General features: G+C 55.0%; 44 protein-coding genes and 4 pseudogenes (1 of these 48 running past the window's edge). 19 read left to right on the top strand and 29 right to left on the bottom strand.

Features of this window, described 5'->3' with window-relative positions:
* Both BG842_RS19060 and BG842_RS19055 read right to left on the bottom strand, forming a co-directional pair.
* Positions 1-199: the 5' portion of an SDR family oxidoreductase gene (locus BG842_RS19060; protein ID WP_069452006.1), read on the bottom strand. 590 nt of this gene lie to the left of the window's left edge; only the first 199 of its 789 coding nucleotides appear in the window; its start codon is at positions 197-199; its stop codon lies beyond the left edge, outside the window.
* Positions 200-263: 64 nt separating this feature from the next.
* Positions 264-1562 carry a DUF362 domain-containing protein gene (locus tag BG842_RS19055; protein WP_069452005.1) on the bottom strand — a complete coding sequence of 433 codons (1299 nt, stop codon included), beginning with the start codon at positions 1560-1562 and terminating at the stop codon, positions 264-266.
* A 96-nt stretch (positions 1563-1658) separates the two neighbouring features.
* Here BG842_RS19055 and BG842_RS19050 point away from each other — a divergent pair, with 96 nt between their 5' ends.
* The 4 genes from BG842_RS19050 to BG842_RS19040 all read left to right on the top strand — a co-directional run bounded on the left by BG842_RS19050 (position 1659) and on the right by BG842_RS19040 (position 4008).
* Entirely contained in the window at positions 1659-1865 is a 207-nt protein-coding gene (locus BG842_RS19050; protein WP_069452004.1) for a hypothetical protein, read from the top strand.
* Positions 1862-3079, top strand: coding sequence for a mandelate racemase/muconate lactonizing enzyme family protein (locus BG842_RS19045; protein WP_069452003.1), 1218 nt, complete (start codon positions 1862-1864; stop codon positions 3077-3079). Before BG842_RS19050 ends, BG842_RS19045 begins: the two co-directional genes overlap by 4 nt.
* 56 nt (positions 3080-3135) lie before the next feature.
* Positions 3136-3264: a hypothetical protein gene (locus BG842_RS32590; protein ID WP_256388558.1), complete on the top strand. Its 129-nt coding sequence runs from the start codon at positions 3136-3138 to the stop codon at positions 3262-3264.
* A gap of 123 nt (positions 3265-3387) precedes the next feature.
* Entirely contained in the window at positions 3388-4008 is a 621-nt protein-coding gene (locus BG842_RS19040; RefSeq protein WP_139136194.1) for a hypothetical protein, read from the top strand.
* Positions 4009-4154: 146 nt separating this feature from the next.
* Here BG842_RS19040 and BG842_RS19035 read toward each other — a convergent pair.
* Positions 4155-4634 (bottom strand): annotated as a pseudogene (locus tag BG842_RS19035) (ParA family protein); the annotation flags it as partial.
* Between the two features lie 643 nt (positions 4635-5277).
* Positions 5278-5646, bottom strand: coding sequence for a helix-turn-helix transcriptional regulator (locus BG842_RS19030; RefSeq protein WP_083252641.1), 369 nt, complete (start codon positions 5644-5646; stop codon positions 5278-5280).
* A 244-nt stretch (positions 5647-5890) separates the two neighbouring features.
* Between BG842_RS19030 and BG842_RS19025 the strand changes: the two genes are divergently transcribed.
* The 4 genes from BG842_RS19025 (at position 5891) to BG842_RS30670 (ending at position 11132) form a co-directional block, all read left to right on the top strand.
* Positions 5891-6232, top strand: coding sequence for a hypothetical protein (locus tag BG842_RS19025; protein WP_069452023.1), 342 nt, complete (start codon positions 5891-5893; stop codon positions 6230-6232).
* A gap of 791 nt (positions 6233-7023) precedes the next feature.
* Positions 7024-8130 carry a hypothetical protein gene (locus BG842_RS29095; protein WP_139136193.1) on the top strand — a complete coding sequence of 369 codons (1107 nt, stop codon included), beginning with the start codon at positions 7024-7026 and terminating at the stop codon, positions 8128-8130.
* A 178-nt stretch (positions 8131-8308) separates the two neighbouring features.
* Positions 8309-9697, top strand: coding sequence for a hypothetical protein (locus BG842_RS19015; RefSeq protein ID WP_083252639.1), 1389 nt, complete (start codon positions 8309-8311; stop codon positions 9695-9697).
* Between the two features lie 46 nt (positions 9698-9743).
* Positions 9744-11132, top strand: a complete 1389-nt coding sequence (locus BG842_RS30670) for a 26S protease regulatory subunit (RefSeq protein ID WP_217493346.1) — start codon at positions 9744-9746, stop codon at positions 11130-11132.
* Positions 11133-12441: 1309 nt separating this feature from the next.
* Here the strand turns inward: BG842_RS30670 and BG842_RS19000 are convergent.
* From BG842_RS19000 to BG842_RS18985, 5 genes and pseudogenes are all read right to left on the bottom strand, one after another.
* Positions 12442-12858: a HalOD1 output domain-containing protein gene (locus tag BG842_RS19000; RefSeq protein ID WP_069451999.1), complete on the bottom strand. Its 417-nt coding sequence runs from the start codon at positions 12856-12858 to the stop codon at positions 12442-12444.
* A gap of 27 nt (positions 12859-12885) precedes the next feature.
* The gene (locus BG842_RS32815; protein WP_139136192.1) at positions 12886-13071 is read right to left on the bottom strand and encodes a hypothetical protein; all 186 of its coding nucleotides are present in this window, start codon (positions 13069-13071) and stop codon (positions 12886-12888) included.
* Between the two features lie 360 nt (positions 13072-13431).
* A complete protein-coding gene (locus BG842_RS18990) occupies positions 13432-15870 on the bottom strand; it encodes a bacterio-opsin activator domain-containing protein (protein WP_254663305.1) in 2439 nt (812 codons plus the stop codon).
* Positions 15871-16173: pseudogene (locus BG842_RS33235) on the bottom strand (PAS domain-containing protein); the annotation flags it as partial. It lies immediately after the preceding gene.
* A 1036-nt stretch (positions 16174-17209) separates the two neighbouring features.
* A complete protein-coding gene (locus BG842_RS18985; RefSeq protein ID WP_083252637.1) occupies positions 17210-17728 on the bottom strand; it encodes an ester cyclase in 519 nt (172 codons plus the stop codon).
* Between the two features lie 229 nt (positions 17729-17957).
* On the opposite strand from BG842_RS18985, the gene BG842_RS18980 reads away from it, so the two are divergent.
* Positions 17958-19241, top strand: a complete 1284-nt coding sequence (locus BG842_RS18980) for an RNA-guided endonuclease TnpB family protein (RefSeq protein ID WP_069451995.1) — start codon at positions 17958-17960, stop codon at positions 19239-19241.
* 690 nt (positions 19242-19931) lie between these two features.
* On the opposite strand, the gene BG842_RS18970 is transcribed toward BG842_RS18980, so the two are convergent.
* Positions 19932-20609 (bottom strand): helix-turn-helix domain-containing protein, encoded by a 678-nt coding sequence (locus BG842_RS18970; RefSeq protein ID WP_069451993.1) that lies wholly within the window; start codon positions 20607-20609, stop codon positions 19932-19934.
* 503 nt (positions 20610-21112) lie between these two features.
* On the opposite strand from BG842_RS18970, the gene BG842_RS18965 reads away from it, so the two are divergent.
* The 3 genes from BG842_RS18965 (at position 21113) to BG842_RS18955 (ending at position 25961) form a co-directional block, all read left to right on the top strand.
* Positions 21113-22402, top strand: a complete 1290-nt coding sequence (locus BG842_RS18965; RefSeq protein WP_342764821.1) for an FG-GAP repeat protein — start codon at positions 21113-21115, stop codon at positions 22400-22402.
* Positions 22403-23083: 681 nt separating this feature from the next.
* Entirely contained in the window at positions 23084-24847 is a 1764-nt protein-coding gene (locus tag BG842_RS18960; protein WP_217493345.1) for a hypothetical protein, read from the top strand.
* A gap of 454 nt (positions 24848-25301) precedes the next feature.
* The gene (locus BG842_RS18955; RefSeq protein ID WP_069451990.1) at positions 25302-25961 is read left to right on the top strand and encodes a hypothetical protein; all 660 of its coding nucleotides are present in this window, start codon (positions 25302-25304) and stop codon (positions 25959-25961) included.
* A 119-nt stretch (positions 25962-26080) separates the two neighbouring features.
* On the opposite strand, the gene BG842_RS18950 is transcribed toward BG842_RS18955, so the two are convergent.
* The 10 genes from BG842_RS18950 to BG842_RS18905 form a co-directional block, all read right to left on the bottom strand.
* Positions 26081-26590, bottom strand: a complete 510-nt coding sequence (locus tag BG842_RS18950) for a VOC family protein (RefSeq protein WP_069451989.1) — start codon at positions 26588-26590, stop codon at positions 26081-26083.
* Between the two features lie 439 nt (positions 26591-27029).
* A complete protein-coding gene (locus BG842_RS18945; protein ID WP_069451988.1) occupies positions 27030-29033 on the bottom strand; it encodes a glutaminase family protein in 2004 nt (667 codons plus the stop codon).
* Between the two features lie 64 nt (positions 29034-29097).
* Positions 29098-29895 carry an SDR family NAD(P)-dependent oxidoreductase gene (locus BG842_RS18940; protein ID WP_069451987.1) on the bottom strand — a complete coding sequence of 266 codons (798 nt, stop codon included), beginning with the start codon at positions 29893-29895 and terminating at the stop codon, positions 29098-29100.
* Complete coding sequence (locus tag BG842_RS18935; protein ID WP_069451986.1) at positions 29888-30946, bottom strand: cellulase family glycosylhydrolase; 1059 nt, start codon at positions 30944-30946, stop codon at positions 29888-29890. Before BG842_RS18935 ends, BG842_RS18940 begins: the two co-directional genes overlap by 8 nt.
* 81 nt (positions 30947-31027) lie before the next feature.
* A complete protein-coding gene (dgoD, locus tag BG842_RS18930) occupies positions 31028-32182 on the bottom strand; it encodes a galactonate dehydratase (protein WP_069451985.1) in 1155 nt (384 codons plus the stop codon).
* A 30-nt stretch (positions 32183-32212) separates the two neighbouring features.
* Positions 32213-34981, bottom strand: coding sequence for a glycoside hydrolase family 2 protein (locus tag BG842_RS18925; protein WP_069451984.1), 2769 nt, complete (start codon positions 34979-34981; stop codon positions 32213-32215).
* A gap of 109 nt (positions 34982-35090) precedes the next feature.
* Positions 35091-35651, bottom strand: a complete 561-nt coding sequence (locus BG842_RS18920) for a hypothetical protein (RefSeq protein WP_139136190.1) — start codon at positions 35649-35651, stop codon at positions 35091-35093.
* A gap of 92 nt (positions 35652-35743) precedes the next feature.
* Positions 35744-36592 carry a carbohydrate ABC transporter permease gene (locus tag BG842_RS18915; RefSeq protein WP_069451982.1) on the bottom strand — a complete coding sequence of 283 codons (849 nt, stop codon included), beginning with the start codon at positions 36590-36592 and terminating at the stop codon, positions 35744-35746.
* A complete protein-coding gene (locus BG842_RS18910) occupies positions 36589-37509 on the bottom strand; it encodes a carbohydrate ABC transporter permease (protein WP_069451981.1) in 921 nt (306 codons plus the stop codon). Before BG842_RS18910 ends, BG842_RS18915 begins: the two co-directional genes overlap by 4 nt.
* A 19-nt stretch (positions 37510-37528) precedes the next feature.
* On the bottom strand, positions 37529-38779 hold the full coding sequence (locus BG842_RS18905) for an ABC transporter substrate-binding protein (RefSeq protein WP_069452020.1): 1251 nt from the start codon (positions 38777-38779) through the stop codon (positions 37529-37531).
* A 250-nt stretch (positions 38780-39029) separates the two neighbouring features.
* Between BG842_RS18905 and BG842_RS18900 the strand changes: the two genes are divergently transcribed.
* The gene (locus tag BG842_RS18900) at positions 39030-40157 is read left to right on the top strand and encodes an ABC transporter ATP-binding protein (RefSeq protein ID WP_069451980.1); all 1128 of its coding nucleotides are present in this window, start codon (positions 39030-39032) and stop codon (positions 40155-40157) included.
* Between the two features lie 24 nt (positions 40158-40181).
* Here BG842_RS18900 and BG842_RS18895 read toward each other — a convergent pair whose 3' ends face one another.
* Both BG842_RS18895 and BG842_RS18890 read right to left on the bottom strand, forming a co-directional pair.
* Positions 40182-41189: an IclR family transcriptional regulator C-terminal domain-containing protein gene (locus BG842_RS18895; RefSeq protein WP_083252635.1), complete on the bottom strand. Its 1008-nt coding sequence runs from the start codon at positions 41187-41189 to the stop codon at positions 40182-40184.
* A gap of 131 nt (positions 41190-41320) precedes the next feature.
* The gene (locus BG842_RS18890; RefSeq protein WP_069451979.1) at positions 41321-42409 is read right to left on the bottom strand and encodes a glycerol dehydrogenase; all 1089 of its coding nucleotides are present in this window, start codon (positions 42407-42409) and stop codon (positions 41321-41323) included.
* A 478-nt stretch (positions 42410-42887) separates the two neighbouring features.
* On the opposite strand from BG842_RS18890, the pseudogene BG842_RS18885 reads away from it, so the two are divergent.
* Positions 42888-43304: pseudogene (locus tag BG842_RS18885) on the top strand (transposase); the annotation flags it as partial.
* Between the two features lie 475 nt (positions 43305-43779).
* On the opposite strand, the gene BG842_RS18880 reads toward BG842_RS18885, so the two are convergent.
* On the bottom strand, positions 43780-45309 hold the full coding sequence (locus tag BG842_RS18880) for an amidase (protein ID WP_069451978.1): 1530 nt from the start codon (positions 45307-45309) through the stop codon (positions 43780-43782).
* A gap of 1208 nt (positions 45310-46517) precedes the next feature.
* Here BG842_RS18880 and BG842_RS18875 point away from each other — a divergent pair.
* Entirely contained in the window at positions 46518-49328 is a 2811-nt protein-coding gene (locus BG842_RS18875; protein WP_069451977.1) for a DUF2298 domain-containing protein, read from the top strand.
* Between the two features lie 23 nt (positions 49329-49351).
* On the opposite strand, the gene BG842_RS29085 is transcribed toward BG842_RS18875, so the two are convergent.
* Complete coding sequence (locus BG842_RS29085) at positions 49352-49837, bottom strand: hypothetical protein (protein WP_139136189.1); 486 nt, start codon at positions 49835-49837, stop codon at positions 49352-49354.
* 263 nt (positions 49838-50100) lie between these two features.
* Between BG842_RS29085 and BG842_RS18865 the strand changes: the two genes are divergently transcribed.
* Positions 50101-51084, top strand: a complete 984-nt coding sequence (locus BG842_RS18865; protein WP_069451975.1) for an LLM class flavin-dependent oxidoreductase — start codon at positions 50101-50103, stop codon at positions 51082-51084.
* 296 nt (positions 51085-51380) lie between these two features.
* On the opposite strand, the gene BG842_RS18860 is transcribed toward BG842_RS18865, so the two are convergent.
* The 5 genes and pseudogenes from BG842_RS18860 to BG842_RS18845 all read right to left on the bottom strand — a co-directional run bounded on the left by BG842_RS18860 (position 51381) and on the right by BG842_RS18845 (position 55090).
* A complete protein-coding gene (locus tag BG842_RS18860; RefSeq protein ID WP_069451974.1) occupies positions 51381-52076 on the bottom strand; it encodes a helix-turn-helix domain-containing protein in 696 nt (231 codons plus the stop codon).
* A 104-nt stretch (positions 52077-52180) separates the two neighbouring features.
* On the bottom strand, positions 52181-52867 hold the full coding sequence (locus tag BG842_RS31970) for an MmgE/PrpD family protein (protein WP_254663307.1): 687 nt from the start codon (positions 52865-52867) through the stop codon (positions 52181-52183).
* A pseudogene (locus tag BG842_RS31965) lies at positions 52843-53498 on the bottom strand (MmgE/PrpD family protein); the annotation flags it as partial. The pseudogene BG842_RS31965 and the gene BG842_RS31970, both read right to left, overlap by 25 nt.
* Before the next feature lies 1 nt (position 53499).
* Positions 53500-53973, bottom strand: a complete 474-nt coding sequence (locus BG842_RS18850; protein WP_069451973.1) for a Rieske (2Fe-2S) protein — start codon at positions 53971-53973, stop codon at positions 53500-53502.
* A 10-nt stretch (positions 53974-53983) separates the two neighbouring features.
* Positions 53984-55090 (bottom strand): amidohydrolase family protein, encoded by a 1107-nt coding sequence (locus BG842_RS18845; protein WP_069451972.1) that lies wholly within the window; start codon positions 55088-55090, stop codon positions 53984-53986.
* A gap of 177 nt (positions 55091-55267) precedes the next feature.
* Between BG842_RS18845 and BG842_RS18840 the strand changes: the two genes are divergently transcribed.
* The 3 genes from BG842_RS18840 (at position 55268) to BG842_RS18830 (ending at position 57627) form a co-directional block, all read left to right on the top strand.
* The gene (locus BG842_RS18840; RefSeq protein WP_069451971.1) at positions 55268-56047 is read left to right on the top strand and encodes a carbon-nitrogen hydrolase family protein; all 780 of its coding nucleotides are present in this window, start codon (positions 55268-55270) and stop codon (positions 56045-56047) included.
* 99 nt (positions 56048-56146) lie between these two features.
* Positions 56147-56596: a universal stress protein gene (locus tag BG842_RS18835; RefSeq protein WP_254663304.1), complete on the top strand. Its 450-nt coding sequence runs from the start codon at positions 56147-56149 to the stop codon at positions 56594-56596.
* A 77-nt stretch (positions 56597-56673) separates the two neighbouring features.
* Entirely contained in the window at positions 56674-57627 is a 954-nt protein-coding gene (locus tag BG842_RS18830; RefSeq protein ID WP_069451970.1) for a glycine betaine ABC transporter substrate-binding protein, read from the top strand.
* Positions 57628-57671: the final 44 nt, after the last annotated feature.

The following is a 57671-nucleotide window of genomic DNA, read 5'->3' as shown; positions in this document are numbered from 1 at the left end:
TGAGGTCGCCGGGTTGTGCGACGACGTCGCCAGCCGCGACTGTCTCGATTTCGGCTTTCGCCGCATTGAGTTTCTCGGGGTTACGGGCGTTGATGACGACATTGACGCCTTCGCGGGCGAGTGCTTTTGCGGATGCTTTTCCGAGGCCGCTCGACGACGCCGTGACGAGCGCCGTGTTACCATTTATCTGTAAATCCATGACTAATTCACGAGTAGGGGCGAGTGAAAACGTTTTCGTAGAGGCAATCCCCACACGATGTCGGTCAGCAAACGTCGAACGACAGGTCGCCGGCGGGGAAGGTGAACGCACCGCGCTCTACGACCTCTGCGCCCGCCGGGAGATCATCCACCACCGCCTCCGAAACGTACAGTTCCGCGAGGTTCTGCGTGTTCTCGATGCGGACGATACGCGCGTCTGTCGGGTCATAGCCCCCAAGCGCGGACAGTGCGACGCGGAACGCCAGTTCGTCGTTCGGTGCCACCACGGGGAGTTTTGACTTCTCCAGCGACCCGCTCGTCATCGCATTCGCGTATGTCTTCCGCAAGTTGAGTTGATCGACAGCCGCTGTTCGGGTGACGTCAGCGAGACCAATGCCGTTCCCGTTCCCCTTCGTCCGCTCAGTTAACCCCCGCACGTAAATCAGGCTGATGTCGGGATTCTCGGGGTCATTGGCGTTCAACACGCGGTACCGTCCGATAACGTTCGTGTCCATCCCTGCACCCGAGATTTCCTTCCCGACTTCGTCCACGACGAGCAGGTCGATGTCGTCGGTGGGGAGCATCGCCATCTCAGCGCGCGCCCGTTCCAAGAGCGCTGGTTCCCGGTCCACGAACGCGTCTGTGGGGATGAACTCGACGTGGGAGGTCTCTTCGTTGAAGTTCTCCACGAGTGCGATTCCGCCAAGAAGCGGTGTGTCGGTGCGGATGGTGTCGAACATCGTTTCCAGTGTTGTCACGTACCCTTCCGCGATGGCGGTGGAGTGAAATGCGTTCGCGCCGCGTTGCTTCCCGAGGCCCACGACCGCCATCTTGGAGAGTCCGCTCTCGATGCGCCCCGTGAAGTTCGTATGCGGCTTCACGCGGTTCACCACGAGCACGCCGTCGGCCTCTAGCGCTGCCGTTGAGACGTAGACCGGCGTCGTAGTCTCGCCAACGGTAACCTCCCCAACCTGCTCGGCGGCCATCCGGGCGTCGATGGGTGCACCTACTTGCTCCTCTGTGATGCCGAGTGCCTCCAACACTTCGCGCTGCCCCTCCGCAGTTGCGCCGCCGTGACTCCCCATCGCGGGGACGATGACCGGGTCGAACCCGGCACCATCGAGGAACTCGACCGCCGCGGCCGCGATGTCGTCGATCGCGTGAATGCCGCGACTTCCGAGGCCAACCGCGACAGTCGCCCCTTGGTCGAGTCCTGTGAGATCGAGGCCAGCCAGTTCATCTTGTGTCGCCGCCGCTACGTCGGTAACAGTCTCCATATCGGGACCGTAGCGGACACGGGCAAACGAGGGTAGCGACACCGGGTCGAGGAGGCGTTCGATATCCGTGCGGTCGGGAAATTCCATGTGTATCGCACTCGCGCCGACAAGCAGTAACCCACGCCCACCGGAAAGGGTTGCCCATACACGGTCATTTTTGATGGTAGACACCAGCGGTCCAGCATGGAAGTCGCCGACGTGGAGTCGTACCCGGTCGATATTCTTCCCGACTCGTCAGTGTCGTTTTCCAAACAGACACTCGCCTATCGAGACCACGCCTTCACGCACGTCCGTTCGACGAGCGGCCGCGAGGACGTCATAAAAATCGCGCACTTCGCCGCCCACGATGTCTCCCTCCACGAAATCACCTTCCACGAGTTCAACGCATGAGAGATTTCTCTAACCACGCGACCAACCGCGGCGAAGGCCGCGACGTACAGATCACTGATATCACGACCGCCGTCGTCGAAGGCAACTTCGAGTGGAATCTCATCAAGATCGAGACGGACGCTGGCGTCACCGGCATCGGCGAGTCCTACCGGGGCGGCGGCATCCCCGAACTCGTCGAGTACACCAAACGCTTTCTCATTGGAGAGAACCCTCTCGACGTCGAACGTCTCGTCCGCTACATCTTCCAGGAGATGAGCGGGCACGGCGGCACCACCGGCAAGGTCGTCACCGCCGCCTCTGGCATCGAGGTCGCACTCTGGGACGTCGCCGGGAAGCTCCTCGATCTCCCTGTCTACCAGCTCCTCGGGTCGAAATACCGTGATAAGGTTCGCATCTACTGTGACTGCCACGCCGGCGAAGCGTACGCCGTCGAGGACGGTGCGACCGCCTACGCTAAAGCCGACGCGTACTCGCCGGAGGCGTACGCCAACGAAGCCCGCCGCGTCGTCGACATGGGATTCAGCGCGCTGAAGTTCGACCTCGACCTCCCCGAGGACAACGACCCCGACCCTTACAACGGCCGCCTCACTAACGCCGCCATCCGGGAGAAACGCGAGATCGTCGAGGCCGTCCGCGAGGAGATTGGCTACGATATCGACCTCGCGTTCGACTGTCATTGGGATTACTCCGTCGAGAGCGCGAAACGCCTCGCCTACGAACTCGAAGAATACGATCTCATGTGGCTCGAAGATCTCGTCCCTCCAGAGAACATGGACGCCCAGATTGAAGTGACCCGTGCCACCCGTACTCCGGTTGCAACCGGGGAAAACCGTTTCCGCGTGTTCGAACTCACCGACCTCATTTACGAACACGGCGTGGACGTCGTCACCCCCGACCCAACGACAGTCGGCGGGCTCGCGGAGACAATGCGGGTCGCTGACCGTGCGGAGGAAAACTACATCCCGATGTCCCCGCACAACGTGTGTAGCCCCGTCGGGACGATGGCGTGCGTCCACCTAGGCGCCGCAGTCCCAAATTTCGATGTCTTGGAATACCACGCCCTGGAGGTGAAGTGGTGGGACGACCTCCTCGTCCGCGACGAGCCCCTCATCCAGGACGGATACATCGAGGTCCCGGAAGCTCCCGGCCTCGGCATCGAACTCGACGAGAACGTCGTCGAAGACCATCTCCTCGACGGTACCACGGGTTTCTAACCTCCCATATTACTTGTTCCAGAAAGCTTATCCCAGACGTGTAGAAGTCAGCAGGTATGGGAAAAACAGTCGCTTTGGCTATCAGAACGGTGCTGGCAGTTGTTGGCTTGCTCTTCGTGTTGGCGATCCTGTTTGGGGGTGACATAGACGAAGATGCCGGCGTGTTCTTCATTCCTGAACAGTAGGCTAGTCACTATGGGTATTTCCACGAGCGACAGGGAATACAACAGTGGTGAATAACTTCTCCGACAGTACGAAATTAGCTTTATTTTCGGTAATATTTTTATGTGTGATAGAATTAAAATACTGTGGCAGAGAATAGCAGTCATTCGAAGGGAGAAGTGACGGAGCCGGAACTCACTCGGCGGGCGTTTACACAATCAGTCGCAGGGGCCGCCGCGCTGGCCGCGGTCGGACCTGTAACCGCCAAAGAGGGGGGTTTGAACACGAACGCGGCGAACGTACCAGCACTCGAGGAATCGTTTACGCCGACTGAGTGGGACGTGGTCGGTCAGTTCCAGTATCAACGACGTGGCGTCGAGACTGGGTGGCTGTTTCCGAACGGGAGTGAATCAGCTTACGCCACGGGCGAACGAACACCCGACGACTGCCAACGGTTTCAGTCAGCGTTCGCGGGCGGTGCGACGGTAACGTGGGAGCGCGTCGGTCTCGCCGAGGGTGAGTCTTCGGTCCCGCTCGATTTCGGTGAGCGTATCGACCCGACTGGTGGTGACTTGACTCCGTTGACCGGCGAACCAAGTGCCTTCGATGACTTTCAAGACTGGTTCGGCGTGGGTGGAGTACTCTACTCGGATGGCTACGTTGTCGCCGCTTTCGACGTTCCCGAAACGCGACGCGCCATGTTGGAGACCGACGCGTCGGAACTTGTACGGTATTTGCATGGATTGTTGTCGTGCTGGCTGTTTTGAACTGGTCGTGTCGCTCGTCTCGGTGCCGCTGTTCGTAGCCGTCATCTCATCAGTGCTGTCCAGCTGGTCATTCGGTTCATTCTCTGTCTCTGTCGACGAAGTATCCTCTGCGAAGGGACTTTCGCCTGCACCTTCTTTCATTCCCGTCATGCGGTCACCACCTCGTGATCAAGATCGCCCGGCTCTGGGGAGTTTGGGGCTTCGAGTCCGACTTGACTTTCAAGCTGCCGTGCAACAGGGTCGAATTGCGCCAGTGTTTCGAGTTCGTAGTCGCGACGACGGTCGCGGTGCTCGCGGACGTAGGTAAATGCCGAACATTCTGCATCCAGCACCCTTCCATCAGTGACGCGCGCTCTCCGATGACCTCTGGAATCGGGTAATCGATTTAGTCAAGGATTCCGCTGATCACGCGTGTTCTTAAATCCAATCGGGAGTGGTGCGAGGACGCCAACATCGAGCCCAAGTTGACTTTCGAGCCCCGCCACGAGTGATTCGAGGTCCTCGACGGCATCCCGGCCCTTTGCGGTGGGTTCCACTGGGATAACCAGCGACCGCGTCGCATGGATGGCACTGTAGAGGTGTAGCCCTTCGGTCGCTGGTAGGTCACAGATGAGGACATCGTATTTCCCTGTTAGCAGAAAGTGGGCCATACCTGTCACCCCAATGTAATCTATGCGCGAGAAGTGCAGTAACGGAGAGGGAAAAGCCTATTGGACGGGTATACATACTCGCGAGTGGTCCCTTAATTACGCGCTCCCCACCCCACCCTCCTTTCCCCCTTTGACGACCGTGCAAACCCCGGGAAAGGGGTTCTGATGTCAGAGGCAAAGTCGTCAGACAGGCAGGCGAGCGCCGAGAGTGCTCCCCGCGCTCCCCAGAATCCGACGCTCGCCATTCCCCACAATGGGCGAGATAGGTATTATTATTCGGTCCATTAAAGCAAGTCAATGACCGCTTGTGAGTGAAACAAGCCCAATAATTGGTGAAATGGTTGTTTCCATAGTGGAATTTACGCCCGCCGTCTCTGCGACTGATTTTGTGTGGAGAACTCACAATGTGTTGTATCGGCTGTAACGGATTTGTTAGTATAGTATACTAATGGGAGTCATCCGTCTCACCGGTGGTCGTTGGCGTCGATGATGACGGTGTAGATCGTACCTTTCTCGTCGTTACGGACGTTGAAAATCGATTACTCGAATCAAATCCCATAACAGAGTGTGATGAGATCGATCGAGAGAGCAACGATCAGCAGTAAGAGACGTCGGATGACTACTCCGACATCACAATATCGTGCATAAATCGGTGATACTCTTCGACAGCCCAGTCGCCCCGTCCAACGGTTGCATACGCATTCCGTCGCTTATCGTTTGCTTTCGTCTGCTTCGAGATCAGCCCTTTCTCAACGAGTCGATCGAGGCCGGGATACAAGCGGCCGTGATTGATTGGCTCCGGATACAGATCTTCCAAAGCTTCCTGCAGGTCTACGCCCTCGGCTGGCCCTAAGCGGTAGATGAGACACAACAGGTGTGCCTGAAAGGCGGTGAGATCAGTCGGAAGATTATAGGACGCGAAATCACCAGAGGACGTATTCTCGTGTGTACCAGCCGAGTCGTCCTGATCTGATTCTGAATTAGTCATACTGGAGTGACTAATCTCCGAAACTTAAATCCTGCTATAATATATTGTAAAGAATTAGTGCTCACGAAGGTGGACAATTCGTGGTTAGAGCGCACCTTTGGTGGGAGACGAATAGTGTCGAGGGCGTGGAATTCGAAGGTCAATTTGAAAAGAGGCTTGCATTGCATCGTGACATTGGGTAAAATTCAAGATAGTATTCATAATGGCTAAGATTTTTATCATGGGAAAAACAACGAAATCGTGTATGCGCCTCCCATTTCGACATCGAGTTACGTATCTGATCACTGTCTTATTCACGGTCAGTGTCAGTACTGGCATCGCCGCCGCTCAGCAGAGCGAGATCAACAACTCGCTCAGTCAGATCGAACAGTTCGTCGCAACCACGCTGGGCCAGGTTGGCGTCATCGTTTTTCTCGTTGGCGCAGCGATGTGGTTTGCCTCCGGACGGAACGCGAGTCGTACGCAGTGGGGTTGGCGCGCTCTCTGGGGCGGCGCTGGGATGATCGTTCTCTCGGTCAGCTATAATGTGTTCGTCACGCTCTTCGAAAACCTCGCTCCGGGAATGATCCTCCCACCGTTTTTCTAACGTACGTGCGCTAATCTCCTGCCCATCCATCTCCGGTAGACAATCACCCAGACACGCTTCCAACACGAATGCCATCACTCTCGGACACTCGTTCTTGGCCCCTGATTCTTGGACTCGTTGTGGTGCTTCTGTTGCTAAGTTCGTTTGCAACTGGCGTCACCACCACCCGACGCGCTAACGCCACTGACGTTTTCGTTTCTGATGACCCAGATCCCAACATCGGTGCACTGCCACCGTTCATTCAGCCAGACCTCCGTACTATTCTCCAGTCCCCGAATATCTCGGCAGCTAATGCCAGTTCAGCGCGTGATTTTACGTATCCGACCTCCCAGCCGTCATATGGAGTCGGGGCTCGCAATCAGACACTTGCAGAGTATCGGCGCACTAATCTCCAGAACCTTCCGCACAATCGCTCGACGAGCGTGTGGTTTCCTGATTCAAATCGCTCGAACGGGACTGTCGTCACAAATGCTCATGTGACGATCCTCGGGACACAGAACGGGACCCAAACCCGTCTCGGTCGGCTGAACACATCGTCACACAATCTCTTCTTGCTCCCCCAGAACGGGACTATTCTTACTGCGCTCGATTATTCGACGGTACTTCCAAACCAGACCTGCACGGTCACGAATGGCACCAAGACCTGCCTCAACTACTCCATCACGAGCCAGTCGATCAATCGGTCACTCAGGATTGGCACACAAGTATGGCCAACTGCGGAAACCACAGACGAAGCAGGAGCATCGCGGCCACTCACGTACACGAATGTACGGGCCACCGGGCGTACGACAATGGTCGTGAAAGGAACGATTACGACACAGCTGGCCATTCACAAGACCGTCTCTATCCGGACGCGTTCTGGATGGCAGCAAAGGAACGTGACCACGAATACGACCGTCCGTTCACATACTGTTCGCGATACAGCACCCGTCGTGATCACACCGAATCAGCAACTCAACGCGACGCAAACACTCATCACTGACAATGGCGAACTCAAACGAATTGTTCTCCATCTGGACGGGCCAACGACATTCACCACTCGTCGACACTGGAGTTACGCGTCATTCAAATCGGGGCAGGTGCGCCTCCAAAATGTGTGGGGCGTCTACTCCCAGCATCGCTACCGGAATGCAACGATCGGCACTCAGCGCCCGAACACGACGGTATCGTTCGATATCTTTCACCCATCAATGCCGCTCAATAGGCATGGCAATCACTCTTCGCCACTCAGCACGACCTCACAGAGAACAGTCCCACCGCCAGGCGTCCTCGAAAAACAGCTGATCGCCGTACGAAGCAAGCCAGCGATTGCTCGCACAGCCCCACAGACAGCCTCGACGGCAACTGTTGGACGTGTTCGCACTGTTCCGCTTGCCACGGAGGCTGCCCCACTCACGCGGAGCGTTAACCTCTCATCAGTTCGACCCCAGGCGTCCACTCGTGTGGTTATCACGAACGTCGATCAGCCACTCGCTGCGCTCTACGATATCCATGGGGACGAAATTCCATTGAAAACGAGAACTGCGACAGAGCATCCAGTTTCTCTCTCTCTGACAAAGCGAGATAAGACGCATGTACAGATCGAACTCACTGATGCACGGACCGGGAATCCGATTACGAATCAATCGATCTATCTTCACGGGGCTGTCCAGGGTCGTGTCATCACCAACAGCAACGGTGTTGCTGTCGTCACGCGTGATGAGAATGCTGTCGAGGCCACGTTTCGCGGTGTCACCAACAACTCACGAGGACTCTACTACACCCCATCGCACAATCAGATCCGATTTGCACCAACACCGTTCAACATCTACAGCGCACTGGTGGCACTGAGTAAGGGGTTCGTGGCTATCATCGCGTTTGTGTTGTTCTATCTTCCCTTCCACTATCTCCGCCGATAATAATTCAGAATATCTAAGAAAATATTTTTACGGGACAGCAACGATATACAAGCAAACACCATCTTTTTGACACCCAATGATTCCCAATGTTCTTCGAACATCCGGTGCCTCCTTCGCTCACAGTGTCCCAGTTGCGATTCCTAAGCTTACAGTCGGAGTTCCACCTCTTCCGGCAGAGATGACAACATTCGTTCTTGCTGCCGGATTCACGGGATGGATCGGGGATCTGTTCACGTGGCTCATGGCCAAACTCATGGGCTTTGTTGGACTGCTGATGTCGGGCGGCGTGTATACCTTCCTGGTCTTTGATAGCCCATATACCGAACCGCAGTACCTCCAGGCGTTTGACCACTTACTAGGTATTTTTCCCCAGTTACTCGCGGTTGTCGTGATGGCTGGCTTTGCGTCACAGCCATTTTCAAAGAAAGCCGATGTGGATAGTGTAATCCTTGTTTGGAAGGCGCTCAAGGCGATTATCTTTGTTGCCGTTGGTCGCCAGCTCATGCATTTCGGTCTTTTGCTCGTGAACGCCGTCATCGCCTACATCTATCCCGATAGCTATGGTGCATTCGGGACCGAAATGCTCAGAACCGGGATGGAAGGCGCAGCCGCTTCAGCAGGTGTGGTCGCGGTCGGTATGGTGATTTTGAGTGTAACTTCGATTGCTGGAATCCTCCTGTTGTTTGCGATGCTGGTGATTCGGGAGTTCCTCTTCGTAGCGATGTTTGTGACCTTGCCGATTCTGGCGGTGATGCTCTATCTCGACTTCGGGCCATTCGAGGACTCGGCGAAAGCCGCGAAGATGTTCATCAATGCGACGCTCTCGCTCTTGCTTGCAGGTATTTTCATGGCCGCGCTCATGTTTGTGGGTGCGACGGCGATGGGTATCACTGGCTCCGGTGCAACAACGCAAGCAGCGGCCACTGCAGGGTCTAACCCCGGTTCGTTTAACGATGTTCTTGAGTCGTTCCTCTTCTGGTTAATCGGCTTGGTCGCACCGGCGATCTATGGCTTGAAAACAGCCATGTCCTCAGGCTTTGTTCCTGGTCGGATACGCAGTCGGCGGAAGCGGACATCTCGAAGTCGGTCGTCGGCATCGGCAGGTGGGTCACAAGAGTCGAGCCGTGCGAGTATCATGAAGCAGGCTCGGTTTGGGGGGAAGCAAGCTGGTGGCTACGCAGGGTCTAAGATGGGTTCTCTTGATCAGCGTCTCACAGGTGGATCTGTTAGTGAAGGCGTCGGTAAAGCCAGCTCGACTGTTGGAAGCGTTAAAAGTCATGCTGGGTCCAGAATTGAAGGGCCTAAGATGGAACAAAAGGCTGAATTCGTGAAGAGACAAGGGAAGCGAGCAAAGAGCGGTGGAAAGCGTGCTGCAAACGATGCTCGTGTTGGCACAAATTTCGCATTGCGAAATCTTGACCGCTCCCCTCTCGATTGGGCAGAAGCTGGTCTCAGGCATTATCGTGAGAACCCAGTGATAGATCCATCTGAGAATGGATCAAAAGCGAACCAAAGCACGCTGAACGAATGGACCGGCTCATCCCGAGAGAGGCACAGCTCAAAATAACTCAGATGGCAGAACGCATTTATCAGGGAGAAATAGTAGATAACTCATGGACGGTCCAGAAAAGATAACGTCCACCGCAGCGCAGAACAACTCCTCACACGCTCCAAAGAGACTTCTCAGAATTACAATCTCTACACTGGTTGCCCTGGCGTGCTATTTACTTATCCCAATTGGATTATTAGTAATCGCAGGCGAACTGACCTCAACCGCTGGTATACTCATTCCAGCGATTCTTGCTATATTTGCTATCTGGACCCTTCCAACCTATATCGCCGCTACAATTTATGATCTCACATGGCAAGCAATTCAGTTGGATATCCAAGAGATAGATACTGGATGGGTTCTTGGAGAGATTACTGGACTAATTTTGTTGACTGGTGTGTGGTTTCTTCCGCTCTGGGCCCATCTTTCCCCACAGCTTGCAGGAGTCTTGCAACTCTTCCGTGTTGCGCCAATGCTCGACGATCCATGGCTAATGGGTCTTAGTTGGATAGCATGCATTCCGATACAGTTGACGAGCTTTTCAGTAATGCTGGGATCCGATGAGGACCTCTCCAGAGAAACAAAGAAAAAGCGAGCACAATCCCGAGATCGTAGCCAACAGGAGAGGCAACCCAGAAAAGAACAAGAGCAGAGTCAGCACCAGAATCGCAACAAAGAGGCGATGACGGACATTCAATCAGATCTCACATTTAATTGGGAGTCCGCACCTACCACGACGTTTCGCGATGTCGGTGGCATGGACACCCTCAAACGCAATATTATGCGGTCGGTTCTTCGCCCGCTCTCCCACACTGATGCCGCCTACGAACGATTCAATGTCTCGCCACCAAACGGCATCCTCCTATATGGCCCTCCTGGCACGGGGAAAACGCACTTCGCCCGGGCGATTGCTGGTGAACTCGGCCATCCATATCTCGAGCTGAGCGCTGGCGATATCAAAAGCCGCTGGGTAAACGAATCCACCGAGCAAGTCAATCAGTTGTTCAATGAGGCCGCGCAGTTCGACCGCTGTGTCATCTTCGTCGACGAGATCGATGCACTCCTTGCTGGTCGTGGAAACGATCTTCACCGTGAGCATGCTCAAGTCGTCAACGAGTTTCTGGCGCACTTGGACGATGACGATCCGAGTTTTCTGCTCATCGCGGCGACGAACCGCGCGGATTTGCTTGATGAAGCTGCGACTCGTCGCGGTCGCTTTGATCAGCAATACGAGGTTGGTCTTCCTGACAAGGAGGCACGGAAGCTAATTTTCCGTGTTCGACTCCGTGAATTACCATCGAATCTCGATGAAGAGGATTTTGAAACGCTTGCAGAACAAACAGCGGATCGCAGTGCAGCGGATATCGTTGGGATAGTCGATGATGCGGCGATGCGTGCTGCCGAACGCGATGCCGAAGCAATCACAAAAGACGATCTCCTCGAGCATCAGTGAATATATAGGAATCTCCTATCTTTCTACGAGGAGAGAATCCCGCCGTTTACGGCAGGGAGGATGTCACAGATGTGCGATTGAATCACGGGGCGCTGAACGCGAATGGCGAACATTCGCCTACCGCTCTTAGCGGCTAGAACAGGAGTCCACGTGAAAGCCTCGGGGTCAAGCCCCGAGGGGTTTTATGCCCACTACGGGCTCAACAGACCTGAACTACAACGATGTGACTATTTGGTGGTCGTTGTAGTTCGTTCCCCTCAATTCCGTTTCTGGTAACGCGTGAATCGAAGATTCCCCGTTCATCTCTCGATTTTTTCGAGTAGTGATTCGTTCCGCTCGGTCAGCCGATAACCCACGCAGAACGACTACTATGTCCTCTCGTTTTGTGGCAACCACCACTGCATATGGTTCTGACTCTTGGTGCGTGTCCGTCTCATTAGACCGCTGTTGGTGCACTGCTGTCATGGGGGTGTTGTTAGCTATTACCGTGGTAGCCTCCCACTACCAACTAGCCATTTCGCTCTGAGGGTTATAAAGATTATATAGGGCATCAAATATGATTAGGAAACCATCAAGAACGCCTGTGACGATTAGGCGGGAACAGTCCTGTCCGTCATTCCACCCGACCACCAGTCTACCGCTGAATGGGTATGCTCCTACAGATCGAACCCTACACCGAGACGAATTTTATCTCACTGGACGGTGACCGGTCTATCGACAAACCTTGGAATCTCGCAAAAAGTGACCTTGAGTGCAGTCAGGCGACATCCTCTCTCCCGATAACTGCGGGGTTGCCTTGCTCTCGAAGAGAGTATCTCGTTTTCCCACACCGAAGAAGGATAACTAGACCTGAATCGTCACGATGTGATAATCCGATGCAGATTCTCGTGGGCCTCCTGTATCTGTTTTTCTGACACCGCATGGACCGAGGAGTCTCCGTCCATCTCTCGGTTTTTCCGAGCCGCGATTCGTTCCGCTTGGCTAGCGGATAACCCATGCAAAACGACGTCTATCCCCTCCTGTTTCGTGGCTACCACCACCGCGTACGAGTCCGTCTCTTGGTGCGTGCTCGTTTCGTCGCACCGCTTTTGATGACCTCCTGTCATAGTGTCACTGAATTCCTCCCCCGGTAGTCTCTCTACTACCAATGAATCTCTACACCGCGAATGGTTAAAAATCCTTACATAGAATCAAATGTTCATATTTGGTTTAAAACAATTCCTCTGTATATGTTGTGCGAGCTCCGGCAGCAAATCAGTAGGTCGGTTACTGTGTACTGAAGAGAAGAGCCATATTTTCCATCCGACACTCACTGGCTGTTGTGTTCGTAGTACGAATGTATCAGGCGTCTCATACCAGACATGTGGGGACTTGGCGGCCGTAGTGCTGCGTGCAGAAGAATAATTGTCTCGAGAATCAGCAGTCGACTCGGCTCCCCCGCCTTCTGCTTGCGGAGTTCGATGACGCCATCGGCAAAGACAGTCACCTCATACCCTGCAAACACGAACCAGACGTAACCATCTTCCCGGTCGCTTCTATGCTGAGACTGAAAAATCGCGTCGAGAGCATCCGGATTGAGAGCGCTATATAGTGGTATCATATCTTGTGTTTCAATCCCCTCAACGGCCGTAATCAGCATTACGATGCTCGTACTGAACGAGTCTCCGCTTTCAAAATCAAGGTAAGCGCGATACACATCGTCAGTTGAATCGTATTCGTACTCCATCAAATTCCCCCTCTCCTATCGAGAACACTAAAGGTGGTCGGTGAGTTCGAGAAACTGCTCAATTGCATCGAGGGCCTCTGTCTCTCGTAGTACGACGGTTCCCTGCTCACGGTCGTAGTCGATTAGTCCCTTGTCCGCCAACTTCGGTAGGTGAACATGGACGAGTTTGGTCCGAATCCGATGAGAATTCTCGTCCACTGTGTCTGTGACCATTCGGTCAGTCTCCCAGATGACCAAACGGCGGGCAAGCTCATCAACCGTAATCTCATTTTCGGGAGACATATGCGTGAGGATGAACCGGCGGTGAGGACTCGCAAGTACGTCAAACAGCATCGTGGCTGACAGAGTAGTATCTCGCCGACCAGCCAGTTCGATAGTGCTCTCTCTAGTTTGTCTCCCAGTCATAGTGTGCCATTCAGACGAAGGGGGCGGTTTGGAAAGTATTGGGTACCTACGTGTTTTGATTCGTCATTTCGGACTGTCATTTTGATAGACCGAGAGATAACTCCGACACTATGCTAGCGAACGCCTACGGCGTTAGCCGTGGGTAGAAGTCAACGACCCACCGAGAACTCAATTGGAGGCGTCATCAAAGAAGGCCGTCGCGAGTTTTCCCTGCGCCTTCCGCAGGTGTTGATGGAATGTCGCCGATGAGATGCCCATCGAATCTGCAACCTCTTCGGCCGTATTCGCGCGTGGCCAGTCGAAGTAGCCTGCGAGGTGGGCCGCCCGGAGTGCCGCCTGCTGACGGGTCGTCAACTCCTTTCCCAACTGTTCACGGTATTCGCTGGCCGTCCGAATCGGCCGTTCGATCTCCCGCTTCGCGACGAGGTCGACATCCGGGTGGTCGACGCGAAGCGTCTCTACGAGTGACCGAATATTGGCATCGTGCGGGACTTCGACTATCACTCGCTCCTCGCCGTCTGCTGCTCGAGTCGACCGGACGTTTGCGCCTGCGTCGGTCAGCGTCTCTACGAGTGACGACGTGAGCGTGAGGGCGATCACTCCTTCGTTGTCATGCGACGATACCAATCGACAGTCGATGACATCCGAATCGTCCGCGACCAGTTCGACGACACGTTCCGGTGGGACGTCGGTCACTCTGGTATAATAGAGGTAGGCACCGTCGGAGGTTGGGACGGTGCCTTCTAGTGTGAGCGTGCAGTCGACACGCTGTGAGAGGTCAGCAAGCAGGGCGTTCGGTGCAGTCACCCGGAAGGTTAATTCAGTTACTGAGTCGGCCGCCAGCAGCTTTTTGCGCTCAATAGCATTGATGACGAACCCCGTGGTTTCGCCAAGAACGTCGAATCCCGCTGCCTCCCGTTCGCTAAACGCGTTTGGTCGACTCGCGTAGACGACTAACAAACCGTAGCTGGATCCACCGTACTCCAGCGGGACAGCAATACCGGAGTGGATACCACATTCGTGGGCAGCCGTCCGAACCGAGTCAGGAAACGTCTCGGCGTTCGGGATGTCTCGGACGACGCGAGATTCACTGTCTCGGAGCGTCGCAGCTGCTGGCCGTTCCCATTCTGTCTTGTCAGCGACGGCCCCGACGTGTTCGTGGAACCCCCCGTCGTCACCCGCCTGCGCGCGTGCGACAACGCCGCTGTTCAGATCACGCTCGCCAATCCACGCAAACTGGTAGAGATTCGTCTTTGCGAGTCGGGTGCAGATGGTCTCTTCTACTTCCTCGCGAGATGCCACAGAGACGAGCGCTCGGACGAGGTCGCGGATGACGACGTTGATACGGTTCAGCGTTGCCAGTTCGTCGCGCTGCTGAGCGAGTTTCTGTTCGTGCTCTCGGCGTTCAGTCATGTCGCGAGTCACCTTCGCAAATCCGCGGAGTTCCCCTTCTTCAGTTCGGAGTGCTGTGATAACGACGTTCGCCCAGAAGAGTGACCCGTCGGTGCGTACTCGCCATCCCTTGTCCTCGGTGGACCCGTGCTCGACGGCGTCTGCAAGGTTCTGCTCTGGGACACCGCTGGCAACATCCTCGTCGGTGTAGAACGTCGAGAAGTGTTCGCCAACGATTTCCTCTCGCTCGTATCCCTTCACCTGTTCTGCCCCGGTGTTCCAGCTTTGGACAATCCCCTTGGGGTCAAGCATGAAGATGGCATACTCCTCGACACCCTGAACGAGCGACTGGAACTGCTCTTTCTCGCGACGGAGTGCTTGCTCGGTCTCCCGTTGGTCGGTCACGTCCGAGATGAATCCCTCCAGTGCGACGAGGTCATTTGCTCGCATGCTACTCCCGTCCGCGCCGTTCATGACGTCAGCGCCTTCGGTTGCGTCCACTCTGTCTTCGTACACGCCACGGCCCTGCTCCCATACCCATCTCGTCTCCCCGTCTGCGGTTCGGATGCGATATGTGAGTTCGAAGCTCTCCTTTTCCGCCAGCGCGTCCTGTACTTCCTCCCACACTCGCTTGCGATCCTCTGAGTGGATCACGTCATCGCCCCACGACACTGTCCCCGATTCAATCTGATCGGGATCGTATCCCGTCAATTCGTGACTGCCCTCGCTGACGAATTCCATCGGCCAGTCCGGTTCGTTCGCACATCGATAGGCCATTCCCGGCAGATTCGAGATAAGCGTCGCCCGCATCCGTTCGCTCTCTCGAAGTGCCCGCTTGGCTGCCTCCCGCTCGGCGATGTTTCGTCCCGTTCCGACGTACCCGACGAGGGTTCCCTCACTGTCTGTGAGACGCGACGCATTGAACTCGTACGGGATGTGTTCGCCCATCTTAGTAACGAGCGCCGACTGGCGTGTCTCGATTTGTTCCCCTTCAAGTACTTTATCGATCGCGTTGGCAATCATCTCGCGATCATCCGGTGGCACGAAGTCGAGCGGCGTCATAGACGCAAGCTCAGCATCGTCGTACCCCGTTACAGCCGAGAGGCGGTCGTTCCACTCGAACAATGACCCGTCCATGTCGAAGGCGTAGAATATGTCCGGAACCGCGTCGTGAACGTTCTCACCACGCAGCGAATTGCGCTCACGGAGGAACACCACAAACTGTGTCTTGCCATTCTCGATAGCACGTACTGAACACGACAATGGAACCTCTTCGCCATCCGCAAGACAGCCTGTCAAGTCAAGCAATGACCCATCCGTCGCCGTCCGCTGTAGCTTCGACGAGTCTGGCCACTCTGTGAACAGTGAGTCCACGCGCTCTCCGAGAATCACCTTTGGGGTAAGACCGAGCGTTTCACCGAACGAACGGTTGGCATAGGTCACCAATCCATCCTCATCGACGACCATAACGGGATTCGGAGATTCGTCGACGACGTGACGGAGAATGGATTCATCCATGGTTCCGCAACTACAGTTGGATGGAAGGTTACACTAGAACTGTAAATATTTTTTTATTTATCCAGTTTATCCGCGAATAGATTAAAATATCCACAAAATCGATAGAATATTCACTAACCTTGAGTCCAGATGAACGACCTGGTTTGTTTGAAGTTCGATTTACGACGACCAGAATATGTGTGTGAAAGTCTGAGTTACGTATTCTCGAGAATCGAGATTTGGACCGATGGGCCGCTGCAAGATACAAGGCAAGTATCTCGCACTCCAAATACCGCTCACTCCTCATCGCTGTCTCAAGGGGTGACGGAAAACGTGATAAATACGCCCTCTCGGTCTCGGTCACTTGCTGTGACTCCAAGAAAGTCCAATCCCCTTCAGAGCGACCAGTACGTACACATCACCACACATCATCGTGCATCCGACACTCGTCACTGCTGTTGGCAATTGGTGCATATACGGTGATGCAGGTGGTCGCGTCGCTACTCCAGAGTCACAGACGGATGAGTTCGCTGGCGAACAGCACGTGTCGTTATATTGACTGGACGACGAGCCAGATGAGGATACCGAGAGCGATGAACGTTGTGGCGAGCATGGGATTTGTCTGCCAGAGACTAAAGCCACCAGCGATGAGTGCAGCAGGGACACCGGCACTTCGAACACGATCATGGACTGTTGGGCGTGATTTCGATGTCATATGAATCCTCCTGAGGGCGTGGCCCTCTCCAGCTGCATTATTACGAACTACTCATTAAAGAATATAATTTGTCCTTATCCAGGGTGGAAGTAAACGAAGCTAACGGTCGGCGGACGAAGCGCAAGAAAAGAAAGGAATGACGTGGGTTCCTTGACGATATACGGGTCTGTGGTTCTCTTCCAACCAGAGTCCGGCGGCAGACCCCGGTCCCGATGACGGACCTCGCTTTCAGCGAGTGTTCCTCTCGGTCGCCGGAGGCTGACTGTAGCGTTGGAATGTTGTCGAAGCATCAACTGGTACGCAATGGGGCATCGGTTCGCGAAAAAAGCGTTCTCGGTCGACTCAGGCCTTACGCCCGGTGCGCTTGAGAACGTCCTGTTTGGTGAGATTCAGCGTCGTTTCGAGGAAGCTCGCGAGGCTGAACTTCTCGGGGATGACACCGAGTTGCTGCATGAGACCGAGCGCGTCCCAGACGGCCCATCCTTCGACGACTTTTCCGTTCTCGAATCGGTGAATCATGATGCCCGGGACCGGGTCGCCCGCCTTCCCAGTCGGGGGAACCCCCATGAATTCTCCCTCGTGAGTGCCGACGGCGGTGAATCCGATGGCAATCATGTCCTCTTCAGCGAACATGAACTCGACGTCCATCTCGAAGTCCGGGAATCCGGTTCGCACCGCACGGATAAACTCCTTGAACCCGTCGAAATCGACAGGCTCGTCCTCGAAGCCGAACCAGTGTCCGGTGTACGCTTCGGACACCATGTCGCCGATGCGGTCAAAGTTGCCCTCGTTCCAGACTTCCGTCACAAACTGCTGTTCTTTGGCTTTCATCTGATCGGTCGTGTGTGCTGTAGTTGTCATTGTACTGCGTCATAAAATACGACTGACAAGATGAAAAGTATCGTTTCACTTTCTCATTCGGTGAGAAACGAGGATATAACTCTAGAATTATAGATTGAACAGGCGCAATACCACGGTCTTTAGGCCGTGGATACGCGCCGTAAGCTTGTTTACACACCCGCCGTCGATGGATGGGCCGGATATTCCACGCGAATCGGTAGTATTATGATTTCATGGTCCATAACTGGTTATGAAGGCAAAATCCAATGCGAACATCCGAACATTCGAAGCTACACTCACAAACAAACAACAGGTGAGTGACGACCTCGACCAGCTCGGATGGGCCGCGTCCAAACTCTGGAACGTCGGTCGCTACTACACACAAGAACGATGGGATGCTACGGGCGAGATTCCCGATGACGGGGAACTCAAATCCGAACTCAAAGGCCACGAACGCTATACGGACCTTCATTCTCAATCCAGTCAGCGCGTTCTCGAAGAACTCGCTGAAGCGTTCACCGGCTGGTTCGGTAAGCGTCGCAACGGCGACAGTCGTTGCCGACCACCCGGATTCCGCAAACAGGGGGATTCACACCCACGTTCTACCGTGTCGTTCAAAGCGGCTGGCTTCAAGCATGATGCACAGTATCAGCGCGTTCGCCTCTCGAAAGGTCGCAACCTCAAGGAACACCGATCGGACTTCATTCTGTGTGAGTACCAAACTCGTCCAGATGTTGACCTGACCAAGTGGGACATCCAACAGGTTCGTGCCGTTTACAAGCGTGACGAGTGGCGGCTTCAATTCGTCTGTCGAACCATAATTGACCCGGAACCACCGGGCGACGAAACAGCCGGGATTGACCTCGGTATCTGCAATTTCGTCGCGCTTTCGTTCGGCGGCGAGTCGATTCTGTTCCCCGGAAACGTCCTGAAAGAGGACGAATACTACTTCGGGAAAGAGAAAGCGAAATGTGGCGATTCCCGGTCTCGGAAACGGATGCGGATTGACCGCAAACGCACCGACCGACGGTCACACTTCCTCCACACACTCACGAAACACATCGTTTCAGAATGTGTTGAGAGACGCGTCGGAACGATTGTCATCGGTGACCTCGGTGGTATCCGTGACGACGAGAACGGCGACTCACGAAATTGGGGAACGCACGGGAATCTCGACTTGCATGGTTGGACGTTCGACAGGTTCACCACGCTACTCGACTACAAGGCCGAAGCCGAAGGTATCGAGGTTACGCTGGTGTCGGAACGAAATACGTCGAAGTCGTGTTCGGTTTGTGGAACGGTCGATGGCGACCAGCGGGTTGAACGTGGGTTGTACGTCTGCGACGAATGCGAGATGGCGATGAATGCCGATGTGAACGGTGCTGAGAATATTCGACAAAAAGTAACTCCGAGTCTTGTCTGTGATGGAGGAGATAGGAGTACCGGCTGGTTGGCACAGCCAGCGGTTCACTTGTTCGACCGTCGTGAGGGCCGTTTCGCCCCACGAAAACAGGTTGTTAACCGCGAACCCTAATATCCCAACCGCGGTCGGGATTCCCGCGTCTTTAGGCGCGGGAGGATGTCAAGCGGTCTCTGAAGTGACTGTAACCGGGAGACAATCACAAGAAAGCGGTCGCTTGTTCTCACGGCGTCGCACAAATCGATACGCCCACATCGCGGAGCTGTTTGGAAACGGTCCCCGGCGGACGGTAAGACGAATCGAATACGACATGGTTGTCCGCCAAACCGCTATCGGACGTCCGGATAATCTGCCTACTTGTCGTGTGGGGTCGACTCGGTGGTGGCTGTCTCGGTAAGCGATTCCACGTGAGAGAGGAGTGATTCTAACTGCTGGTTCTCAATATACTGCATCTTCTGCGTCTCCGCATCGTAGGTGATGAGGCCAACATCTTGCAATTTCGGAAGATGCACGTGATGGAGTCGCTGCCGTAGGTGACGTTGTGACTGGTCGGCTCCAGTGGTCTGCGACTGAAGGTGATCGACGAGCTTAGCAACGGAACAGTGGGTCTCGGAGTCGGATGACAGGTACGAAAGGATGTGACGGCGCTGTGGGTCAGCGATGACTTTTAATATGTCATCGATGCCTATCGAGGAGCGTTTCGCGCTAGTGGGGTGTTCCATCGTCCATGCACAACACCGTTATCCTCATCAGCAAAGGGGTTGTTATAACCGGATGTTTATAAGTGGAAATGGGTGCTACGAGTCAACCTCGGTCGGTGGTATCATCCGCGTCGAGCAACGTCTGTTCGAGCAGAGCTTTGTTTCCGCGTCGAATCCGTTCGGAGAGCGCCTGTTGACTGATGTCCAATTCCTTCGCCAAGTCGTCGAGCGTTATGTGACTAGGTGACTCGAAATAGCCATGCTGGAGCGCGAGCAGTAGTGCGTCGCGCTGCTCGTCGGTGAGCGATATCGCTGGTTGGGTCTTTCCCACCTCCCGGAGCGTATACACACGCCCGAGCGTGTAATCGACGTCGTTGTCCCGTGAGTAGTTGTGGAATGCAGAAAGGTCGTCATACGACGGAAAGAGCAACTCAAATGACCAATTCTCGCCGTCGTATCCGTGTGCAGTGCGGATGATTCCGTCCGTCTCTTGAAGCCCTTCGAGGAAGGCTTCGTCGGGAATCTCCCAGTTCAGCAGATAGAGGATGCGGTCCTCGATACGGTCAAGCTCCGAGAGGTCGGTAACGTACGGGCTGTCTAACACGCGTCGTTCGAACTCCTCGGCATCGAAGTCCTCACCCCACGCCCAGAACAGCGGGACAACGTTTTCACCGACCGGGACGACCCGTTCGAATTCGATGTGGGTGGTTGTCCCAACGGTGAGGAGTTCTCCCAGTGGGAAGTCACTCGGACTCATGCTGAGTTCTGTAACGACCGCCATGTCTTATTTCTCGGTACCTGAACGGATTTAGTAATTCTGGCAGAGGGCTACCAAGAATTCGCAAGGGGAGGATGCGAGTGTTTCGTCTTATCTGGAATGAGGTTGTCCAATTCGTACCGCGTGTCAGGCTCAACCGAATGACCATCATATTCTTTGTCATTTTCCCGGTCAGCATATTCGTCGATGGGCTGGGTTAAGTCGGCGTCATCCGGTAGGATGACATCTTTGGTGGCGAAGTACTGGACTCGGGGTGTTCAACCTGATTAAATTCGCAAAACGAAGAGGTTAGCCACTGTGCGAATTCCCATTCCCGGATTTTGCACACCTTCTGATTCTATCTATCAATAGAGGCCCATAAATTTATATGTATAAAAGAGATCCAATTAATCCAGCCAATAGTGATTTGTTATGCGGAGAGGGACATCGGATGAGATTACGATGAACAGGTCCCCTCGGACGAACCTGATGAATCACCAAAGACAACCGAGACACATAGGGCTGTCATCTCGCGACGGTCGCTGCTGCTGACCGGTGGTACACTTGGCCTTGCCACGCCAGGACTCAGTCTGCGCACACTCGCCAGTCGCGGACAGAGAGACGAACAGAACGAAACAAACCCGAATACTGATTCCCTGCAGGACGCACGACAGGACTCATCTCTTCAGAAGCTCACCCCCAGCGACGGTGATGACAACAACTTCTTCGGTTACTCGGTCGCAACAAGTGGCAATACGGCGCTCATCGGCGCAAGCTGGAATGACGATAGAGGGGACCACTCGGGATCAGCGTACATATTTCGGTTCGATGGCTGCCAGTGGGTCGAGGAGCAGAACCTCACTGCCAGTGACGGGACTACCGATGACGGGTTCGGTACTTCGGTCGCAATAAGTGGTAATACGGCTATTGTCGGCGCACCAGGAGATGACGATAACGGGGAGCACTCGGGGTCTGCGTACGTATTTCGGTTTGACGGCTGTCAGTGGACCGAAGAACAGAAGCTCACCGCCAGCGACGGAACTGCCTACGACATATTCGGTGTTTCGGTGGCGATATCGGATGGCGTTGCGCTCATCGGCGCCTCCGACGATTACGATAACAGGAATCGGTCGGGGTCGGTCTACGTCTTCCAGTTCGACGGTAGCCAGTGGACTGAAGAGCAGAAACTCACCCCCTACGACGGGACTGCCTACGACGGGTTCGGCCATCGAGTGGCGATATCGGCTGACGTCGCGCTCATCGGCGCATACGCTGATGACGACAATGGGAAGAACTCGGGGGCGGCGTACGTATTTCGGTTCGACGGTTGCCAATGGGTCGAGGAGCAGAAACTCACTGCCAGCGACGGCGTTGCCTATGACAAGTTCGGTGTTTCGGTGGCCGTGTCGGCTGACGTTGCGCTCATCGGTGAGTACGGGAGTGACAAAGGAGATACCTTGGGGTCGGCGTACGTATTTCGGTTCGACGGTAGCCAGTGGGTCGAGGTGCAGAATCTCACTGCCAGCGACGGGACTGCCGGCGATAAGTTCGCCCATACGATGGCATTGTCGGATAACACTGCACTCATCGGTGCATATGGTGATGACGACTCCGGGACTGACTCAGGGTCGGCGTATGTATTTCGGTTCGACGGTAGCCAGTGGACCGAAGAGCAGAAACTCACCTCTAGTGAAGAGATTGCCAACGACTGGTTCGGCTATTCGGTGGCGATGTCGGATGAAGTCGCGCTCATCGGCGCATTTAGAGATCACGACAACGGGAACAACTCGGGGGCAGCGTACGTATTCAACCTGTAGGCAAATCGGATCAGTGAACCGGTCACACTGTGACCGTGACGCAACTCCTTCCGGTTGATTACGATTGTGATGGAGATGGCCTGTTCGAGAACCTGGATGCCGACGACCCCCCTCCGCGGAGAGTCCCACTTCTAATCAGGGAGAACGGTGAAATCCGGATTCAACACGTCTCTGTCCGTTGAGCTGTGTCCTCTTATTCTACCATTGTAATCGACATCGGTAGATAACGCTCTCTCTGTACTGCTGGCCTCAATAGTGAGTTCAAACTACTAAAATGTTGGATTGGAAATAAATTCTATAAGTTAATATTATAACTATTACTGGAGTAACCTATCCTTGTCCTCGCCGAAATCCATATTCAGGCACCCAATAACAAAGAAGAATTCCTCTCTCTAATTTCTCGCTATGAGAAAAAATGATGCTGTTACCGATGTTGATAGAAGGAATTTCCTGAAAGGAATCACGCTGAGTGGAACCAGCCTATTCGGGGCTGGAGGGCTAGCTGCGAACGCCGCTGGACAGACGGACAGCGCGGATGAGGAAGCGACCATGAATAATACCACCCAAACTACCGCTGACGCTGTTGTCAGCGTCGACCCTTCAAGTGCGACCGACTGGACGATCAACGAGCGAATCTTCGGGAAATTCATCGAGCACAACGGACGAGATGCCTATCCTGGAATGTACTCCGATCACGTCGCCAACGGGTCCTTCGAGGTATGGAATCTCCCAACAGCGGGCGATCGGACCGCAGTGTTGTACCGCGACACACCGACTTATGACGATATCGCGTACCCATGGGAACCAGTCGAAGAGGCGGGGACCATCGACTTTGCACAGGCCACTGGTGGAGATCACGGACGCGAAGCCGAACCCGACCTGGAGTCTGGCTCGGGCGTGCCAGCAGACAAGCGTCCATCCCCGTCGGGAGTGACCCAACCACGCTACCAGCGTATTTCGCTCTCAAATGGTGGCGGGACCGCTCGGGGCGGTGTCAAACAACGGACGGCGCTGCCGGATGACCGGACGCTCGAGTACGAAGTCGAATTCTCAGTTCGTGGCTGGTGGACGAATACCTGTGAGGTCCGCCTCGAGTCACCCGATGGGAGCATTCAGGCTTCCGAAACGGTCTCTATGGGTTTCGGATGGGAGCGAAAAACGGTCACGTTACAACTCCCTGACCAGAGTGGACAACGATACCAGGGGTCGCCATTCGGCGAATTCGAGCTCTCACTCGTCGTTGAGGGGAGGGTATGGGCCGATCTCGATTGGGTCATGCTTCGAGCGGGTGATGCCATCAACGGGAAGTTCAATCCGACAACAGTAGAGCTTCTCGACGAGTACAACGTGACGAGTCTTCGCTGGCCTGGCGGCAATTTCGCGAGTCAGTATCACTGGCGAGATGGGGTTGGACCACTCGAGGACCGACCAGTCGTTCCGAACGTGAACTGGGGCGGGCTCGAACGGAACTATCTCGGGACCAATGAGTTCCTCGAGTTCTGTGAAATCACCGACATCGAACCCATCCTCAACGTGGGGTTCTGGTCGGAAATTCCACCGGAAGAGGCGGCCGACTGGGTCGAGTACGTGAACGGCGACCAATCGACGGAGATGGGGCAATTACGTGCGGACCATGGCTATCCCGAGCCATGGAATGTGACTTCGTGGCAAGTCGGTAACGAGGTCTACGGGCAGTATCAGATCGGCAATACCGATATCTACGAGTATGCCGACGAATTCCAGACCTATCAGGCTGCGATGACGGCGGCTGACTCGGAAATCGACGTCCATGCCGTCGGTATCGACCCAATGTACACCGATTTCTACGATGGGTCGGGCGATACTCACCTGGGAGAGCCACCGATCTGGAATCAGGAGCTGTTCGAGATTGCCGGACAGTCGGTAATGAGTATCGACATCCACCGCTACGTGCGGGGAATCGTCAATCGTGCAGCTCGTGAAGAGTGGCTAGACACAAACAATACTGACCCTACTGGTTACAACGAGGTGCTCGTCAACTTTCCCAGTGAATTCGACCACCTCATGCAAGAGGTCGTCCAGGAAGCCAGCCAGTATGGGATTGATGGACTCCAGATCGACGTTGGAGAGTGGAATCTCCAACCCAATGTGAACGCTGGGTGGCCACGAGCGGGCTATCCCACGATGGCCCACGCGGCCTTCATGGCGAGTATGTTTACGACGTTCATGCGTCGTGGCAACGCCGTTTCGATGAGCCATATGCGTGACAATTCCCTGTTCTGGCGACCGTATCCAATCGACTTCCGGCCGGTACCGCCCGGGATTATGCGGCACAGACCTTCGCGGAACCCTTCGTGGAAGACGGCATGGACTGGAACCGCGTCTCGACAGCCATCGATGGCCCAACCCGTACGATTCCCGAGACCGGCGTCAGAATCCGCCGGATGGAAAATGTGCCATACGTAGATACGACAGCCATCCGAGATGCGGACAGTGGGTCGCAGGTGGTCGTGTACAGTACAAATCGTGACTTGCAAGAGACCTATACGACCGAAGTCGATGTCGAGGGCTGGTCGCCCACGAGTGATTCGTCTTCAGCGCAAGTTCCGGTCGTTCTTCAAACACCGACGAACGACGATCCGTTTGCACGACAGACGAGCTGGACGACGACGAATGGATTCGACCGAGAAACCGTCCAACTGGAGCCCAACGCAAACGGCAATATCGAGCTGACGATGCCCCGGCCTCAATCGCGAAGCTCGAATTCACGCTTCCCTCGAACCCACTCTCCACCCAAACCATCACCCAAGACCAGCCGAATCGAGACGTCTGGCACCAAGCCGATTCGGATACTCAAGGGTCTCGCGTTGTCATCGCCGAACCACTCTCGTACAACGGTGGTCAACCCGCGCATATCCGCTTGCGAAACGTCATTGAAGGGAGCTTCGAATACAAACTCGAAGAATGGGAATACCTCGATGGGTCGCACGTCAGCGAAACGTTCCACAGTGTCGCCGTCGAACCGGGTGAACAGACACTCCAGTTGGCGGATGACACCTCGTTTCGGGTGAAAACGGGAACCGTCGATGTCAACACCAGTTTCTCATCCGTCTCGCTTGGGAACTTCTTCGGCGCGGAGACGCCGATTGTACTCGCACAAGCCCAGACGTTCAACGGGGCAGACCCCATCGTCACGCGGCTGCGAAACATTTCCAATAGTTCGTTCGACGTGCGGCTCCAAGAGGAGGAAGCAAACGGCGGGCACACGACAGAAACGGTCGGCTACGTTGCACTTCAGCCAGCAACGGGCGTTCTGTACGGGCGACCGTTCGAAGTCCAACAAACTGGAACGACGGTCGACGAGAATTGGACACAGCTCACTTTCGACCAGCAGTACGACCAACCGCAGTTCATCGCCGCTATGCAAACCTTCAACGGGTCGGATACGGCGACCCTCCGCTATCGGAATCTCTCCGGCACCGGTGTCGAGGTCAAAGTCGAAGAAGAACAAAGTGCGGATACGGAAACGGCGCACGTGAACGAACGCGTCGGGTACCTCGTTATCGAGGGCTCTACGTAAGCTGCCCCATATCGACCGTCGGAGGTTCTTTATGTGGAACCGAGTTTGCTGAATTCTCGTTCTTACTCCCCTTCGTGACGCACATTCGATGATGGTCGATACTCCGCCAATTGCGGCCGTCACTCGGGATACGTGCGATCTGGCTCTGGGAGCGCCTCGAGATTTGCAGCCGTCTCGAAGATAACGCCGTTTAGTTCCTCTTCGGTATCGAAGTACCAGTACTCGGTACCGTTGAATTTGCCACTCTGGATGACACCCATTCCCGCGTCTTCGAACTCCTCGATAATCGCCTCTGTATCATCGAAGGCGAAACACGCGATGTGATGGAGCCCCTCACCGTGTTCGGCAAGGTGTTCAGTGTAGAGGCTCTCACCCTCAAGGGGTTCGATGAGTTCGATCATCGTTCCGGCTAGATCTGTGATCGCCAAGGCCATCGAATAGTCGTGTTCCTCCCCACGAAATGTCGTCTCAGTCAATCGAGGAGATTCGAAGCGATATACCTCCCATGGCCCAACACCTAGCAATCCGCCAAACCGATCCATCCCATCGTCTAAATCTTCGACAACGAACCCAACTTGGGTTAGTTCTGGAATCTCGACATCGAGCTGTGGTGTGCTGTCAAGTACCATGATATATACAAGATTCACTACGACTTACCTCTTTTTCTGGATTTGAATATAGTCTCTTGCTCCCCGACGTATCTCGTCACTGGATAAACGGTCCTCGTATTACATATTATCCACTCCTACGCAGGCGCTCGTCGCAACTCATAACGGGACACAATGAGTATGCGCCACAGGTTTTGAGCTTTTCAGCGAGAGACTTTGATTGATTTCCTCGGGTTGCTGCTTTCCGATCCACCCTGGATGCGTTCCAAGTATATCCTTGGGTTCGATACCTCCTTCGAGAAGTACGACTGCCCGAACAGTATTACTGGCATATCTGACTATTCAGTATTACTGGTCAGACTTCTCCTTGTTGGGAACCCCAACTCGTCTGCAAAGACAAATTCGCTGTCGAGGACGCTCTCGGCGGCAATACCGCTGGCATCGAATTTGGCACAAGCAACTATTCTTGTGAGTTCAGCAGGTGCTTTTCATGGCTGAGAAGTTTCAGGAACAGGCCGCCAACTACGGACCGGTGTTGAAATCTACTTCGCTCGGCCGTGTCCGTATCATACCAATCAGCAAACGGTACTCGGTCGTGTGTCTCATCCAAAAATTGCCATAGAGGGTCGATCAACTGTTCGAAGTCCGATTCGTCATCAGCGAGTGTTGCTGCCCATAGAAGCCAGTCGGCTTTCGTGTATGTCTCTCGATTGTCCAAGGGAGTTCCATACTCGTTCTGTTCTTCGAGATATTTTTCTACCTCCCGTTGAGCAACATCGTCATCGAACAAGTCCAGATCAAACAGGTCGTTCCAAACTAAATTGTATTTAAGACTCCACGTCCCAGGCCTGTCGAATGTCAATCGGAAATGCTCACCATCATCAGCATCGTGAGTCCAGTCTTCGGCCATCTGATTTGCGAGGGTCAGGTACTTCTCTTGGCGGTCTTCATCGCCACGAAGGTCGCATAGTATGCCGTAGCTCGCGATACCAAAGATCGCCTTTAAGGAGAGATTTACGTTGTGTGCGAGATGTCCCGCGAAGTCATCCGTACAGAGTTGTTCACCCGGGTCAAAGCCGTTCTCAACGAGATACTCCGCCCACTGTGTGAGTAACTTCCAGTTATCATCTGCAAACGACGAACATCCGTCCCGGAGACAGATTGCTGCAGTTGTGATGAGTATGTTCCCACATTCTTCGATCGGCATCTGGTTCTCAAGCACCAGTTCGCCATCCACAGTACGATACGTTTGGCCGTTCGCTTTTGGATACGTACCGACGTCGTGTGGTGCGAATTCGTAGGGCCAGTCATCAGTTCGGGCATAGCGGAATATCGGCCGAAGCATTCCTTTGACGAGGTCGGGAGCATACAACAAGAAGAGTGGAATAGAAGGGTACGTCACATCGACTGTCGCAATACAGCCATTGCTGAAACATTCCTTTGAGAAGAAAAGCGGTGTATCATCGTATTCAACGAGTGTATGTGCAGCTATCGCTTGACGATACGCGAGCGCCGTGATATCTGCGTACGTCTCTCCACCCGCAGAGCGACACCGTTGTTTCAATACTGAGTCGAACTCTGCACATCGTTCTCGCAGAGTAGGAAAGTCAGCAACAGCACTGGTGAGCATCTCTGTCACCGTTTTTCCGTTGCGTCGCCAATACGGCTGGAGGTTTTCTTCGAAATATTCGATAGCTTCCCGTTCGTCATAGGCGACCGTAAGGAACGTTTCCCGTTCAGACGTTGCTCCGACGTTCATCTCAAAGACACATGCCAGTACTGGCGGTGTATCGCCAACTTCGGTAGGTCCGCTAAGCGAATCCGACTGGGACAGCTGACCAGTCGAAACGAACGTATCGCGGATGTCTGTTGTCGAGACAATCATGTCTGTCGTCAAATCGCTCGGAGGGAGAAGATACAGATACCCCCAGTCGATGCGTCTATCATCACCACTATGTCCGTGTATCTCTTGTGTCGTAGTACCGATTTGCAGTGCTGGGCCGACATCCGGGATGGAGATTCGATTTGATTCGATGGTTTGTTTTCTATCATCGACACACCACTCACCAGTCACATCAAAATATATTGATATATAATGAGATTGTCTATCTATCGAACGAGTACAGAAGGAGACATATGTCGCCGGCCGAGCGAGAATCTCGAAGTCCTCGAGCAGGAGTGGTGAGATAAATTCGACCTCGAGTTCAATACCAGCTGCTCGAAACGAATATCGTGTCGTGGTCGGTTGAACGGTCACATTTGTTTGATCCATCGTTGGAATTTCACCGTGTTCTCCGGCAAACCGGTAGGGACGACCGTCGATAACCGCGAACCCAACGAGACCGTTTTCCGCTCCAGTCCAGTGGATGGTTGTCGACTCACCAAGATGCTCTGTAGGCGACCAGACACTGAAATAGGGATGATGGGTGACGAGAGGCACAGCTGGTGGTCGGAGCGAACTCATGCGAAGTGAAACCAATAGTAACTGTATAAATGTACCGAGTGTGAGTCAGTTTGGACTGAACTCGTCAGAGATTCCGTTTGTACTCGACAAACGTGTGATCCTGCATCACTGCAGTGCGGCCACCATCAACGAGAAGACTTGTCCCGGTGATGAATGCAGCTTCTTCACTCGTCAGGAAGGCTGATGCAGTTGCGACGTCTTCGGGAGTTCCGATGCGTCCCATCGGATGCATCTCTTCGACTCGCTCACGCTCATCTGCAGTCAGTTCCTCCTGCGTCCGGTCCACTTCGACCCAACCGGGATTGATTGTGTTCACGCGAATCTCGAGCGGGCCGAGTTCGAGAGCGAGTGCGCGCGTCATCCCGTTGATGCCAGCCTTCACTGCATTATATGGGAACAGCCCAGGCATGGTCAGATAGGCGTGGTTTGAGGACATGTTCAGAATCGCACTGCCAGCAGGCATATGCTCGACAGCGTACTTCACACACAACCAGAACGAACGGAAATCGGTCTCTAGAACGAATTCCCAATCGTCAATCGTCGCGTCAGTTGCAGTCGTTTCCGTTTGCACACCAGCGTTATTCACGAGAACGTCTATACGACCAAATCGGTCGGCTGTTTGCTCGATGAGCGCTTCGATCTCTGCTGGGTTGCGCATATCTGCTTCAATGAACATCGCCTCACCGCCCTCCGAGCGAATCGACTCGACGACGGCTTTGCCTTCTTCTGCCGACCGACCGGTAATCACGACAGTTGCCCCCTCGCAAGCGAGACGCCTGGCAATCCCGGCACCAATCCCTTTAGTTGACCCTGTGACGATTGCGATGTGATCGGCATGTCGCACCGAGTTGCACTCAGTCATCGTTTCCTTCCGGTAGTGAAATCGATTCTCCCGTTCCAGTGTACTCGCGGAACAGTTTGACTTCTTCTGGTCGATAAGGTGTCCCGTCCGTATGGAGGACGTCGTGGAACCACGTCTCGGTGTCCTCATCCTCGATGGCTTCGGCAATCGACGTCTGTGCTGTACTCCACGGGAGGTGTGTCTGCGTTTTCCCGTTCACGAATCCCCATGTGTAACATCCGATGTTTTTCTCCTTATAGTAGGGCAAGTGCGTGCGAACGTGATTATCTCGGGTTCGTGCGAGCCACTCTGTACAGAGAAGTGGCCGGTCGTATTCTTCGAGAGTCTCGAGCCGTTCTTTCGTGAACGACAACTCGCTGTAGTCGTGAAACGAGACGATATCCGCGTGTTCACTTCCGATTTGATTTTGTTCGGTCCGGTTCGGATCCCAGTTGACTCCCGCGGTGACCGGTTGTGTCGGATCGGCCTCACGCACCCAGTCAAAGGATTCGCGAAGGAGCGGGAGTGTCTGTTTCCCCATTTCACTGTTGCCGGGTTCGTTGTACACGTCCCAAATGAGGACTCGCTCATCCGTCCTGAATGTACTCACGATGTCACGGACGTAATCGGCCAACTGTGACCACGTCGCGCGGTCGACTGCCCGCTCGTGGCCAGGACTTGGCGTCCATTGGCTGTTGTGTGTATTCGGGAGCGGCTCTTTCTGCGGCCCGAGATACGGCTCGTCGCCAGAGAACCCAACATCGTCGAAAAAGACGAACATCGTCGATATGCCATGGGAGTCGGCAATATCGAGATAGCTGTCCATGCGTCGTTTCAATCCGTCTGGATCATCCTCCCAAACGAGGTACTGCAGGAATACTCGTGTAGTGTTCATTCCGACAGCACTGGCCCAGCGAAGTTCACGGTCGATGGTTTCCGGATCGAACGATTCGGCTAGCCACATCTCGGTTGGGTTGACCGCGGTGCTGGGCAGGTAGTTACACCCGACGAGCCAGTCTTGTTTGTCGTACCAGTTCCATGCTTTCTCTTTGCTCCAGCGATTGGTTGTCATAGTTTGCGAATACCTGTGTTGAACCGTATCAGGGTGCGTTTTGCGTGCGATGCATCGGGAGAGTGGTTCGAATCGACACGATTACCATTCGGCGACGCTGCCGTCGTTGTGCCGCCAGATGGGATTGTGCCAGTCGACGTCCATCTCTTCTCGCTCACGAACGTACTCAAGATCGATGTCGATGCCGAGACCCGGGCCACTAGGTAGGTCGACATAGCCCTCATCATAGTCGAAGACGGCGGGGTCAACGAGGTAGTCTAAGACGTCGTTCCCCTGATTATAGTGGATGTCGAGGCTCTGTTCTTGGATGAGTGCATTCGAGGCGACGGCATCTACCTGTAAACAGGAGGCGAGCGCGATCGGCCCGAGTGGACAGTGCGGTGCCATCGCGACATCGTATGCTTCAGCCATTGCAGCGATCTTTTGTACTTCTGTGATGCCGCCAGCGTGGGAGAGGTCTGGCTGGATGATATCAACCGACCCATTCTCGAATATCTCTTTGAAATCCCACCGTGAGTACATCCGTTCGCCCGTCGCGATTGGAATCGATGTTTGTGCCGTAATCTCGGGAAGCGCGTCGTTGTGTTCCGGTAAGACTGGTTCCTCGATGAAGAAGGGGTCCTCCGGTTCCAATGCCTTCGCCAGACGCTTCGCCATTGGTTTCGTAACGCGACCGTGGAAATCGACACCGATGTCGATAGTCGGGCCGACACAGTTGCGTACTTCTTGAAGCCGATCAACGGCGTCTTGAACGGCACTCGGGTTATCAACACGTCGAATCTCTGGTGTTGCATTCATCTTCAGTGCGGTGAATCCGGCGTCAACTTTCTCTGCTGCTGCCTCGCCGACGTCACTCGGTCGGTCGCCACCGACCCATTGGTAGACGCGAACCCGGTCGCGTACAGGACCGCCGAGCAGGTCATACACTGGTGCGTTGAAGTGCTTGCCCTTGATGTCCCAGAGTGCTTGGTCGATGCCCGCTATCGCGGACATGAGAATGGGACCCCCTCGGTAGAAACCACCCCGGTACATCGTCTGCCAATGATCCTCGATTCGAAGGGGGTCTCTACCGAGCAGGTAGGTGTCCATGAGTTCTTCGACCGCGCTGCGGACGGTGTGAGAGCGTCCTTCGACGATGGGTTCTCCCCAGCCAACGGTGCCATCACTCGTCACGATGCGGAGGAACAGCCATCGCGGCGGCACCTCAAACAGTTCGTAGTCTGTGATTCGTGTCATGGTTGTGTTTGTATGTATGATAGTGCGAGGTCAGTCACGCGAGATGTGATCGATAAGATGGTCGAGCAAGAGCGTTCCCACCGGTTGCTCGCCATACGCCTCTCCGAGCGGGAAGGTGGATGTACACACCTGACCGTTTCCGACCGACCGTATCACGAGTGGACTGCCCCAGTTAGCGATCCATCCTTCGACGTATTCGACGTAAATCTCGTCGTGATCGGTATCCAGTCCCGTCGCGAGCGCGTTCGGGTAAATTCCCTCGAATGCCCAGTCGAGTCGTTTACTTCCGGTCAAATCTCCGATAAATGGGCTGTTATGTGCGTACAGCGCCGAACAGAGATTCCAGTTTTCCCCTTCCGGCAATTCACGGTATTCGAACAGGTCGTCTATCGGTGTCGTCTCATGTGGTGGCGGCAGTAACAGCACTCTTCCACCAGCTTCGGCGAAGTTTCGGGCAGGGACATCCAGTGTGGATACGACCGCGAGGTCGACGTCGTCGTTCAATTCACGAGTAACCTTGTAGCACGAACCGATGAGTCGGTCGGCTATGTAGTTCTCCTGTGCGAATACGGTAATGTCACGGTTGGGAGCACGCGCCGGTTGAACGACGGAAATCGGCTCTTCGTTGGTTGCCGTGGCCGTTTCCGCTGTGAACGTCACCTGTAACGTCTGTCTTTCGTTTTTGTCCACATCAGGGATCGTCACTGGGACCGTTCGCGTTCGTGATTTCGCGTGTGCATCGACACCGACATCGAGCTCACCACTATCGACCGTCTCGCCGCTTTCGTCGTCGATCAGTTTCCACTCGACGATTCCACTGTGCGAGACACGACCGTCGTTGACGACGGTAATATCGACCGACAGCTCGTCTCCGCTCCACACCGCATGATGTTCGGGATCGACCGCAACGAACAACGAATTATTGACAGACGCGAACTCATCGTGGAATACTTTCTCTTCACGGCGGTAGTCGAGGATTCCGTTGAACTCCCACTCGATATCCGTGAATTCGGTGATGATATATCCCGAAAGGCCGTCGTGGACGCGCATCTGTTCGATGAGATTTTTCACCGAGAGATACTCGCGCCACTGCCACGTCTCTGCGAGCTCAGCCAACCCGTCGAATTTCTCCGGGAGCGTTGTCTCATCGTAGCGTTTTTTGAACCCGGCGGGAGACCGAAGGTTCGATTCGAGGTGAACCTGCCGTTCGTTAGTGGGCCCGTCGACAGGTGTAAGGAACGGATGATGATACCACTCCGGCTCCTGACCGTAGAACTCTTCGAGCGCCTCCGTATCGGCGAGTCCCCAGGTCCCGAATTCGGAGACGACAACCGGTGTCGTTTCGGGATCTGTGTACGTTGCGGCGTAATTTCCTTCTGGATGTGCCGTCATGTTGTCCAAGTCATCGCCCCACGCTGCAGCGCGATCTGGACTGGCGAAGTAGCGGTGATAATCGTTGATATCGGTCGCGACGTGTGCCCAGCCGGAGTTATCGCAGACAAGTCGAGTGGGGTCCCACCGTTTTGCCGCCTCGTACAGTTCGCTGAGGTATGCTTGTTTCTCTTCATCATCCCAAATGAACGGTTCATCCTGATGGTGGCCAATACCCCACTCCTCGTTGTACAGGCTCCAGATGATGACGCTCGGACGATTGAAATCACGATTAATCAGATCGCGCAACTGCTCCTGAACTTCTCGCTTCGAGCGGTCAGTGTACTGCGAAGGATTTGCGGGCTCTTCCCAGACGAGTATACCCATTCGGTCTGCAAGTTCGATGAAATCGGGATGGGCGGGTTTGATGTGTTTTCGCAGGAGATTGAATCCGAGTTCCTTGGCGGTCCGAATCTCGTGTTCGAAGAGGTCTTCCTCGGACGGACGATACAGCGTCTCCGGGTAGTATCCTTGGTCGAGTGCACCGCGGATATACAGCGGCTCGCCGTTGAGATGGAAGGTGCCGTTCTCCACGCGGATACTCCGCATCCCGAAGTAATCTTCGTAAACATCGGTCGATCCTGAATCGTCTTCGAGTTCGATTTCGAGGTCGTAGAGGACTGGGTTTTCCGGGTGCCAGTACTCCGCATTCGGTATGGAGACTGACTCGACAGTTGGGTTCCCAAGTGAAACATCGCACTCAACGCTGTTGACGGTCGTTCCTTCATGGCTGACACGGACGGTTGCCGTGAGTGAACCATCGGGAGCGATATCATCGGCGATAGCGGTGAACTCGATGTGCGCAATGTCATCTTCGAGATTCGGCGTGACCCGAGCGTCGGAAACGCGGATGGCGGGGCGGAATTCGACCGAAACATCTTGCCAGATGCCACTCACCCGTCTGTACCACGGATCGCCCTGTTTGCCGTGAGGGATTTGGCTGAGATCGTCAGGGTCTTCGACCCGAATGGTAACGACATTTTGTCCGGCTTCGAACGCCTCTGTGGCATCCACTTCGAACGGGAGATATCCGCCGCGATTCGTGCCACACTCGACGCCATTCACCCAGACAGTCGTGTGGTAATCGACCGCGTTGAATCTGAGGAAGAGCCGTCCGCCATGAGGGAGGGTGTCGAATTCGACTGTTCGGCGGTACCAAGCAATGCCGGTGTAGTCCGTCAAGCTTTCATTTTCCTGCCACGCGTGCGGAACCGAAACTGACTGTCGGTCCGCGTCCGGCCACGTGGTAGTGCTTTGCCACTGTTCTTCGACGCCGGTATCGTCCCTATCGGGACGAAAGTCCCAGCGTCCGTTCAGCGAAACCGACGACCGGTTTGCCAGGCGGGTCTGTGTATTGTTAAACGTCATTATCGGAATTTGTGACGAGTCGTCACGTTTGTATCGTCTTGCATTTACTCGGATTAGTTGTATCAAGCTTACTGCCAGGATAGTCACTGGAGGAGAACGACCCCTGTCGTCAGATGGTGCCCTCCGCTCTGTAAATCGACGTCTCTGTCGAAGTCGCCTCGACCAGGTCGTCCGTCAGTACCTCTGCATGGTATGAGAAGGCCAGTGCAGGGAACAAGAGGACGAATCCGATCGTGAGCACTGCCGTCGCCACGAACAGTATCGCCGTCACTATGGCAAGCGAAACCGTCGAGACTGGTTGCGATGCAACCCACACGTAGCCACGCTTGGTCGCGGGTACGGGTGACTCACCTTCGGCCATCGCGATGAAAGCCGGAATCAGTGCAATACCGAGATAGCCACCCACGTACATGCAGGCTGCAGCAACGACCATCGAGAGACTACCGAGCGGTGTTCCGGTTCGCAGGTAGAGCGCCGCTGTCGCGACGAATACCAACGGCACGAGAGCAAGGAGAATCGCGTGGATGCCATTCGTACGAATCACAGCAATGGTACGCGCACGGTCGACGCTGCCCGTCTCTCGGAGAGAACGCACGACGCTGTATGCACCGAGAGTCGCTGGACCGAGCGTGATGATTGGGAGCGACGCGATGAACCAAACGATGCTCATGAGGATCAGCGTTGTGCTGTGCTGATAGACGAACCGAATGGTTCGTTTGTGAGCTGGTGTGTCCGGATCATCCGCGGAATTATATTCCATCATTATCCGGTCGTCCCCTGCATTTGAACCGCGTTCACGAGGTGCTCTTGCAAGATGAGGAACACAATGAAGAGCGGAGCGGCCGCGAGGAGCGTCCCCGCCATCTGTGCACCGGGTTGGAACACCTGTGTCGGTTGCATTGTGACGATGCCGACTGGCAGTGTAAACGATGATTCACCCTGAAGCACGATGAGTGGCCACAGGAACTGGTTCCACGTATAGACAAACGTGTACAGCGACAATGCTGCGATAGCTGGTTTCATCAGTGGCAGGACGATCCGTGTGTAGATTTGGAACGTACTGAAGCCGTCTATTTTTGCTGCCTCGATGATTGAATCGGGGAGATCCTGGAAGAACTGCGTGAACAGGAAGACGCCGATTGGCATCGCACTGAACGGCATAATGACGGCAAGCGGACTATCGACCAGACCGAAATCAGCGATGATGGTGTACAACGGCACCATGTTCGCGTATATCGGAACCATGAAGCTCGCGATGATCACGGTGAAGATGATGCGCTTGCCAGGCCAGTCGAGCTTGGTGAGAGAAAACGCGATCATCGAGTCGAGAATCACGACCAGCAACGTCGTCGTTCCCGCGATGATAAGCGTGTTCATCATCCACTGAACCATGGGTGCTTCACGAAGTATGATCGTATACCACTTGAACGTGAATTCAGGCGGAATCCAGTACGGTTGTCGCGAGAACGCGAACTGTTCTGGCTTCAGCGATGTCGATAGCATGTAGATGTATGGAACCAAAAACAAAAATGCGGTTCCGTACAGTGCTGCGTAGAGACCAGCTGTTCGTACGCGTTTCGATTCGATAAGCCGTCCGTTTGCTGTACTCATTCGTTGTCACCTCCGATGAAGTAGTAGTTGACGAGAGACACGGCCACGAGTACGAAAAAGAGGAAGTACCCGATGGCAGCGCCGTATCCGAACTCCTGTTCGCGAAACGCCATTCGGAACAGATACATCACGAGCGTTTGAGTCGAATTCCCGGGTCCACCATTCGTCATGATGTACACCTGCCCGAAAATCTGGAACGACGCGATGAACTGCACGGTCGTCACGAACATGATTGCAGGACGCATCTGCGGGAGCGTGATATCCTTGAACGCGCGCCAGGAGGTCGCACCGTCGATACGTGCGGCTTCGTACAATCTATCAGGCACCCCTTGACGGGCCGCCAGTAGGATGACGAAGTTGAACCCGACGGTCCACCAGACTGTCGCGAGTGCGACCGCTGGCATGGCGAACGTGAAGCTATTCAGCCATGATGGTGGGTTGTTCATGAGAACCCCGAGATAGTAATTGAGTGGGCCGTACTCGGGTGCATATAATTCAGCCCAGATGAGCGATACAACCGAGACAGTCAGCACGTATGGGCTGAAAAACACTGTCCGCAGGAATCGTTTTCCTTTCACGTTTCGGTTGACACCCAACGCGAGTGCTAATCCCAATAGCACGAGTGTCGGCACCGTTAGCACCACGAATACCACGGTTGCACGCAGCGCTTTCCAAAACGTAGGGTCCTGGAGCATCCGGGCATAGTTATCGAAGAGGATAAATTCCGACTGTGATGGCGCAAAGGCGTTCCAGTCGTACATACTCATGTAGAACCCCTTCAACAACGGGTAGAGGAGAAATACCGAGAATACCAGTAGGTATGGGAGAGCGAATGCAATGCCATCACGTGTCTCTTGGTCGGTGACGTCGATACCCCGGAGCCGATCCACGAGTGGGAGCTTGTTTTTAGTGGACATTAGTATCGTCTCACGCTTGTCATCCCTTGAGGTTCTTCGTTACCTCATTCGCGGCATTCTGGATTCCCTTCTTGGGTGTGAGTTGGCCAGAGTAAATCTGAGCAATTGCTTGATTTACCGGACGTTTGTAGTTCTCGTTGTTTTTCGTGCTGGGCATATATGCGAGTTCACCAGCTCCCGCCATCTCGGAGAACGTGGAAAGCGTCTTTTTCCACACCGTAGCGTTCCGTAGTTTGTCCGAATCGAGAACCTTCTTGGCCGCTGGAAGGTGGCCGGCATCCGTACCCCATGTGGTGCTGTTCTGTGTGAGCCACTCGGCTGCTTTTACAGCGGCTTCTTTGTTGCTCCCACCGTTCGGGACGCCGATCGTGTGGCTGTTTGCCCACGTCATCTTCTGTTTTTGACCCGGAGCCACGAACGGTTTGGTCATTCCCCAATTATAGTCCTGCTCTTGTAGCACACCGTAGTACCACGTCCCATTGATCGTCATGGCCAGGTCGCCAGCACGGAATGCCTTCGTCCCACGTTCAGCCGTTGCATCGGCCTTGTCCCAGTTCCATTTTTTCGAGATGTTGCTGTAGAACTCGCCGAGCGCGACACCATTTTGATCATTGAACGCTGCTTTCGTCTTGTCTTCGTTGAGGAACTGCCCACCTCGCCCGCGTTGCCACGCGATGAACTGTCGGACGAAATATTGATTATACGGATCCGGGCTGAAAGCCAGTTTGTCCGTCTCTGAGGAGATGGTGTTTGCCGTTTGCTTCAGCTCTTCGAAGGTTGTCGGAGGCTTCTCGGGATCGAGCCCTGCTTGCTCGAAGATGTCTTTGTTGTAGTAAAGCCCGTTCGGGTGGGTGTCTAATGGGAGCGCAAGCCGCTTCCCGTCAAATTTAGTTTCATTCCAAATCGAATCGACATAGGCACTCGATGTATCGCCATTGATCAAATCACCGAGTGGCTGCAGCGCATCGACAAATCGCTGAATTTCGGTCGTGTGGAACACTGCGAGGTCTGGCGCGTTCCCGCCCGTCATCGCAGTAAACAATTTGTCATAATATTCCTCGAAAGGTTGTCGTTGCCGCTTGATCTGGATATCGTCGTGCTCTTTGTTGAATTGGTCTACTAGTGACTTCATCGCTTTTCCGTCGCCACCGGAAAAGAGCGTCCAAAACTGGAGTGTCGTCTTACCACCTGATTTGTCGTCACTACCAGCTCCACTATTATTCGTACAGCCGGCGAGACCAGCGATTCCTGTTGCACCTGCCACTTTCATGAAACGGCGCCTACTCGGCGCAGCTTGTTCTAGCCGCTTGCGAACCATCAACACATACCGATGGAGACCTCCTATATAACATTTTTTATCATGCAACGTCACAACCGAACTAGTTGTTTCCTTGATGGAAATTCCCCATCTTCTGCAGAACCTATTTCGCGAGAGAACTTGAACAAGCAGCAGTTCGAAACCGTCACAATCATTGAGAAAAGACTATATATGATATCGAGAAAGCCTGTCACGGTAGCAAATGAGTAGAGTAACCTTCGACGATGTGATTAAAAAATACGACGATGTCTTGGCTGTAAAGGACATCAACCTCGAGATCGAGGATGGAGAATTCGTATCTCTCCTCGGACCATCGGGCTCTGGCAAGTCGACCGTTCTCCGAATGATTGCTGGGCTCGAAGATATCTCCGGCGGCACCATCAGCATTGGTGACCGAGTTATCAACGATATCCATCCGCGAGACCGCGGTATCGCCATGGTTTTTCAGAACTATGCGCTGTATCCGCACATGACTGTTCGCGATAACCTCGCATACGGGCTCAAGCTGACGACGGATATCGAGGAGGATGTCATCGATCGGCGAGTCGAAGAAGCCGCAGAGATGCTCGGCATCGAAGACCACCTCGATAAGAAGCCTGGTAACCTCTCCGGAGGCCAACAGCAACGCGTGGCCACTGGTCGTGCCATCGTTCGCGAACCCGAAGTGTTCCTGATGGACGAACCGCTGTCGAATCTCGACGCCAAACTGAAGATGCACATGCGAACCGAGTTACAGCGTATTCACGATGAACTCGGAACGACGACCGTCTACGTTACCCACGACCAGGAGGAAGCGATGACGATGTCCGACCGCATCGTTATCCTCGCTGACGGGCATATTCAACAGGTTGGAACGCCTGAAGAGATCTACAACAGTCCAGCGAACTTGTTCGTCGCTGACTTCATTGGGAGTCCGGCAATGAACTTCTTCGACGCGACTCTCGACGGTTCATTTCTTACTGGTGATGGCTTCGAGTACGGACTCTCGAGAACACGTGCGGATGAGGTCAGAGGGTCGACAACGACTGCTAATCTCGTCCTTGGCATTCGACCGGAAGATGCCCACATCGCAGACACACCCAGTGAGAATACGATCGAGGCGACCGTAGATGTCGTCGAACCCGTTGGAAGTGACAATTACATCTACGCTAACGTGGGGAGCCAAGAAGTTACGATTCGCGTCCCAGCAAGTGTGAAGCCCACGGTCGGTGATATAATATATATTGAATTTAATGAAAACGATGTTCACCTGTTTGATGCTGACACGGGAGTGAACGTCTTTACCATTGAGGGACGTGCTGTCGACCGCACGGTCGAATCGACATCATAAATCCAGAGATGGAAGTTGGTTCTCTCACTCGACGTAAATCGAGTTTAGTTCGATAACGTTGGCAGCGCCTTTCACGAGCTCCGGAATTTCATTCTCGAACCGTTCACCTTGCATTCGACTTTTCGGTGCTGCGACGCTGATCGCCCCGTAATTCGAGTTGTCTGCACTAGAGACGGATGCCGCCACACACCGCATTCCTGGTTTCGCCTCCTCCATATCGACGGCGTACCCGCGTTCTCGTGTTGCTTCGAGTTCGGAGAGAAGATCGTCGACCTCGGTAATTGTCTGCTCGGTGACTGGTGCAAGTCCACGACGGTCGGCGATATCCCGGACCCGATCTTCGGGGAGTTCTGCGAGAATCGCCTTTCCGAGTGCACTATAGTGAAGTGGTTCACGGAGCCCCGTCTCGTGAGATGTTCGAATCGCTTCCTCACCGTGAGCTTTGTACAGGATGACGTTCCGATCGTGCTCCATGACGCTGAACAGTGCAAGTTCATCACTTTCGTTGGCGAGTTTGTCCACCTCTTCGACGACAAGGTCGAAAATACCGGTATTGTATTTGACGCGTTCTCCGATATCAAGGAATTTTAGGCTGTTTTGATACTCGTCGCCCTGTTTGACTACGTATTCTGCTTGTTCTAATTGAACGAGATATTCTACGACAGTGTCCTTGGACTTCTCGGTAGCCTCCGCAATTTCCGCAGGCGTTGCACTATCGAGCCGACTCAACGACTCGATGATTTCGAACGTCGGCTGTACCTGCTCCGTTTCCTTCGAAACGGAGTGATAGTTCCCATCTATCTTCCTGACGCGTCCGCGATTGGCGAGCGTGGCTAGATGGCGGTGAACTGCACTTTTCGAGATATCCATCGCTTCTGCGAGTTCGGTAACTCCAGCCTTTCCAACCTCGTCGAGACGATCGAGAATCGCATAACTGGTTTCGACTGTCTGTACTGTTCGACCCGCGTTCCCATTTTGGGGACGGTCTTCCATGAATTTCCGTTCTAGTCCATAGACTATATATTTTCCCATAATTGGAACATCACCTATTTTTGTTCTTCACAGAAGAACACATTGTGTATGAATGTTCATGATGTTGGGTATTAGACTCCAGAAGAATCGACTTGAAAACGATGCAACGGTGCGGTAATGGACTTTCACTCTCACTCTGATTTGCTAATCGAATCCAAGGTTTGCAGCGCGTCGGCTACGTCCTCTGGTGTAACGTCTACGGCTTCGTTTCCCATTGACCCGTCAGAATCGCACGCAACATGACCAACCCTCAAGAGCTCCTGACGAGTTGGATCGCTGCTATCGATGTCCATAAGTGAAACGGGGAGACCAACTCGGTCCGCGAAAGCAATGATATCCTTAATCTCCTCATCTGGGTATTCTTCGAGGATCAACTGCACTAGTACTCCCACTGTCACCTTCTCACCGTGTGTTGCATTCGATGTCCCCGAAAGCATTGTTAGTCCATCATGGACGGCATGAGCCGCTGCAGTACCGCCGTTCTCAAATCCAAGTCCACTGAGGAGAATCGTCGCCTCAGTTACGGCTTCAACGCTCTCCGTAACCGTATCCTCGCTGACAGCGTGAACTGCATCTTCAGCGTCTTCGCGAAGCAAGTCGTATGAGTGACGTGCAATGGCCTTACTGACGTATGTTGGTCGAGTTCCATAGATTGTTGTTCCCCCGCTTTCCCATGTCGCCTTGGCTTCGAACCACGTTGCAAGTGCATCGCCGATCCCTGAGATGAACCAGCGAGTCGGGGCACGTGCAATGATTTTCGTATCAACAATTACGAATGATGGATGGAAGTCGTGACGGTGTGCTTTCTCGAATGTGCCATCTTCCTCGTATATAATCGAGAGACTGCTGGTAGGAGCATCTGTCGAAGCGATAGTCGGGACTGATCCAATCACTGCCCCAGTACGCGCACAGACGGCTTTTGCCGTATCGATAGCTTTCCCACCGCCAATCCCGATGATGACATCAGCGCCTCTCTTCCGTGCAATATCAGTGAGCCGGTCGATTTCGATAGTAGAACATTCTCCAGTGAAATTCGCTCTTTCCATGGCAGCATCCACGCCATTAAAACTCTTCTCTACCATCTCACCAACGACCTGCCACACGTCCGAGTCGGAGATAATTAGTGCTGATTCGCCGTGCTGGAGTGTCAGCTGACCGACCCTCTCTAAAACACCAGACCCCTGAATGTAACGAGCCGGCGAAGCGAATTCGCGATGCATAAGAACGTAATTCGGCTACAAGGGTAAATACTCTTTCAACTGAGACTACAGATGATATTTATAGGTTGATGAGGTGGTGATGAAGAATTCATGAGCGTATCGTTTGCTACCGAGAGGCGGTACTCTTCAGATTGTATATTTCGGTTCGGCTCTACCGAGGTTTTACTTGGAAACTAGCTATTTACTGTCCTTAGAGCTTAAAATATATTACAGCAGTATAATTGTAAAGGATGTGTACGTCTTTACAACCGCAATGCAGAACCGATCCCCGAAACCCGTTACAGTACTATTACTGTAATCGTACTCTTACCCCTCTATCAGTGTGAATCTGAAGTAAATTGCCGATAAAATATCTTATATAGGAGAATATAGCGATGGGAAAACTCATATAATACTCTTCTACCCGTGATTATCGAACATTGTTCATTTGGGAACGTTACCATTAGAACTTTTTACTCGATTAGTGTAGTGCCCAATAATGAATAATCTCGATGAAATCTCGATTGAAGAGCTTCAGAAGGCACTCGACAAGGTAGAGGGGAAAAAGGCTACACAGCGGCTAACAGCAGCAATTGCGTATAAGAACGGCATTAGTCAAACAGAACTCGCGGAATGGTACGGTGTACAGCGGCGGACGATCTATAATTGGCTTCAACGTTTCGACAGTGAGTCTCTCGAACAAGCCGCCTCTGATGACCACCGCTCGGGTCGACCGCGTAAACTTGACATAGACCAACGTAACAAGTTACAGGAGACGTTACAATCTTCACCGAAGAACGCAGGATATGATGAGGCTGCGTGGACGCCTGTCCTCGTCCGCCAATACATCAAAGACACATTTTCTGTAGACTATTCAGTTCCAAGTTGTCGGCGGCTGATGAGAGAAGCAGGTCTCTAGTAGCAGAAATTACCTCGCACAACCACTGAATCCGACACCGATAACCAAGAGAAGTCTTCTGACGCGTCTCAGCACAACAGCGGAAAATGGACGTCACACTAATCCACCACGATCGAGTGACCCATTCACGAGTCTATATCTGTGTTATAAACGTAAGTTCCCAAACCAGCGTAATCGGGCGTGGGAAGCCCCGTCGTTTACGACGGGGGGATGTCACATTAGTTAAAACTATATGATTTAGTTTGTATTCTAATACTCTTCCCGAGATTGTATCCTACTAGAAGTGGGCTATAATTGTTCAATGATATATTGATAGGTATCTCTGACAAAAGAATGGGAAACTAATTTTGAGAGTGGGTTGAAGGAATGTAAAAATTCTACATATGTCGTGCACATTTAATAAAAGATGACGTTAAGAAGTAAACCATCCCCGCCAGAGAGTCGCTGAAGACGGTAACCGATACGTCGCGGTTCAGAACTTCTCCCAGTCGTGTTGTTGTTCGAATGTGTGACCGACGCGGAGAACGGTATCGTCGTCGAATCGTTCACCAGCGAACATCAGACCGACAGGAAGACCATCGGACGTTCCACAGGGAACAGAGAGCGCTGGATGGCCCGTAACGTCGAACGGTGCCGTATTCGAAAGCATGTTGAGCGCACGGTCGATGACCTCGAGGCGACTCAAGTCGTCGTCTTGTCGGTGGGCGGTTTGTGGGGTAGTCGGCATCGCCAGGACGTCAACGTCGGCGAGTGCGTCGTCATATTCGTCGGCTAACACCCGGCTGAGGTTCTGCGCTTTTGCATAGTAGTGACTACGGTATTCGTCAGCGAGATATTGGCCGAGGACGAGCGTCAACTTGACCGTCGTGAGATAGTCATCGGCCTGTACGCGGCGTGCCTTACCGAAGGCATCCATGAACTGTGTATCGTAGTGGCCGTCGCCGAAGTGTCCGATACCCTCGTTGTTGACGGTCGCCGTTGTCTCCTCGATAACGATGCCGTTCCAAATCGGTAACCCATCTTTGTGCATCGGAATCGAGACGTCAGTCACTTCCGCACCGGCATCAGCGAAGTGATCCAGTGCATCGCGAACCGTCTCGTCTACGCCTGATTCGCTCTGTTCGTGGCCGAAACCGTCCTCGACGACGCCGATCGTCAGGTCTTCGGGGTCATTCGTGAGTGCGTCTGTGTAGTCGTCAGTTGGGACGTAGCCTTGACGCGGGTCCAGTGAGTCCGTGCCAGCGATAACATCCAGGACACGAGCACAGTCTTCGACAGTGGTGGCCATCGGGCCGATGTGATCAAACGAGCGACCGAGGCCCGCGATGCCCGTGTAGGGAACGAGGCCGTGAGTTGGTTTGTGGCCGACACCGCCGCTCCACGCTGCTGGGATACGGATCGACCCGCCCTGATCGCCGCCGATAGCCACGTCCACGTCGCCGTTGACGACCGCTGCTATCGACCCGCTTGAAGAGCCGCCAGCGATGTACTCCGGGTCACGAGGGTTCAAGACGGGGCCCGTCGCCGACAACTCACCGCTCCCCGAGAACGCCATGTCCTCCATGTTCATCTTTCCGGTGATGGTGCCACCAGCGTCGAGGAGGCGTGTGACGATTGTAGCGTCCCTCGAAGGTACATAGCCCTCGAAGAGCTTCGAACCGCACGTCATCTCGACCCCAGCGACTGCAACGTTGTCCTTCACCCCAATTTCATAATCGGCGAGTGGCCCAGAATCAGCACCGCGGACCTCGCATTTCGTCACAAACGCATTTAGTGGGTCTTCCTCGGCACTCGGTCGATATCCGGGTTCACGGTCGGTATACTTCCGACTCGGGCGCGGCTCGACGAGTTCGTCGAGGCGTTCGTAGGCTTCGAGCATCCCCGGAATCGCTGTGCGGAAGTCTTCGACCTCCTCGTCAGTGAGGTCGATATAGTGTTCGGCTGCTTTCTCGCGGATTTCATCGGGTGTCGGTGGCTGAATGTTCGGTGGAACGTCTGACATACTCTCTATAAGGCGTTCTACGACTCCATTAATCACGTGGGTCGGTAACAATGTACCTGTCTTTCTGGTGTTCGTGATCCAGTGAGTACAGCTCACCGCCATCTCGTTCGCTTCGCTCAAGAGCCCTCCGCGTCGTTCGAAACCGCCATCCGAACAGACACAACACTCGCTCGCATTTTGACCCACCACCGGATGCAACGACACTCGGTACTGATGCAGAATACACATGGGATTGGCGGGATATGCTCTCACGTATATTAGCGGACCTAGATGACCGAATCGAGGCATTCTGAGATTGAAATCCATTCCCGTCGATGCGGTCACGGCGGAATCACGATTTACCGATTCGATTAGCGAACCCGTTCGTGACCTCGTATCGACAGTTGACTGTCCTCGATGGACTCGGAGAAGATATTACTGCCTGAGCAGTATGACTGGCAAAACTGACTACTCAGTAGTAGCTATTAGACACAGACTATATAACGTGATGTGGCACTGTCTAGATAAGCGACTCTCCAGTAGACTGGCGTTACAGTTCTTCTATTGCTCTTAGGTTAGTTGAGTGGTTTCTGTACTGGTGGCGAGATCGTCGAATTTGCATCGCTCACGGTTCTCAATCGTGTCATTTACTAATCAGACACTGGTTTTGCATCGGCCAAAATACACTCATCTTACCGCATTCTCCTGGTTTTCCTTATCTAGACAGTGCCCGTGATACCGTCGCTGACCGTCAGTGATATCGCCGCCGAACTTGAGGTGACGACATTCACGGTCTACGCACATTTACACAAAGCCGAGCAGGACTTACTGGATCTCTCTTGAAGTCCCATACTTTCAAACATAAATTGGTCGTAATTGGGCGAGAGGATGTCATGCGAATGTCGGTAGTTCCCATACCCCTGTGGTAATCGCGTGTTAATCTATTGCTCTTCAAGTTCTACGACTGGTGTATTACGGTGTGAGTCCTCGCTTCGTCCCATTTCTTGGAGGTTCTGAATCAAAGTCTGAGCCGAAGATTTGAGAACCCGGTTTCGACATTCCCGATATTCTTCTCTTGGCTCGTGTTCATATAGTTTCAAGAAAACACCGATTTCATCGTGTTTCCCGAGAAGAATGCTCCATTGATCAAATTTCATCGGGGAAATTCCTAATAGAGTGTCTCCACTGGCGTACGTACCTAAAACGAAAGCACTTGAGAAGGGAAGATCATGGAATATATACCAGTACTCATCTGGATCGGGATGTTCACAGTCTTATCAGCACTTGCAGTCCCCATCACCAGTACGGTGTTCGCACGATTCCCGACTCGCGGGTCCGGATTCACCTCAACTGTCGCACTCGGCATTATCGGGTTGGTCGCGTACTGGGTTGGACACGTCCGATTTGGTTTCGTCGCCCTCGCCACAGGGCTTCTCGTACTCATCGGAGTGACTGCCTACACCTATCGGCTTGGCGCAGCTTGCGACTGGCGGGCATTCGGTGAGTCGATGGTAGTGTTTCTTATCGCGTTCTGCTTCCAAGTCGCGATTAGAGCGGTAGACCCGGGCATTCTTTTTTTCATAGAGGACTTTTTAGACTACGGAGTTATGCGGTCGGTCCTCCGCTCGTCGTATCTTCCACCGTCTGACCTCTGGTTTGCAGGCGCAAGGATAAAATATCACTATGGAGGTCACCTGGTCGCCGCATTAGAGACAATGATGACCGGGATACGTCCTTCGGTAGCGTACAACCTTGCGTTGGCTGGCTTTTACGCCATGCTTCTCGCCGGGACCTACGAACTTGCTGGCGCCCTCGGCGCCAAGGGCGGCCGGTCACGACGAGTCGCGGGCGCCCTCGGCGTTTATTTCGTCGGATTCGCTGGCAATCTGCTCGCCCCGGTTGTCATCGCCATCGAGAAGATTCCCAAGCCCGCTCGCGAAATAATACGGAAAACTATCGCGAGTCAGTTACATCGAAATGCGGCCAAGCCAATCGTCAGTGGGCTGTCCGAGTTCGAATATTGGGACGTGTTGCAGATGATGCCGAACACGTTAACACCATTCCCCCTCTTCGCGTGGCTCCATGGAGAACTCCATGCTCACATGACGAGTACCCCATTTCTCCTCCTCGTCGTGGCAGTTTGTTACGCCTACTATCAGACCCCGGAATCGAACCGACGGCAGCGACTCTCTTTCGTCTTACTCGCGTTTCCCCTCACGGCGGGTTTCTCCCTCCTGACCGATGCCCTGTCTACCCCGTCTACGATTGGCATCATCTGGCTCACACTCACGTTCTCGCCAGCAGCCCCTTCGACGTTACTGCCGAATCGAGTTTGGGCATGGATGTCAGCTACGGTCTCCCCTTCAGAGCGGTGGGAAATCGCTGATGATGCGAAGGCAGGGTGGGTATGGACTGAATTTCGTCGGATCGCTGTGGCAATAGTGTTGACTGGGATCGTCGTTGCGCTCATCATTGTAATTGCTGCTCCATTCTTTCTCAATACCGTGTCTGGGGCGAAGGAATCGATAGCCCTTGTCTCCAGTGCTAACCGTTCGGGTCTCACCCCTCTCTTGCTAATTCACGGGGTATTTCTTGCGATCTTCGTTCCATATCTCTCCAGTGCCCTCCGCTTGGACCTCGACGGGACGTTATCGAAGAAGGGTGTAGTGGGAATAGTCGGCGTTTTTCTATTGATCGATGCAGCAATTGTAAGCCACGGACCGGCCCTTCTCCTGTTCGGTCCGTTGCTGGTAGCGACTTGGTACTTGCTCCGAACCGAACGGGTACACTTCGAGACGCTACTGGTTCTCGCTGGTCTCGGGCTGGTCGTTCTCGTTGAGTTCTTCTATGTTGCTAATCAGGAGTACGTCGTCAGTGGCCGCGGAAACACGCTCTTTCGAGCCTACACTCATATCTGGATTCTTTGGGGAATTTCAGCAGGAGTTATCCTTCCAAGAATTATCAAACCACCAGACGTATCGTGGCGGGTCGTCCCAAAACGGCAAACGCTACGTTCGTTGTTTGCCGTCGTTCTGATCCTTTCAACCAGCGTTTACGGTGGCATCTCCGTGTACGGCCACTTCGACCGGGCACTCAAGCCGCCCACAGAACCGGGCCAGCAGGCCGAGTACGTCTACTATGCGACCCAGTTCCAAGACCGTCCCAATCCACCGACTGATCCACCGACAATCGACGGCCTACTCTACGCCGAGGTCAACTATCCGAACGAAACGAAAGCGATCAGATGGCTCGATCGCAACGTCAAGGGGACGCCGACGATCGTTACCGCACCCGGTGGACGATGGGAGTGGCGTAGCGAAGCCTCTTCGTTGACGGGTATCCCAACCGTCGCGGGATGGGCGCATGAACTAGTGTATCGAGAGTGGGATACGTATTATGACCGCGTGGATGACGCCAAGACCATCTATTATGGATCGCCTGAACGCCGCGTCGAACTCCTCTCGAAGTATGATGTACAGTATATCTGGGTTGGCCCCGACGAGCGGTCTCGATTCGATATTTGGGAGTTCTCGCTTCTCGACGGTGTCTCCGTTGCATATCGCAATAGCGAGGTTGTCATCTATAAAGTCGACCAAAGGGAACTCGGCTACTCGCCCGAATCTATCGAGACGAAAATGTACGAGACAAAGATGTTCCAAATCGAACCCGCGGTCGCCTCCCACCGAGATGGCCACATTGTCGCCGCGGGGTCGAACGGCACACTCGCTTGGTGGGGACCGCTCGACACAATCCCGGCTGGCAAGTATGTGGCGACATTCAACCTTTCTGTGAACGCCACTGGTCCAAAGCCAGTCGTGAAACTCGATGTGGCACGAGGCGCAACGTGGAACGGGACGGCCGATTTCCGTGTCCTCGGGAACGCTTCCGTGGGCGATACAGACGGCGTTCGGACCGTCCGTATTCCGTTTGTTCTCTCCCAACCTGCCTCCGACCTAGAGTTCCGCGGGACGCTTGCCGAGGGGAACGGGACGCTTCGTCTCAACAAGGTGACGCTACGAAACAAAACGGACGGCAAGTAGTCTGACTCGGTCCTGGTTCGACATCAGTTGTCGGTATCGCCGTAGCCGGTATCGCCATAGCCGGTATTACCATCGCCCTCGTTGACGATCTTGCGACAGCAGTCGAAGTTCGGATTCTCGACTGTGGCGCGTGAACCGTTCTTTTGGATGGTCACCGTACGGATAATCTCGTCATTGGGGTTCTGATCGTCGTCACCCTTGGCAGAGAATCTGGTCGGACCTTCGAACGGTCCATCGAACCGCCGGTCGGTTCCGTCGAGGTAGTTTATTCTGACCACGTCGTACCGTCGGAGGGCCACCACTACCGACGTACAACGGAACGAAACCTTGGCAGTAAACGGATTACTGATTCGTTCGGTCTTGACCCCACAGGACTTGGACCTACCGCTCTTCGTACCCTCTTTTCCCAAAACGGATTGTCCCGTAACTCCACCGATACCCGTCACAACGCCTGCTCCTGCTAACACTGTTCTTCTGCTAATCCCTTCCGATGTTGATTCTTTTGTCATTGGCAGTTCCCGGGAAGATAGATGCTCTCCTTCTATTTTGTTAATGGCTCAACAAACTAGAGTAATCTGTATTTCAGAGACCGCAAAATTCCCAGACAGAGCACATTTCGACATTTCACACGCTGTTCGACGGCGACAATAGAGAGCAGATTATGGCAACTTGCCTGAGTGCGAGTTTGCTCGCGTCTTCACTGTAGCACTCGTCTGTACAAACTCTTCCTCTATCCAGCCCTGTTTTCACTCGCCGGCACGTGGGAAAGACCATGCCAACCGATCTGTTGTTGCCACAGGTAACGACCCTCGACCAGACCGAACTCAGCGTTCGCGCCGAAGCACTCGGCTACGATGGGCTCTGGCTGGGCGAACTCTGGGAGACGAGCTCGGTCGTCCAGCTTACCGACATCGCCGCCCACACCGAGACGGTCGACCTCGGGACGGCGATCCTCAACGTCTTCTCGCGAAGCCCCGCCGTCTTGGCGATGACGGCAGCCACGCTCGACCAGGTCTCCGACGGTCGGTTTCGGCTCGGCGTCGGAACGTCGACGAAGAAGGCCATCGAGGACCTCCACGGCATGGAGTGGGACGACCCCAACCCGGTCCGACGGGCACACGAGACCATCGAACTAACCAGGGCGTTTCTCGGTGACGAGGGGCGTGTGGAGTATGATGGCGACATCTTTTCGGTTCGGGACTTCCCGTCGCTAGACGTCGACGTACCCATCTATCACGCCGCTCTCGGCCGCGCAAATCGGCGCGTCGTCGCACGGCTCTGCGACGGCTGGATTCCTCACAACGTGCCATTCCCCGACCTCGAGGAGGCCTTCGAGTACATCGCCGACCACGCGGCAGAAGCCGGTCGCGATGAGGACATCGATGTCGCGCCGTACGTCCCCGCCGCCGTCAGCAATGATGTCGAGGCGGCTAAGGATGCCATCCGGGGGCACGTTGCCTACTACGTCGGCAACGGTCGGGGCTACGAGCGATCGGTTGCACGTCGATTCCCGGACGAGGCGGCCGCCGTCGCCGAGGCGTGGCGCGAGGGCAACCGCAAGACAGCCATTCGGAACGTCACCGACGAGATGGTCGAGGCGCTCGGTGTCGCGGGAACGCCGGAACAAGCCCGTGAACAGTTTCAGCAGATTTCCGACATCGACTGCATCACCCGACCGTTGGTGACCATCCCGAGCAACGCCGACGAAGGAATGACCGAGCGGACCATCGAAGCGTTGGCACCGTCGAGTTACTGACGACCGCATTCGGCTGAAAGCGAGGTCTCATCGACTCCGTATTTGTATTTGACCCCTCTGCCAGTGTTTGGGAGACCGATTCTCGTGAATCAATTAGAACCCGCGGTTCTGATGATAGCGACTAACTAGTATTCCCCAGGCGTGGGAAGCCTCGCTGACTGCGGCGCCGAAGGTGTCACCTCACCGCATTGCTCAAAACGACCGTCGTGCGTAGAACGGCGTTCCGATTCGATTCGGTATCTTCAATGCCCTCGATACGCGCCGAACGTGGGGGAAAATGCCGGTACTCGGATGCGTCAGTCGCCGTTGACGGCGAGGTTGATGTACGGAAGGACGAACGTTATCAGCGTGTGTTCCGCCTTTCGGAGGTGGTTCGATGCGGTAGTTTTTGTGATTCCCATCTCGTCGGCGAGTTCTTCGAGCGTCACTTCCCGTGGGATTTCGAAATAGCCCTTCTCGACCGCGGTGTTCAGGAACTCGCGTTGTCGCGGTGGAATCGATGCGAACAGTTCCTGCCACTCGGCACGACTCGGCATGACCTCCCGCCGGAAATCCCTGGTGATGCGCTCGACCGACACGCTCCCGAAATCCGAGAGGAGTTCGATGGCCTTTGCCAGTTCGTCGCGGTCACCCAGAAGCAGATTGAAATATTCACAGCCGTTTTCGAGTTTCGTCGGCCCGATGGGGAGATAGCCTTCGTACATGAGCGCCTGGAAGGGCGTGAGTTCGGTGAGACGACCGCGGAGCAATATGGTCGCCGCAAATCGACCTTCGGACGTTTCGTACCGTTCGACGACGTCGATACTGTCGATCATCTCGTGCGACCGAATGACCTCCAGCGTTTCGTCGTAGTCGTTCGTTTCTAGCGCTAGCATTCCGATATACCGGTGGTTACGAAATGTCGATGCGATGAATTCACCGAAGACATCATATTCGGCGATTTGGGCGGTCCAATCGCCGTCGTACCGGACTCGCACCTCGGACGTCAACATCGTACTGAGGACAGCGTGCTGGTTTTATAAGTGTTCTTCGTTACCGCATCGCAATCAGTTGTGCCAGCAGCACGACGAGAAGTGCGCGAGCGGCGGGACGACAATCACGTTCGCCACGGGGCGAGGAGGGTCGCAACCGAGACCGGATCTTGGAGACACCGCTCCGTTTTTTCGATAGCCGACGGCGGTAGCGTCGGTGTGACGAGACGGCGGGCTTTCTCCCGTCGCACGTCGTCGTCGAGGGGTCGTTCCCGTGCACCCGGTGGACGCGTGACGTCGGAGACGTACGTTTCGTCCCCAATGTCGAGTTCGAGGCGAGCGAGACAGTCGCCGGGGAACCGTCCATCGAGCGCCTCATCGACGCGCAGTTCCACGGCGTCGGAAAGCGCCAAGATGTCGGGGTCGGATAGCACGTCCGACGCGTGTTCGGCCTGCGTGAACTGCCCGCGGGTGAGCGCCGCCGCGACCGGGAACGGATAGGAGTACTGTGCTTCTTCCGGTGAATCGGGATGCCGGGTTCGGAGGTGGGTCGCCTCCTCGAAGGTGTGGACCCGAACCGTCTCGACGCTCGTCGGGTCGATAGCGGTCGACTCCGCCAGCGACAACGCGGCTTCGACGCCGGGTTGTACCCACCGGCAACACGGATACGGTTTGAGGTACGCCTCCGTGACGTGATGGACGTCGCCGAACGGGCGACGACGCCGGAATCCACCTCGTCGAAGACCGTCCCGGACCCCGTGAAACCGGACGCGGCGAGTTGGGCCGAGACCGCACCGACGTACGACCCCCATCCGATACCGTCCTTCGTCATGCCGGGGCGTTCGACCCCGCGCATGATGGGCGTCCGGGGAGCGTGATACTCGGCGATTCCGAGCGCGTGAGCGGTTCGCTTTGGCGAAAAATCGCGTAGACGGGCGACGGCCGCGGCGGCACCCACCGCACCCCATGACCCGGTTCCGGTGTACACACCGTCGAGGTGGTGGATCGCCAGTCCGGCCCGGACGCCGATTTCGTAGCCGACGTAGACGGCATCGAGCAACGTCTCGACCGTCGCATCCACGGATTCCGCAGTGGCGAGTGCCGCGGGACCACGACCGCGGCCGGGTGCCCCTTTACCTCCCGATGGCCGTCGTCGATGTCGAGGGCGTTCGCTGCCGTCGCGTTAGCGAGCGTCGCACCTTCCGGCTGTACCCTCGTCCCGCTGCCGTCGAACAGCGTCGCGGTCGATTCGCCGCCGAATCGCTCGACTGCGTACCGGCGGACAATATCGATTCCGTCCTGTCGATACCCCGCCGTCATCGCGGCGAGCGTGTCGAGCACGCGGATTCTGACCGCACGTTCGACCGACGATGGAAGCTCGCGGAGCGTGGCCGAGTGGACGAACGCGACCGTATCGGTCGTGTCTATCGTGTCCACGGTCATCTCAGAGGTAGACGACGACGATTTCGTCCTCGACGGTCACCTCATACGTGTCGACCGGTGGTTCGTCGCCGCTCGAACCGCAGTCACATTCGTCAGGCGTGGACGGACAGTCGGCTTCACGGTCCGCGGATCCCTCGTCGGCCGATTCGACCGTGGCTTCGAACGACCGGGCGCGGACCTTGTGCGGGTTGAACACGGAGCGGCCGGTTTCGATGTCGAACTCCCAGCCGTGCCACGGACAGCGCAGGATGTGGCCGTTGTCCTCCCAATTCACTTCGCCGGTGCGCTCGACGGACGTCGTGCCGGTCACCTTCCCCATACACAGGGGCGCTCGTTGATGTGGACAGTCGTTTTTCAGCGCGTAGTACTCGCCATCGACGTTGAAGACGCCCACCGAAATGCCGTTCAACTCGGTTATCGTTCGTTCTCCGGGTGGCAGCTCCGTCGTTGGACATATCTCGAATCGTTTTTCCATATGTGATACCTCACTTGGTCGGAAGGCTCGCCGGGTCGTCCGGGAGTCCGTAGAGTTCCTGTGCGTTTCCGGCCATCACGCCGGCTTCCATCTCCTCGGGCATCGGCGGAAGCGCGTAAAGCGGCGAATCCGTGTCCCAGTGGGGATAGTCGCTGGCGAACATGACCGTCTCCGAGGCGTTCATCATCTTCAGAATCTGGAGGAGGTGCTCTGAGTCGTCCGGTTCTTCGATTGGCTGGGTGGTGAACCGAACCTGATCTTTGACGTATTCGCTCGGCGGTTTTTCGAGGTACGGGACTTGTGCGCGGAGCGCCTTCCAGTCTTTGTCCATCCGCCAGAGGAAGTGCGGCACCCAACTGAGGCCCCCCTCGATGACGACGAAGTCGAGGTCCGGGAACGACGGCAGGACGCCCTCCGCGACCAGGCTCACGAGTTGGCCCATCGCGTAGGTGCCGAGGAGCGTGTGCCACTCGAAGTAGGTGCGCGGGTACCCCGCTCCGGTCGGCGGTCGGGTGACGCCGTGTCCCTCCGTGTACGGGTGGAGCGCTATCGGAAGCCCCATCTCCTCGGCGGCCTCGTACATTGGCCAGTAGTACTCGTGTCCGTAGGGGAGCTGTGCGGCCATCGGCATCACGACTTGGACGACACGTGGATGCTGTCCAAGATTTCGTATCATCTCCGCCATCCGCTTCGGTTTCTGCGGTGCCGCCAGCAGCGAGCCGACGAACGGTCCGCCCTCCGAAAGCCAGCGGTCGATGGCCCACTTGTTGCTCGCGACGGCGAGTTCGGCCGCGTAGTCGTCGTTCGGAAGAGCGGTGAGGTTCAGGTATGAGTTGCCCGTCAGAATCGCGTAATCGACCCCGAACTCGTCGAGGTGTTGGTCTTTCATCTTCGGGATGTCCGACCCCGGATGGCTCCCGTCGTCCGGGATGGCGTCGCGTCGGGAGAACTCCGCAACGTTGTCGTAGAGGATTTCGGGTGCCTGCAGTCCCCGGTCTTTGTACTGCTCGGGGAGGTACTGGATAACCTCCGACTCGTCTTTCCACCGTTGATGGATGTCACAGTCGATGAGCGTCGGTGCGCCATCGGTAGACCGCTGCGTTCGTCGTCTTGTCATCGATTGGAAGTAGCAACTCGGGAAATCCCGTTATAGGTCAGGGCGAACTTGTAACGGATATATATCCCCTCCCGAATTCGCGGGATCCATAAAAGGCCTTGAGATGTAGGTGCGAAGGGCTACCGTGATGGCGTCGCTTCGAACGACCATGCAACGAGTCCGTACGGGGATGGAACAATGACGACCTCGCGGGTCGCCACGTGCCAGTTCGAGCCGAGTCTTGGCGAGACGGCCACGAACATCGAATCGATAGCGAAACTGGCACGCGGATTGCCGGAGACCGTCGAATTCGCCGTCTTTCCCGAACTCTGCGTAACCGGCTACGACCTCACCGACGTTTCGACCGCCGCCACTCCGGTTCCGGGGCCGATAACGGACCGACTCTCGACCGTCGCGCGCGACTCCGGGGTCGCGCTCGTGGTCGGGCTACCGGAAGCGGACGGAAACTCGGTGTACAACTCGCTCGTGTACGTCGACGAACACGGCGTCGTGGCGACCTATCGAAAACGTCGTCTCTGGGGTGCGGAGGCGGACCATTTCGAGGTGGGAACCGGTCCCGTTACGGTCGAGACGCCGGTCGGCACGCTCGGACTGCTGCTCTGTTACGACCTGAACTTCCCCGAACTGGCGCTCGAATACGGACGCGAGGACTGTGATCTGCTCGCAGTGAGCGCGGCATGGCGACAGTCGTTCGAACGCGATTGGCGGCTCCTGTGTCGCGCACGGGCGCTCGACGGGCCTTGCTACGTCGTGGGGTCGAATCACGTCGGAACGCAGGCCGGTCGTCGGCACGCCGGTGAAAGCTGTATCGCCGGACCGCGCGGCGATATCGTTGCAAAGACGACGGATGGCAACGGGGTCGCTTCTGCGACTGTCTCATTAAGGACGCTCTCGGAAGCGCGCCGAAAGAACCCGGTTCGGGAGAGCAGGGAACAAACGCGGGTGCGGCCGGAGTAGCTATCGGCGATGCTCACTCGTCGTCGGCTTCGGTGGAGTATTTAATAGGCGACCATGTGCGACGAATCGACTAACGCGGTACGCTCCGTCTGATACGGTATGAGCGAGACGATACTGCTCCCCTTGCGTAACTATCGACCGTGGGCACGAGCGGTTGCGAACGTTGCCGCGAACACCGAATCGGGCGACGTCACCGCCCTCCTGCTCCACGTGTTCGACGAGGACGAACTCTCGTCCACCCGTGAGAACATCGATTCGAGCGGGTCGATGACCGCGAACGACCTCGCGGCACGAAAGTCGGGCATCGTGGCGGCGCGTGAAATCCTCCAAGACGCGGGCGTGTCCGTCGAAGTTCGAGGACGGGAACAGGCGGAGACTACGGCGGACAGCATTCTCACCGTCGCCGATGAAGCGGGAGTAGAGCGCCTGTATCTCTACGGACGAAAGCGGAGTCCGACCGGAAAGGCGGTGTTCGGAAGCACGCTTCAGAGGATACTGTTCAACGCCACCGTTCCGGTCACCGTCGTTCCGTCAAACGTCACCGAGTAGGGAGCTATCGTCCCGTCTTATAAATGATGAACTAATACGGGTCAATTATTAGGCCCCTCTTCGCACAAAGACGGAGTATGCCACAGTCAGTCACACGACGAAGGTTCCTCACGGCAGGAGGTGGTCTCACCGCTACTGCCGGTATCGGGGGGCTTTCGGGCTGTCTCACCCTTGCTACCGAACTCGGTGGCGGGTCGGTCAAAGTCAGCTCCAAGCGATTCACCGAACAGGAGGTTCTGGGCTACATCGCGTACGAGGCGCTCTCCGCGAACACAGACTTAAACGTCACCGACCAGGTCGGTCTCGGTGGAACGACGACGAACTTTCGTGCCCTCGACACCGACGAGGTACAGTTGTACTGGGAGTACACCGGGACGGCGTGGCAGACGCTCCCGCCCCAACACGACACGGTTATCTCCGACCCCGAGAAGCTGTACCGAAAGGTGAAAGCGGAGTTCAAGCAGAAACACGGGCTGACGTTTCTTCAGCGTGCACAGCTCAACAACACGTACGTCATCCTGGCGAACCCGGACTGGGCGAAGAAGACGGGCGTCGAGACTCTCTCCGACTTCGCGCAGTTCCTTCAGGACGGCGGTTCGAACCTCACGGTCGCGCTGAACGCCGAGTTCCAGAGTCGGGCCGACGGCTGGCCGGGACTGAGCGAGCATTACGGGTTCGCGGACGACCTCGGAAACGTCACCGTGAACAACATCGGCTCCGGCCTGTTGTATCAGGTCATCGGCAAGGGGTCTGCCGACGTCGGCGTCGGCTTCAACACCGACCCCCGAATCCTCCAGTTCGGTCTCCGCGTACTCACCGACGACAAGGGATATTTCCCGGTCTACAACGCGGCTCCGTTGGTGGACAGCGAGACGTTGGAGAACCACCCGTCGATTCGATCTCTCCTGAATGCGGCCAGCGACGGGCTCACGACCGATGTGATGCGACGCCTCAACAAGCAGGTGGCCATCGAGAAGAAGAACCCACAGACGGTCGCGAAAGAGTATCTGCAGCGAAAGGAGGTCATCTAAAATCGATGTTCGAAAGTCACCTCGCACTCTCGAACGCGGTCACA

Origin of the sequence: Haladaptatus sp. W1 (assembly GCF_001723155.1) — an archaeon.
GTDB classification, from domain to species: Archaea; Halobacteriota; Halobacteria; order Halobacteriales; family Haladaptataceae; genus Haladaptatus; species Haladaptatus paucihalophilus.
Note: the sequence above shows the minus strand (reverse complement) of the source record. Positions and strands in the feature narration are given on the sequence as shown.

Bases quoted from the DNA above. Each gene is read 5' to 3' on its own strand.
- BG842_RS19055 (WP_069452005.1), bottom strand. From the start codon at position 1,562: ATGGAATTTCCCGACCGCACGGATATCGAACGCCTCCTCGACCCGGTG.
- BG842_RS19050 (WP_069452004.1), top strand. From the start codon at position 1,659: ATGGAAGTCGCCGACGTGGAGTCGTACCCGGTCGATATTCTTCCCGAC.
- BG842_RS19045 (WP_069452003.1), top strand. From the start codon at position 1,862: ATGAGAGATTTCTCTAACCACGCGACCAACCGCGGCGAAGGCCGCGAC.
- BG842_RS32590 (WP_256388558.1), top strand. From the start codon at position 3,136: ATGGGAAAAACAGTCGCTTTGGCTATCAGAACGGTGCTGGCAGTTGTT.
- BG842_RS19030 (WP_083252641.1), bottom strand. From the start codon at position 5,646: ATGACTAATTCAGAATCAGATCAGGACGACTCGGCTGGTACACACGAG.
- BG842_RS19025 (WP_069452023.1), top strand. From the start codon at position 5,891: ATGCGCCTCCCATTTCGACATCGAGTTACGTATCTGATCACTGTCTTA.
- BG842_RS29095 (WP_139136193.1), top strand. From the start codon at position 7,024: ATGGTCGTGAAAGGAACGATTACGACACAGCTGGCCATTCACAAGACC.
- BG842_RS19015 (WP_083252639.1), top strand. From the start codon at position 8,309: ATGACAACATTCGTTCTTGCTGCCGGATTCACGGGATGGATCGGGGAT.
- BG842_RS30670 (WP_217493346.1), top strand. From the start codon at position 9,744: ATGGACGGTCCAGAAAAGATAACGTCCACCGCAGCGCAGAACAACTCC.
- BG842_RS19000 (WP_069451999.1), bottom strand. From the start codon at position 12,858: ATGGAGTACGAATACGATTCAACTGACGATGTGTATCGCGCTTACCTT.
- BG842_RS32815 (WP_139136192.1), bottom strand. From the start codon at position 13,071: ATGGTCACAGACACAGTGGACGAGAATTCTCATCGGATTCGGACCAAA.
- BG842_RS18985 (WP_083252637.1), bottom strand. From the start codon at position 17,728: ATGACAACTACAGCACACACGACCGATCAGATGAAAGCCAAAGAACAG.
- BG842_RS18980 (WP_069451995.1), top strand. From the start codon at position 17,958: ATGAAGGCAAAATCCAATGCGAACATCCGAACATTCGAAGCTACACTC.
- BG842_RS18970 (WP_069451993.1), bottom strand. From the start codon at position 20,609: ATGGCGGTCGTTACAGAACTCAGCATGAGTCCGAGTGACTTCCCACTG.
- BG842_RS18960 (WP_217493345.1), top strand. From the start codon at position 23,084: ATGTACTCCGATCACGTCGCCAACGGGTCCTTCGAGGTATGGAATCTC.
- BG842_RS18950 (WP_069451989.1), bottom strand. From the start codon at position 26,590: ATGGTACTTGACAGCACACCACAGCTCGATGTCGAGATTCCAGAACTA.
- BG842_RS18945 (WP_069451988.1), bottom strand. From the start codon at position 29,033: ATGAGTTCGCTCCGACCACCAGCTGTGCCTCTCGTCACCCATCATCCC.
- BG842_RS18940 (WP_069451987.1), bottom strand. From the start codon at position 29,895: ATGACTGAGTGCAACTCGGTGCGACATGCCGATCACATCGCAATCGTC.
- BG842_RS18935 (WP_069451986.1), bottom strand. From the start codon at position 30,946: ATGACAACCAATCGCTGGAGCAAAGAGAAAGCATGGAACTGGTACGAC.
- dgoD (WP_069451985.1), bottom strand. From the start codon at position 32,182: ATGACACGAATCACAGACTACGAACTGTTTGAGGTGCCGCCGCGATGG.
- BG842_RS18925 (WP_069451984.1), bottom strand. From the start codon at position 34,981: ATGACGTTTAACAATACACAGACCCGCCTGGCAAACCGGTCGTCGGTT.
- BG842_RS18920 (WP_139136190.1), bottom strand. From the start codon at position 35,651: ATGAGCATCGTTTGGTTCATCGCGTCGCTCCCAATCATCACGCTCGGT.
- BG842_RS18915 (WP_069451982.1), bottom strand. From the start codon at position 36,592: ATGAGTACAGCAAACGGACGGCTTATCGAATCGAAACGCGTACGAACA.
- BG842_RS18910 (WP_069451981.1), bottom strand. From the start codon at position 37,509: ATGTCCACTAAAAACAAGCTCCCACTCGTGGATCGGCTCCGGGGTATC.
- BG842_RS18905 (WP_069452020.1), bottom strand. From the start codon at position 38,779: ATGAAAGTGGCAGGTGCAACAGGAATCGCTGGTCTCGCCGGCTGTACG.
- BG842_RS18900 (WP_069451980.1), top strand. From the start codon at position 39,030: ATGAGTAGAGTAACCTTCGACGATGTGATTAAAAAATACGACGATGTC.
- BG842_RS18895 (WP_083252635.1), bottom strand. From the start codon at position 41,189: ATGGGAAAATATATAGTCTATGGACTAGAACGGAAATTCATGGAAGAC.
- BG842_RS18890 (WP_069451979.1), bottom strand. From the start codon at position 42,409: ATGCATCGCGAATTCGCTTCGCCGGCTCGTTACATTCAGGGGTCTGGT.
- BG842_RS18880 (WP_069451978.1), bottom strand. From the start codon at position 45,309: ATGTCAGACGTTCCACCGAACATTCAGCCACCGACACCCGATGAAATC.
- BG842_RS18875 (WP_069451977.1), top strand. From the start codon at position 46,518: ATGGAATATATACCAGTACTCATCTGGATCGGGATGTTCACAGTCTTA.
- BG842_RS29085 (WP_139136189.1), bottom strand. From the start codon at position 49,837: ATGACAAAAGAATCAACATCGGAAGGGATTAGCAGAAGAACAGTGTTA.
- BG842_RS18865 (WP_069451975.1), top strand. From the start codon at position 50,101: ATGCCAACCGATCTGTTGTTGCCACAGGTAACGACCCTCGACCAGACC.
- BG842_RS18860 (WP_069451974.1), bottom strand. From the start codon at position 52,076: ATGTTGACGTCCGAGGTGCGAGTCCGGTACGACGGCGATTGGACCGCC.
- BG842_RS31970 (WP_254663307.1), bottom strand. From the start codon at position 52,867: ATGGGGGTCGTACGTCGGTGCGGTCTCGGCCCAACTCGCCGCGTCCGG.
- BG842_RS18850 (WP_069451973.1), bottom strand. From the start codon at position 53,973: ATGGAAAAACGATTCGAGATATGTCCAACGACGGAGCTGCCACCCGGA.
- BG842_RS18845 (WP_069451972.1), bottom strand. From the start codon at position 55,090: ATGACAAGACGACGAACGCAGCGGTCTACCGATGGCGCACCGACGCTC.
- BG842_RS18840 (WP_069451971.1), top strand. From the start codon at position 55,268: ATGACGACCTCGCGGGTCGCCACGTGCCAGTTCGAGCCGAGTCTTGGC.
- BG842_RS18835 (WP_254663304.1), top strand. From the start codon at position 56,147: ATGAGCGAGACGATACTGCTCCCCTTGCGTAACTATCGACCGTGGGCA.
- BG842_RS18830 (WP_069451970.1), top strand. From the start codon at position 56,674: ATGCCACAGTCAGTCACACGACGAAGGTTCCTCACGGCAGGAGGTGGT.